Source organism: Nocardia sp. KT25-26 (assembly GCF_056627695.1).
Genome location: NZ_CM152813.1, coordinates 2756234 through 2812122 on the forward strand (window position 1 = coordinate 2756234; position 55889 = coordinate 2812122).

Genomic DNA, 55889 nt, shown 5'->3' on the forward strand with positions numbered 1-55889 from the left:
CGGCGTCGAGGGTTTCCCGCACCGGGCGGCCGTTGTCCCAGGTTTCGGCGACCGCCAGGGGTTCGAGGCTGTTCTCCAGCCGATCCGCGATTTCGCGCAGGATGTCGACGCGTTCGGCGACGGTGGTGGTACCCCAATGCGGAGCCGACAGCCGGGCCGCCTCGACGGCGAGCTCGATATCGGTGGCGGTGGACCGGGCGACGGAGCAGAAGGTTTCGCCGTCGACCGGGGACGGGTTGTCGAAGTAGCGACCCTCGACGGGGGGCAGCCAGTCACCGGCGATGAAGTTGTCGTACCGGGCGGCGAAGCTGACGATGCTGTTCACCGTCCCGGGCTTTGCGTAGATCATGCGCCTCGCTCCTCCACAGACCTTCCGTGGTGGAGCCAACTATCGTCGGGGCACGTTGGTAGGTGGTTGGAAGATCGACCTCGGCGCGGAAACGGCCGGATGTCAGCCGTGTGTGGCGGTGTAGAGCCGGGCCGTCACCACCGCGCGGCGGACATCATCGGCGGGCAGCAGCCGCAGCGCGTGCTCGTGGATCTCGATATCGTCGGTGCGGCGCTGACCGAGGGCGACCGCGTGTTCGGGGCGGTCGCTGGCCAGGACGGCACTGCGGATGCCGACATCGAGATGATCCCGCCATTCTTGGATACCGGGGGTCTGGGAACCGGGGAGCAGCGCGCCCCGGTAGAGCCACAGCGCCGAGGTGAGGTCGCCGCTTTCGATGGCGGCGAGCAGATCCACCGCATCACAGGACATCGGCCCGGTGAGGCGGTAACGGCGGCTGGTGATCTCGCCTCCGGTGGCCCGCCGCAGGTACGACACGTCCGCCTTGATCGTGTTCAGCGAACCGGCGCGGTCGCCGTAGACGGCGGCATGCAGCTGCTCCGGGGTGAACCCGTCCGGTTCCAGGGCCAGCAGCGTGAGGATCTCCAGCTGGCGGGGCGGCAACGGCACCGGTCGGCCGTCCCGCAACAGCCGGGAGGTGCCCAGGCATTCGAGCCGGACACCGGCGGGCGGGACCGGCGCTTCGGCCCGGAGCATCGTCTCCACCGCGGTGACCAGGGCCCGCACCGAGGTCATCACCATCGGATGCGAACGCTCCCAGGTGGACGACATGTCGAGGACGCCGACCTGGCGGCCGTCGGGGCCGTGGATCGGCGCCGAGTAGCAGACCCAGCCGTGCAGTGCGGCGACGAGGTGCTCGGCGGCGAACACGGTGGTGGGCCGGTCGTCGTGCAGCGACAGCGACAGCCCGTTGGTACCCATGTGGTTCTCGCCCCACAGTCCGCCCGGTGCGAAGTTCACCTGCTCGGCCTGCCGGCGCAGGGTGCGTTCGCCCGCGGTCCACAGGATCGCACCGGATTCGTCGCATACCACGGCGAGGTAGCCGGTGTCCTCGGCGATGCTGCGCAACTGTCCGGCGATCTCGGTGACCGGGCGGCGCAACGGTGACGTCGACCAGCGGTCACCGATGTCGTCCAGGCCGGGCGCGGCGTCCAGTCCGGGATCGATGGTGGTCAGGCTGCGCTGCCAGGAGTCGACGACATCGGTGCGCAGCCGGCTGCCGGATTCGGCGGCCTTGCGCCGGGGACGTGGGGTGGCGGTCAGGCGGGCCCATTCGCGTTCGAGCTGGCCTCGATAACGGGTCAGCTCGGCGGGGTCGCCGGGCCCCGGGATTCCCTGCTCGACTCCGCCCACGCTCGCTCCTGGTCGTCACCGTCCCGGCGGCGGGTCGCTGTACCCCGATGGGCCCGGCTGTCAGGACGCGGAATGGTCTGTGGCGCCTATTGTTTACCAGGTCCGCCGCGGCTACGGGAAGCATTCGGCCGGTTGTCGTCCCGGGTTGACGGTCCGTCGCGGGCCACGCCACCCGGCTACTTGTTGAGGAAGATGCCGGCGATATCGGCGTTCTTGATCGGGGTGTCGGCATTGCGCTGTCCCGAGCACAGCAGATCGACCGCGATGATGCCGGCGTCGACTGCGGTGCCGGCCGGCTCGTGATCGAGATTGTTCTGCTGTTTGATGAATTTCGTGATGGTGATCCGCTTGGTATCCGGGTCCTGGGTCACATAGTCGCTGCACGGTGTGTCTCCGCCGCGGTTGAGTACCCGCTCGACCTCTTGGCAGCCGCTCACCAGGACCAGGGCCGCGCATCCGGCCGTCACCATGCCCCAGCGTGCCGTTGCGCGCATCAGTCCTCCTCACTCGGCACCGCGGCAGCCGCCGCGGTCGTGGGCCTCACTCTAACCGGCCGGGCTCCTCGCCCGGTGCGACCAGGGTGGTGAACGCCTGCATGACGGAATCGATGAGCGCGGCCGTATCGGTGCCGCGTTGCGCGCCGAACTTGTCCAGCTTGCCGTCCAGGGTGAGCGCGGCGAGCCCGTGGGCCAGGCTCCACCAGCCGAGGGCGAGCGTGTCGGTCTGCTCGGCCGGGAGCAGCCCCGCGGCAGCGCATTCGGACACGATCTCGATGAGCTGGTCGAAGGCGGCGTCGCCGGCGGCCTGCGCCGCCGGATGCCGATCGGGTTCGTACAGCTCGGGCCGGAACAGCAGCTGGAAATGGGCGGGGTGGGTCCGGGCGAAGCGGACGTAGGCCTCGGCGGCGGCGGTGAGGGCCGCCGGGGGAGTGGCGGCGCCGGCGCGTGCCGCGGCGAGTTCGCCGGTCAGCAGCCGGAATCCCTGCTCCGAGAGCGCGGCGAACAGGGCGGACCGATCGGCGAAGTGGTGGTACGGCGCGCCGCTGCTGACCCCGGCCTCGCGGGCGACCTTGCGCAGGCTGACCGCCCCGATGCCGGCGGTGTCGATCAGCCGCAGACAGGCCTCCAGCAGCGTCTCGCGGAGGGCGCCGTGGTGGTAGCTACTGCGGGTCATGCCTCCGAGCGTAGGCGAACCGATCGGATCGGCTGTGCCCTGGACAGCGGATCTGATCGGTGTTTAGATTATCTGAGCACTGCTCAGACAGGGCGGCGCGATCGACGATGGGATCACCATGACCACCCGGGTACTTGTCACCGGTGCGACCGGCTTCGTTGCCGGGCACTGCATCCTGGACCTCCTCGATCACGGCTTCGCGGTACGCGGCACCGTCCGCGACGCGACGGCCGGGGAGAGATACGAACACCTGACCTCCGCCGCCCGATCCAGGGGCGGGCAACTCGAAATAGTCTCCGCTGACCTCGGAATCGACGCCGGATGGGACGTTGCGGTGCAGGACTGCGATTACGTCCTGCACGTCGCCTCACCGTTCCCAGCGACACCGCCCGCCCACGAGGACGACCTGATCGGCCCCGCCGTCGACGGCACCCTGCGGGTGCTGCGCGCTGCACACCACGGCGGGGTCCGCCGGGTGGTGCTGACCTCCTCGGTGGCGGCCGTGGCCTACGGCCACCGGACCGACCGGGTCCGGGACGAATCGGACTGGTCGGTCCCCGAACACAGTGCGGCATATCAGAAGAGCAAAACCCTCGCCGAACGGGCGGCCTGGGACTTCATTGCGAGTCTGCCGGCCGGCGCGGGACCGGAACTGGTGGCCGTGAACCCGGGAATGGTGCTCGGCCCGATTCTCACTCCGGCCACCAGCACCTCGCACGAAACCGTGCGACTACTGCTGTCGCGCAGCGTCCCCGGGTCGGTACGGACCGGCTGGGCGCCGGTCGACGTGCGGGACCTCGCGGTGGCGCATCGGCTCGCCATGGCAGCTCCGGATGCGGCGGGCAACCGCTACATCTGTGCGGGAGAAGAACTGTGGATGCCGGACCTGGCGGCCATGCTCGCCGAGGACTACCGGCCCCGGGGCTATCGGGTGCCCACCCGGGTACTGCCGGGATGGCTGGTCCGGGCGATCGCCGTCTTCGACCCGACGGTGCGGCTCACTGTTCCGGTGCTCGGCCGCGCCGAACAGGTCACCGCCGCCAAGGCGCGCACCGAACTCGGCTGGCAGATGCGCCCGCTCCGGGAGACGGTGCGTGACACCGCGGACAGCCTGATCGATCACGGGGTCGTCGCCGCATCCGGACGGTGACCTGCACCGACGTCAGAGTCAGCCGGCCTCGTCGTCGGTGGCGGCGCCGGCTTTCGGGGCAGGGGCGTTCGGCGCCGCGCGCGCCACTGGCTGCACCGTCACCAGCTGGGGGTCCCGGCGTAGCGCCCGGACCAGCGACCACATCATGAAGAACGCGAGGATGTGGAACGGCAGCCCGGCGATCGTGATCACTTCCCGGAGCGCTTCCAGCCCACTGGATCCGGTGGTCGCGGCCAGCAGGGTGCCACCGACGACGCCTTCGAGGATCCCCCAGAACACGCGCTGCCGGACCGGGGTCCCGGTCTCCTGTTCACCGGAGCACAGCATATCGATGACCAGGGACGCCGAGTCGGAGGACGTGGTGAAGAAGATGACCACCACGAGCACGGCGAACGCGATGGTGAAGGTCGACAGCGGATAGTTCTCCAGGAACGCGAACATGGCGAACGGCGCCCCGCCGCCGGTCTCCATCTCCTCGACGAGCCCGCCGGCACCGTTGATCTCGATATCGATGGCCGACAACCCGAAGATGGCGAACCAAACCACCGTGAACGCGGTGGGAGCGGCCAGGACCCCGAGGACGAACTCGCGAATGGTCCGGCCCTTGGAGATACGGGCGACGAAGATGCCGACGAACGGCGCCCAGGTGATAGTCCAGGCCCAATAGAACACCGTCCAATCGCCCTGCCAGCCCCAGCTGCGGTTCTCCAGCAGATCGGCATAGCTGTCGTTCCACAGCGAGAGGTTGATCAGCTCACCGGCGTAGTTGCCGAACGTCTCGAAGATGCCGCGGGCGAGGAACAGCGTCGACCCGGCCACGAAGATGAACAGCATCAGCCCGATCGCCATGACGATGTTCGCGTTCGAGAGGCGTTTGACGCCCTTGTCCAGACCGGCCACGATCGAGGCGATCGCAATCGTGGTGACCACGGCGATGATCGCCAGCTGCTGGGGTTTGCCGACTCCGATCGAATCGCTGAGATAGTGCAGCCCGCTGTTGATCTGCAGGGTGCCCAGGCCGATGGAGGTGGCCACGCCGAACAGCGTGCCGAGGACGGCGAGCACATCGATCGTCTTGCCGATCGGGCCGTAGATCCGGTCGCCGAGCAGCGGTTCGAAGGCCGAACTCATCCGCATCGGCAGGCCGCGCCGGTAGATGAAGTACGCGAAGGCGAGGGCGGGCAGGCAGAAGATCGCCCAGGTGTGCAGGCCGAGGTGATACAGCGAGAACGCCATGGCGTCGTCGGCGGCTGCGACGGACTCGGGTTCCACCCCGGGCCGGGGCGGGTTGCCGAAGTGCGAGATCGGTTCGGCCACGCCCCAGAACATCAGGACGGTGCCGATCCCGGCTGCGAACAGCATCCCGAACCAGGACAGGTTGCTGTATTCCGGTGTCGAGTCCGGCGGCCCCAGCCGGATGTGACCGTACTTGCTGATCGCCACCCACAGCAGGAACAGCAGCATGGCGGTGACGCTGGCGATGAAGAACCAGCTCAGGTTGCTGACGATCCAGTCCTTGACGGCCTTGGACCCGTCGTTGAGCGGTTCGGTGAAGACGATCGCCGTGAAGACGAACAGTGCCGTGACCCCGGCCGAACCGAAGAAGATGTACGGATCGGTGCGTAACCCGAACCCGGTGTAGACACGTTGCTTTCGTGGATCTCGACCCGTTGTGGCCACAGTGTGCTCCTCGGTCCGGATTCGCCGACGTGCCGATCATGGTGACACGGCTCTCAGGTATACCGCAGGGTCCGGCCGATTTTCGTAACTGCGCCGAAACGGCAGGTCGAGTTTCCGGCGTCGGGGCCAGCCGGTCAGCTCCATTCCTGTCGCTGCAGGTCGAGGATGATCGGGTGCATCAGAGTGGAGACCTCGGGGTCGTCGCGCCGGCGGTCCACCGGAAACACTTGCGCGGCGGCCAGGGTCGCCTCGTCCAGGAAGCGCAGCGGCGCGGGCGCCCGCAGCCGCGGCGCGGGGGCGGAGTCGTGGGCGGCGAGGACGAATCCCCAATCGCCGAAGCTCGGCACATCGACGTGATAGGGGGTGGTCGCCAGCCCCGCCGCGCGGACGGTGGCATCGATGGTCCAGAACGAGCGCGGCGCGAAGAACGGTGACCCGGATTGCACGACCATCAGGCCGTCCGGCGCGAGCACCTGGGCGGTCATCGCGTAGAACTCCTCGGAATAGAGCTTGGCCACGGAAGTCTGATCGGGATCGGGCAGATCCACGACAATCGCATCGAAGAGCCCGGGTGCGGTGCGCAGCCAGCCGAACGCATCGGCGGTCACCACCCGGACCCGGGGGTCCTCGAAGGCTCCCCGGTTGAGCTCGGTGAGCCGGTCGTCGGTGCGGGCCAGCCGGATCATCTCCGGATCGAGTTCGACCAGCGTCACCTCGGCGACATCGGGGTAGCGCAGGATCTCCCGAAGCGCCAGCCCGTCACCACCGCCGAGCACCAGCACCCGCCGATGCGGCCCGGACAGGGCAGGGTGCACCAGGGACTCGTGGTAGCGGTACTCGTCGACCGAGGAGAACTGCAGGCCGCCGTTGAGGAACAGCCGGGTGTCGGGTGTTCCGAACGGCGACACCGATTCCGTGAGCACGATCTGCTGATAGGGCGTCTGCTCGCGCAGCACGATCGGATAGGCGAACAGTTCCTGCTGGGCGGTGGCCTCGAATCGGTCGGCGTAGACGTAGCTGCCGGTCAGCACCACCGCGACCGCGACGGTGATGCCGGTGAGGCTCCACCGGGCGGGGCGGGCGAGATCGGCGCGGAACACCACGAAGGCGAGGGTGAGTCCGGCGACGGCATTCACCACGCCGACGATCAGGCTGCCGCGGATCTGCCCGAACATCGGCAGCAGCAGGAACGGAAAGGCCAGGCCACCGAGCAGTGCGCCGACATAGTCGGCGGCGAACAGGTCGGCGACGGCAGTACTGGCCTCCTGCCGCCGGATCCGCTGCAGCAGCTCCATCAGCAGCGGGATCTCGGCGCCGACCAGGACGCCGATCACGGTGGCGGTGCAGACCAGAGCCACCGTGTAGAGGTCCAGCCAGGCGTAGGCGGCGTAGAGGCCGAGGACGGACAGTCCGCCGATAGTCGCGAGCGCCAGCTCCACGGCAACGAAAGCAGCGGCCGCATGGGCGCGCAGCGGTTTGGCGGCCAGTGCGCCGAGTCCCATGGCACACACCATCACGCTTAGCGTGATCGAGGCCTGCGCCGCCGTATCGCCGATCAGATAGCTGCCCAGGGTGACCAGGGACAGCTCGTAGACCAGTCCGCAGGCGGCGCAGACGAAGACCGTGGCCAGCAGCCCGGCCCGGGCGAGCCGGTGCTGCGGCATCAGGTCAGGGCGGCAGCGATCACCAGCGCGATGCCGAGGTGCACGGCCGCGCTCACCCAGACCGCCGGGTGCAGTTCGTGCTGCGCGACGACCTCGCCGAAGTCGCCGGGGGTCAGCTTGTCCAGGATCCAGAACGCCACCGCCATCGCGAGCAGCCCGACGAGACCGTAGAGCAGGCTGGACAGCAGGGCCTCGCCGATCGCGCCCTGCGACGACCAGACGGCGGTGGCGACGATGATGCCGACCCCCAGCAGGTTCGAGGACACCAGCAGGGCGGCGTTGCGGTTACGTTCCACCCACACCTGGGTGCGCAGATCGCCGGGGGTGAGCAGATCGACCAGTCCGAATCCGAGCACCATCAGCGCGATGCCCAGGACCGAGTAGGCGAGCGATGCGCCCACGCTGGGTGCGATGTCGGCGAGCATGTGTTGATTTCCTCCTGTGCTGTGCGGGCCGTCGGCCCTCCAGGGCTGTGCCGGCGCTGCCGCCGGGCCGGGTTGTCTATTTGCCGCCGCCGTCGCTGCCGCCACCGCGGAAGCCGCCGGACGGGGATCCGCTCGACCAGCCGAACGTGCTGACATGGCTGCGGTGGCGGCGGATGCCGGTGCGATAGTCGTCGATCAGGATGAGCGAACCACCGTTGTGCGGGCTGATCGCGACGATGTCGTTGCGGTAGCGCAGGAAGTACCGGCCGTCGGAACTGCGGCGGTTCTTCGGGCGAACCGCTCTTGCGATGTTCGCCGAGATGCGGGCAGGCGGCGCTGTTGCGGTGTACGCGAGCCCGCCACCGGTCTGATCGAGTACCGCCGCCCTGGTGTAGTGGTCGGCGATGTAGGTGCGCGGCGAGGTGCTGAACAGCCGCGCCACCACCATCATCGCCAGTACCACGGCGACGATCGTCGCGACGATCCCGACTGCGACCCAAACTGCCCGACTCATCCTCATCCTGTGTTGCTCGAGCCGCCGGTCAGGCGGGCGCCTGCGGGTAGATCATGACGGAGTGCCGGTCGACGGGCCGGCCGAGCGCGACCTCCATGCGGCCGGATCCGAAGTCCTCGTAGGACAGTGCGGTGCCGTTCGGACCGGTGTAGTCGGTGTAGCCGAGCACGCCGCTGGGGGCCAGCCCGGTGGTCGCCTCACTGACGAACCGGGCGTTGCCCTGCTCCTCGAGCCGGTAGGTGACACCGGCGTAGTGGAGTTCGGGGGCGCCGGGCGGGGGAGCGTCGGTGACGGGGGAGAAGAGCTGCATCTCGAGATCGGGGTCGAATTCCACCGACAGCCACTGCTGGATGCCGGTGCCGGTGTCGAGCAGGTGCTCCGCCCACCGGTAGCCGCCTTCGTCCAGCCGCAGGGTGCCGCGCACGGTGTAGCTCTGCCCGAAGATGTCGACGATGTCGCCGGCCTTCAACGCGCCGGGGTCACCGCGCAGCACATTGGTGTCGTGCCCGGCGAACGGGTCCACCGGCTGCGCCGGACCGGCCGGGGCGCCCTGCTGTTTGTCCTTGCGGGACAGCCGGATCACCATGACGAGTGCCACCACGGCGACTGCGATCGCCACCAGCAGCAGAATGATCAACAGTGCGGTCAACTTGGTCCATCCCCTCCCGACGAGTGCTCGCGGGACTCTAACACCGAGCCCGATGCGACGCCCTTCGAGGAGGCGGTGTCACCGGTCCGGATGCGGGATCGGTGGCTGCCGTTCCCGCTCGGTCCTGCGCTGGAAGGCGACCGCGTAGATCGTGCAGAGCAGGGCGGTGAGATGGCCCGCGAACCCGGCGACGACCGTGAATCCGGTCGCGGTCGTCACGCCGGCTGCCAGCAGGTCGCCGAGGAAGTAGCCGAACCAGGCGGCGATCAGCCCGAGGACCAGGCTGCGGCCGACCGGGGCGGGCCGGATCATCAGGACCGCGGGCACGCCCAGCAGCCCGATCGCCGTGACCGAGACCAGAGGCGTGAGCATGCTCCTGATGGTGCCGGACGCCGGCGCCGTCCACATCGGGGAAATACCCCGGGACGACCCTGATCCGCGGCGCCGACGCCGTTACGAGTCGAGGCGGGCCGACAGGGTCTTCGGGGCGATGCATCGATAGGCCTCGGTGACGATCTCGGCGATCTCGGTCCAGTCCGGCGACACATCCAGATACACCCCGAGCCAGCCCCGGTGGCCCACGTACGGCGGCCGGAAGAATCGCTCGGGTTCGGCCGCGACCATCGCCTCCTGGGCGCCGGGCGGTGCAGCGCACCAGAATGCGAGCCGGTCGTCGTGGTGGCGGTCGGCGAACATCACGAAGGTCCTGCGGTCGCGGACGAACCAGGTCGGTTCACCGTGACTCAGTCGCTCGGTGGTCTCCGGCAACGCCGTGCACAGCGCCCGCAACCGGGCCAGGGCATCCTCGGGCATATCGGCCAGCCTAGGGCCGGATCACCGGTGGCCGGACCGGATCAGCGGGCGCCGCCGTTGACGTACAGGGTCTGTCCACTGATGTAGGACGCATCGTCGCTGGCGAGGAAGGCGATGGCGGCGGCGACCTCTTCCGGTTGCCCGACGCGGCGCAACGGCGTCGCCTCGGCGACCTCGGCCTGATGCCGGGCCGCGGTGGTGCCGATCCGCTCGGCGGTCGCGGCGGTCATGGCGGTGGCGATATAGCCGGGCGCGACCGCATTCACGGTGATGTTGTACGGCCCCAGTTCGATGGCGAGCGTGGCGGTGAGGCCCTGGACACCGGCCTTGGCGGCGGCGTAGTTCGCCTGGCCGCGGCTGCCCAGCGCGGATCGGCTGGACAGCGAGACGATCCGGCCGTATCGCTGGGCGACCATATGCTTCTGTGCTATCTGGGTGCAGTGGTACACGCCGGTGAGGTTGACCGTGAGCACCGCGTTCCAGTCGTCCTCGTCGAGTCGGAAGAACAGGTCGTCGCGGGTGATACCGGCATTGTTCACCAGGATCTGTGGCGCACCGAGGTCGGTGGCCAGTGCATCGAAGGCCTCCTGCACCGAGGAGCGGTACCCGACATCGCAGGTGTAGCCGCGGGCCGTGCCACCGGCCGCGGCGATCCGAGCGACGGTATCGGCCGGTTCGTGCCGGTCGAGGACGGCGACTGCGGCGCCTTCGTTCGCCAGCCGCAGCGCAGTCGCCGCACCGATGCCCTGTGCGGCGCCGGTGACGACGGCGACCTTGCCGGTGAATCGACTCATCGGGCCTTCTCCTCCGCGAGGGTCGGGGCGCCGGCCATGATCGCGCGGAACCGGCGCGGGAAGTCGAGCAGATCGGGCAGCACCGTATCGGCGCCGGCTTCGAGTAGTCCCTTCGCATCGTAGGGGCCGGTGGTCACGCCGAGCGCAGGTACGCCCGCGGCGCGCGCGCCGCGCATATCGCCGGCATGGTCGCCGACGAACAGGTGCGCGCCTTCGGTACGCAGTACCTCGGACTTCCCGGTCGCCCACAGATCGCCGGCCAGGTGGTCGACCTGCCAGCCCAGATGGTCGAGATGCAGCCGCGCGTGCGGTTCGTACTTGCCGGTCACCACCAGGACCCGTCCACCGGCCGCGCGGACGGCGGCCAGTGCGGCCGCGGCGCCCGGTAGCGCGCCGATCCGCGGGACGACCCCGGGGTAGATCTGCCGGTACCGGGTGACCAGGTCCGGGACCAGCCGTTCGGTTGCCCCGGCCCGGACGAGCAGGGTGGCCAGCGGCGGGCCCAGATGCGCGGCGAACGTGGCACCGTCGAGGGGCAGGTCGAACTCGCTGCCCAGGCGATCGATTGCCGCGGCGACACCCGGACGCGAGTCGATGAGGGTCATGTCGAGATCGAATCCCACGGTCCAGGTCATGCCGCCGAGCCTATCCGCCGGCGGCGCGCGATCCGATCGTCGATCGGGCTCGCCTCCGACCGTCGGCGTGACGGAATCGCAATTCGACCGTGATTCACGTGGAACCCCGGATGCAGTCTGTGCCGGTTGTCCGATCCGGCAGGTCGAGTCGTTGCGCAGCGCGTGCCGAGCAGATGCACGCGGCGTCGGCGCATCATGGTTCGGTGGCGGTGGAACGCCTGCTCACCGCCTTGATTCGGTTGTTCATCGGACAGCTTGCCGGCAGGGTCCGCTCGGGTGGCATTCGATGCATATCGGCATCGAGTGCCATCTTCGCGGTGCCGGTAGCGCGATCGGCGGTCCACGGACGAGCTGCGTGGATGTGTTCCGTCGATATCGGAAGGATCGGCCATCGGGTTCGGGGTGGCACCCGGTCGGGGCGTCGCGGCGGTTGTCGGGACAAGAGACGGCAACTAGACGTAACTAGCCGAAACACGTAACCTCGATGCAGGCCCGGGCGACGGTGCGCGGGCGGCGACCAGACGAAACGAGTTTCCTCAATGACGCGGCATGTCGACGTACTGATCATCGGCGCGGGCCTGTCCGGAATCGGCACGGCCTGCCACCTCACGCGCGAGCAGACCGGGCGCAGCTATGCCATCCTGGAGCGGCGCGAGAACATCGGCGGTACCTGGGATCTGTTCAAATATCCGGGGATCCGCTCCGACTCCGACATGCTGACCTTCGGGTTCGGCTTCCGGCCGTGGGTCGGTACCAAGGTGCTGGCGGACGGTCCGAACATCCGCCGGTACGTCGAGGAGACCGCGAAGGAATACGGCGTCACCGAGCACATCCACTTCGGCCGCAAGATGGTCAAGGCCTCCTACGACAGCGAGGCCGCCCGGTGGACCATCGAGGCCCTGGTCGAGGCGACCGGCGAGACCGAGATCTGGACCGCCGATTTCCTCGTCGGCGCTACCGGCTACTACAACTACGACCGGGGGTTCCGTCCCGAATTCGCCGGTGAGAGCGACTTCCGCGGGCAGATCGTGCACCCGCAGCACTGGCCCGAGGACCTGGACTACCGCGGCAAGAAGGTCGTCGTCATCGGCTCCGGCGCCACCGCGATCACCCTGATCCCGTCCATGGCCGACGACGTCGAGCACATCACCATGCTGCAGCGCTCGCCCACCTACATCCAGGCGCTGCCGGCCGACGACCCGGTCGCGGTCGGCTTCAAGAAGACCCGGGTGCCGGACCGGATCGCCTACAAACTCGGCCGGGCCCGCAACATCGCCCTGCAGCGGGCCAGCTTCCAGCTCTCCCGGACCAACCCGGAGCTGTCCAAGAAGCTGCTGCTGGCCCAGGTGCGCCTGCAGGTCGGCAGCGGTGTCGACATGAAGCACTTCACGCCGCGCTACAACCCGTGGGATCAGCGCCTGTGCGTGGTCCCCAACGGTGACCTCTTCAAGGCGATCAAGAGCGGGAAGGCCTCGATCGTCACCGACCGGATCGAGCGATTCACCCCCGGTGGTATCCGCCTGGAGTCGGGGGAGGAGCTGGAGGCCGACATCATCGTCACCGCCACCGGCCTGAACGTGCAGATATTCGGCGGCGCCGAGCTGGAGATCGACGGTGAGCCGCAGCGGTTCCGGGACTCCGTCGCCTACAAGGGCGTACTGTTCTCCGGCCTGCCGAACATGATGATGATCATCGGCTACACCAACGCCTCCTGGACGCTGAAGGCCGACCTCGCGGCGCAGTACTTCTGCCGCGTGCTCAACCTGATGCGGGACCGCGGCTACACCGAGTTCAAGGTGGAAGCCCGGCCCGAGGACATCGCCGAGGAATCGCTGATGGGTGGTGCGCTCACCTCCGGCTACATCCAGCGCGGCGACGACGAGATGCCCCGGCAGGGTGTGCGGGGCGCCTGGAAGGCGATCAACAACTACTACCGGGATCGCAACCTGCTGCAGAAGGAAGAGCTCGAGGACGGCATCCTGCAGCTCCGCAAGACCGGGACCGCCGCCCGGCCCGGTACGAAGGCCGCCGCCGGCGCCTGAGTCCTCCGACTCGATCTGCCCCGTGGAAACGCCGCTTCCGCGGGGCAGATTCGTGTGCGGGCGCAATTCCCGTACTATCGCGAACACGTTAGGCACCGCCCAGGGGAGACGAAGGAGGACGGTGTGGTTCTCGCCGATCGGCGACCGATGACCGCGGCCCTGCGAGTGTGGGGGCGCCGATGAATGGCGCACCCGGAATCGAGGTCCGCAGCATCGCTCTGCCGGATGCCGCGGTGGCGGGAACTCCGCCGCCGTGCCCGGCCTGCGGTACGTCCGAAGCCGACGCCGCCGGACTGTGCGTGTCCTGCGGTGTTCCGCGGCCGGCGCCGGACCGGTTCGAAGCCGATCTCACCGGCATCTGCGTGCTGACCGACCGCGGAATCGCACACGAGTTCAACGAGGACGCGGTCGCGGCTGCGGCGCTGGACGATCTCGGCGTGCGGGTGCTGGTGGTCAGCGACGGGGTGTCCACCTCCCGAGATCCCCAGGCGGCGTCGGGTGCGGCCGTCCGGGCCGGGATCGATGCGACGGTGGCAGCGGTGTCGGCGGGGCGGCCCCCGGCCGAATCGGTGATGGCCGGGTTGGCCGCGGCGGCGGAAGCGGTGCGCGCCGCCGCCGGCGGCGCCACCGAGAACGCGCCGTCCTGCACCTATGTCGGCGCGGTGGTGCGCACCGTCCCGGAGGGGACCGAGATCACTGTCGCCGGTGTCGGCGACAGCCGGGCCTATTGGCTGGCCGGTGGTGCCTCGGCGGACCCGTCCGACCAGTTGACCGTGGACGACTCCTGGGCGCAGGCGCTCGTCGATGCGGGCGCCATGGATGCCGAGGCAGCGATGCGCGACCCGCGCGCCCATACGCTGCTGCGCTGGCTGGGTGCCGACAGCAGCGACACCCCGTGGTCGGAGTCGTGCCTGCGCAGCTACACCGTGCGCGGGCCGGGCACGGTCCTGGTGTGCAGTGACGGGCTGTGGAACTATCTGCCCGCCGCGACGGCGCTGGCCGACCGGATTCCGGGCCTGCCGGCGGACGAGGCGGCCCGGGTGCTCGCCGGGTACGCCCTGCAGCGCGGCGGCAGCGACAACATCACGGTCGCACTCGCACCCGTCGAACTATAGACATTAATGTTCGTGGGTGGTTAGGGTCTCGGCATGACGACGTTCGACGGAAAGACCTGCCTGATCACCGGGGCAGCGAGCGGACTCGGCCGGGCCACCGCCTTCGCCGCGGCGGCCGAAGGTGCCGCGCTGGTACTGACCGACATCGATGACGACGCCCTGCAGCAGACGGCGGCCGAACTCCGGACGTCGGGTGCCACCGTGCACCTGGCCGAGGCCGCCGATGTCGCCGACTACAGCTCCGTGGTCGGGCTCGCCGCTCGCACCCACGAGCAGCTGGGACATGTCGACATCGTGATGAACGTCGCCGGTATCGCCACCTGGGGGACCGTCGACAAACTCAGCCATCAGCAGTGGCGGCGCACCGTCGACATCAACCTGATGGGCCCCATCCATGTGATCGAGCAGTTCATCCCGCCGATGATCGCGGCCGGCCGAGGCGGCCACCTGGTGAACGTCTCCTCGGCGGCCGGACTGTTCGGCCTGCCCTGGCACGCCCCCTACAGCGCCACCAAATTCGGGCTGCGCGGGGTGTCCGAGGTACTGCGCTTCGATCTGCGCCGGCACGGAATCCGGGTCAGCCTGGTCTGCCCGGGTGCGATGGCGACACCCATGGTCGACCGCCTCGACATCGCCGGTGTCGACCGATCGTCCGCCGCCGTACAGCGGGCCACCGGCCTGTTCCTGCGGCATGCGGTCACACCCGAGAAAGCGGCCCGGGCGGTCGTGAAAGGGGTCCGTCGCAACCGGTACTGGGTCTACACCTCGCCCGATATCCGGTTCGGTCACTGGGGCCAGCGCTACTTCCCGTTCGGCTACAACCTCGCCATGCGCGGCATGAACTACGCAATGACGCGCTACGTCGCCAAGGCGGAGCGGGAACCAGCGGGCTGACCGGCCACCAGATCCGACGGATCGGTGTTCGCCCCGCACAGCACCACGCAGACACGCTCACCCTGCTCCGGCCGATAGGCCGGCGCACCGGCGCCGATATCGAGGACCGCGGCCGCGGCGGTCGCCGCACCGTGCTCGACCGCCAGGCGGTAGTGATCCCAGAGCCACTGCCGGGCGGCGACGATCTGTTCGTCCGACACCAGCACCGACCGGCAGGCCGGATGCCGTGCCGCGGCCACCGCCATCTCCGACACCCGCGTCGCACCGAGCGAGTCCGCGGCCACCGAGTCGATCGGCACCGGAACCGGTTTCCCGGCGGCCAGCGCGGCATCGAGAGCCCGGCAACCGGCCGGTTCGACAGCGACGGTCCGCAGCCCGGCGGCGGCCGCGTCGGTCGCCACCCCGGTGAACAGCCCACCGCCACCCACCGACACCACCACCGTGTCGAGTTCGGGGACCGCGTGCCGGAGTTCCTCGCACAATGTCCCGGCACCCGCGGCGATCAGCGGATGGTCGTAGGCGTGCGAGACCAGCGCGCCGCTCTCGGCGGCGAACTCGTGACAGGCACGTGCCGCATCCTGGTACTCCCGGCCGGTCAGTACGACATCGGCGCCGTATTCGCGCAGTCGGTGCACCTTGACGGCCGGTGCAGTCTCGGGCAGGAACACCGTGGCAGCGGCCCCGGCTCCGGTGGCCGCCCAGGCACAGGCCAGCCCGGCATTGCCACCGGAGGCGATGGTCACCCCGGCGGTGGGCAGCGACCCGGCCTCGCCGTGGGCGCGCACGAAATTCTGTGCACCGCGTGCCTTGAAGCTGCCGGTGTACTGCAGGAATTCCGATCCGAACCACAGGTCCGGCAGCGGCGGACCGGCCGGTATCGCCGTGACGGGGCGGATATGGCCCGAGATGCGGGCCGCAGCCGCACGGATCTCGTCCAACGGCAGACTCATCACACATCTCCTTCCGATCATCCGACTCTGCCAGATGTGATCGAGCAGGCGTGATCGAGCAGCCAGGTGCGATCGAGCGCGCAGATGTACGCACATCCGGTTTCGTCGGCGCCGAAACGGGTATGCGTCGTTGAGTCGGAGAATTCGACGCCGCTGGTGGCAGGGAGGCCGGAATGACGGATCGACGACGGTGGCCGGCCGGTGCCTCCGTGGCCGCCGCCACCCGGGTGACCACCGATCATCGCACCATCCGCCGCTGGGCTGAGCGGCGCGGTGCCCGTCCGGCGACCCTCGCCGGCAGTGAGGACACCGGATACGTGGGCGTGCTGCGGCTGCATCTGCCCGGCTACGGGGGAGCGGTGCTGCGGTCGATCGGCTGGGAGGAATGGTTCGCGGCATTCGATGCCCGTGGTCTGTCCTTCCGGTACCAGGAACGGCGTCCGGACGGAACGCGCAGTAACTACAACCGCCTGGAGGAACGGGCCCTGAATCCCCGGTGACCTGGCCGCCGCACGTTTGACCGGCTGTCGAGTGGGTAACCCGAACCGGGAAGAGTTGCTCGAATGCGGACCGTCGCGTCGGAATGGGGATGCGATTCTCCGCGATGGCTTCGTCGCAGTGCAGCTTCGTCGAAGTGCAAGGGATGAAGGAATGAGCGCGAGCCTGCTGATCGTTGACCAGGACGACCGGGCGCGAGGTGATCTCCGCCTCGCCATGGAGGACGCCGGCTACGACGTAGCGGTGGCCGGAGAGACCGCAGACGCACTCACCCGGCTGCGGAACGCGACCGTTCCCGATCTGATGATCGTCGATCTCATGCGCGGGCCCACCGACGGCTTCGACTGCATCCGGGAGATCCGCCGCGACTACGACATGCCGATCATGGTGATCAGCACCCGCGACGACACCCACGATGTGGTGGCGGCGCTCGAGGCCGGTGCCGACGACTTCGTCACGAAACCGTTCGCCGTGCAGGAAGTGGCCGCCCGGATGCGGGCCCTGCAACGGCGTACCCGGACCGCGGACCGGGAACCCCCGATGGAAGTGGTGCTGGACACCGACCCGGCCGGACCGCTGATCCTGGCCGCGGACTCCGGTGCGGTCCGTCGCGGCGACGATGAGATCCACCTCACTCGTACCGAATTCCTGCTGTTGTGTGAACTCGCCGAACATCCCGGCCGAGTGCTCGCCCGCGGCTTGTTGCTGGACCGGATCTGGGATCCGGGATTCTACGGCGACGAGCGCATCGTCGACGTCCATATCCGCAGGTTGCGGACGAAAATCGAGCGCGACCCGAGCGACCCGAAGGTGGTCGTGACTGTGCGCGGATTGGGTTACCGGCTCGACGTCCAACGCTGATCAACAACCGCAACATGGGGCAAGCGACTGTCACACAACCGCAAAGTAGTCGACAGCATCAGCTCAAACTCGCTCCGACAGCCTGGTTTAGTAACTACTGTCCACGCTTGGAGATGTATGGCTCAGCCAACAACGTCTACCGACCCGACCGACCCGGCGTCACCGACGACGATCCACCTGCGCCCGCCCACCCTGGACGACGCTGCGCACATCTGGCGGATCGCTGCCGACTCGAAGGTGCTCGACACCAACCCGAGCTACGCCTACCTGCTGTGGTGCCGGGACTTCGCCGCGACCACCCTGGTCGCCGAAGCCGACGGACAGGTCGTCGGCTACACCATCGGCTACCTGCGCCCGCAGGCACCGAACACGCTGTTCATCTGGCAGATCGCCGTCGATGACACCTACCGCGGCCACGGCATCGCCGCCAAGCTGCTGCACGCGCTGCTCGACGAGCTCGCGGCCCGCGGGGTGAACACCCTCGAGACGACGATCACTGCCGACAATCTCGCCTCCCAGGCGTTGTTCGCCTCCGTGGCGCGCCGGCGCGCAGCCGAGCTCACCCGCTCCGCGCTGTTCGAAGCCGCGCACTTCCCGGACGGGCACGACGCCGAGGAGCTCTACGTCATCACCCCTACCGATCAGGAGGATCGACGATGATCACCGCCAACACCACCGTCTTCGAGGAACTCGAGTCGAACGTCCGCGGCTACTGCCGTGGCTGGCCGACCGTGTTCGACACCGCGGAAGGCGCCTGGCTGCGCGATGAGGACGGACGTGACTACCTGGATTTCTTCGCCGGCGCGGGCTCGCTGAACTACGGGCACAACAACCCGCTGCTGAAGAAGCCGCTGATCGACTACATCTCCCGCAACGGCATCACGCACGGCCTGGACATGTCCACCGTCGCCAAGCGTGAGCTGCTGGAGACCGTCCGCGACACCCTGCTCGCCCCGCGCGGGCTGGACTACAAGGTGCAGTTCCCCGGGCCGACCGGCGCGAACGCCGTCGAGGCCGCCCTGAAGCTGGCCCGTAAGGTCACCGGCCGCAAGGGCATCGTCAGCTTTACCAACGGCTTCCACGGCATGACCCTGGGCGCCCTCTCGGTCACCGGTAACGCCGCCAAGCGCGCGGGTGCCGGTGTGCCGCTGGCCCATGCCACCCCGATGCCCTACGACGGCTACTTCGGCAACACCACCGACGACTTCGTGTGGATGGAGCGCGTCCTCGACGACACCTCCTCCGGTATCGACCGTCCGGCGGCCGTGATCGTCGAGACCGTGCAGGGCGAGGGCGGTGTCAACCTGGCCCGTCCCGAATGGCTGCGGCACCTGGCCGCCCTGTGTGAGGCGCGCGGCATCCTGCTGATCGTCGACGACATCCAAATGGGCTGCGGCCGCACCGGCCCGTTCTTCTCCTTCGAGGCGGCCGGGATCACCCCCGACATCGTCACCGTGTCCAAGTCGATCAGCGGCTACGGCCTGCCGCTCGCACTGGTGATGTTCAAGCCGGAACACGACCAGTGGAACCCGGGTGAGCACAACGGCACCTTCCGCGGGAACAACCCGGCCTTTGTCACCGCCACCGCCGCTCTGCGAGAATATTGGTCGGACGACACCCTCGCCACGCAGACCGTGGCGAAGGGTGAGCGGGTCGCCCAGGCGCTCGGCGATCTGGCCGGTCGGTACCAGGGCTTGTCCACGCGTGGCCGGGGCCTGGTGCACGGGCTGGTGTTCGATGAGGCGTCCCTGGCGGGCAAGGTGTGTCGGATCGCTTTCGATCACGGCCTGCTTGTGGAAACGTCGGGATCGATGGACGAAGTGGTGAAGCTGTTGCCTCCGCTGACGATCAGCGATGATGAACTGGAGCGAGGCCTCGGCGTGCTGTCGTGTGCGGTCGAGGCCGCATGCGAGAAGGGAGATATTGCATGATCGTGCGAACTACGGCCGAGATCACCGATACCGACCGGGATGTATCCGGTCCCGGTTGGCGGAGCAAGCGGATCGTCCTGGGCGGTGACCGCGTCGGCTTTTCGTTCCACGAGACCACCATCGAGGCGGGTACCGAGCACGAGTTCCACTACGCGAACCACATCGAAGCGGTGTGGCTCGTCGAGGGCACCGGCAAACTGACCGACCTCACCGATGGTACGGTCTACGAGCTCGGCCCGGGCTCGATGTACCTGCTGGACGGCCATGAGAAGCACCGCCTCGTCGCCGAGACCCGGATGCGCATGATGTGCGTGTTCAACCCTCCTGTCACCGGACGGGAGGTTCACGACGAGAACGGCATCTACCCGCTGATCGAGGTGGCGTGAATGCCTGAGACCACACTCACCCCGACCCGAACCGAACGTCGTTTCGACAAGTACCCCACCCGGCTGAGCTCGCCGTCGAAGCATTTCGACCGCGTCGACCCGGCCGTGTGGGGGACCGTCGAGGCCGAGGAACTGGCCGATTTCGACCGCAACGGATTCGCCACCTTCGATGCGCTGCTGACCGCGGCCGAGGTGGCCGACTTCCGGGCCGAAGTCTCCCGGCTGGCCTCGGACCCGCGGCTGATCGATGACGACCGGGTGATCGTGGAACGCTCGTCCAACGAAGTGCGGTCGGTGTTCGAGGTACACCGGCTCAGCACCGCCATCGCGGACCTGGTCGCGGAGTCCCGGATCTCCGGACTGGCCCGCCAGGTGCTGGGCTCGCAGGTGTACCTGCACCAGACCCGGGTGAACTACATGCCCGGGTTCAAGGGCACCGGCTTCTACTGGCACTCCGATTTCGAGACCTGGCACGCCGAGGACGGTATGCCGGCACCCCGAGCGGTGAGCCTGTCGATCGCCCTGACCGACAACTATCCCTACAACGGCAGCCTGATGGTGATGCCCGGCTCGCACCGCACCTTCGTGCCGTGCCTGGGGGAGACCCCGGCCGATCACTACCGGGAGTCGTTGAAGGAGCAGCAGATCGGCGTACCCAGCACCGCGGACATCACGGAGCTGGCCGGCCGATACGGAATCACGCAGTTCACCGGCCGGGCCGGATCGGCGCTGCTGTTCGACTCGAACATCATGCACGGGTCGTCCAGCAACATCACTCCGTTCCCGCGGTCGAACATCTTCCTCGTGTTCAACAGCGTGGAGAACACCCTGGAAGAGCCGTTCTCGGCACCGCAGCGGCGGCCGGAGTACATCGCCGCACGCGACTACACGCCCGTGTAGGCCGGTCGGATTCCGACGCTGACGCACTGTGGGCCCGCCGCACACCGCGGCGGGCCCGCAGTGCTTCGGTGACCGTGCGGCCGGTAGCCCGGCATCTCCCGCCCGACCGGCGATACCGCCGCGGTCGGTATAGTCGCCGCGGATGAGAAGTGTACGCATGCGCGATCGACAGGAGTCGGTCCAACAGCCGCTGCCCCGGGCGCTGTGGCTGGTCCCCGTCGTCCTCGCCCTGCTGTCGGCCTGGTGCATCCGCGCCGCGGTGCCGCCCCTCGAGCCGTACAGCCGCAAGTTCATCGATCTGCAGGTGTACCGCCTCGGCATCGAAGCGATGCAGCAGGGCGGCGACCTGTACGGGCAGCTGCCCGAGACCACCGTCGGCATCGCCCTGCCGTTCATCTATCCGCCGTTCGCCGCCATCGCACTGCAGCCGTTCGCACTGCTGCCCTGGGACGCCGCCACCACCGCCTACGTCGCCTGCTCCGTCCTGGCCCTGGCCGCCACCCTGTACGTGGTGGCCCGCCGCTGCTGGCCCGGCCGCCGGGACCGCGCGCTCTGGGCCACCGCGTGCGCGCTGCCCGGCGCCCTGCTGCTGGAACCGGTCCGCGCCACCATCGACTTCGGTCAGGTCAACCTGCTGCTCATGGGCCTGGTCGCCGTCGGCTGCCTGACCGACCGGCCCCGTTGGTGGGGTGGCGTGCTCGTCGGCCTGGCGGCCGCGATCAAACTGACTCCCGCCGCCTTCGTCCTGTACTTCATCGTCCGCAAGGACTACCGCTCGGCAGTGATCGCCGCCGTCACCGGCGCCGTCGCCACCCTGCTGGCCTTCGCCGTGCTGCCCCGCCAATCCATCGACTACTGGTTCGGCGGACTCGGCAACGTCGACGGCCTCAGCGGCTCCGCCTTCCACACCAACCAGTCGATCCAGGGCGTCCTCGCCCGGCTGCGGTTCGAAGGACTCGGCTTCGACGCCCTGTGGCTGCTCCTCGGCGCCGCACTGCTGATCCTCGTCGTCCTGGCGATGCGCAAGGCCGCCGAGGCCCCCGCACTGGCGCTGTCCCTCAACGCCGTCTTCACCCTCCTGGTCTCTCCGATCTCCTGGTCGCACCACTGGGTGTGGATTGCCCCCGCCCTGCTTGCCGTGATCGGCTACGCCACCACTCTGCCGCTGCGCAGCGCCGCCGGCTGGTACCTCGCCACCGCCGCCACCGCCTGGGTCTTCACCGTCGGCCCACACGACTGGGTGCCCAGCGGCAACGGTAAGGAGACCTCCTGGACCCTCACCGAACACCTCATCGGCAACGCCTACGTCTGGGCGGCCGTCACCCTGGTGATCCTGTACCTCGCCACCGGCCGCACCGAGCCCAGAAAACCCCAGGTCACCTAGGCGATTTGGTGACCGGCACTTGCGTCGGCTAATCTTTCATCACATCACCGGTCCGGGTGGCGGAATGGCAGACGCGCTAGCTTGAGGTGCTAGTGCCCGTATTAGGGCGTGGGGGTTCAAGTCCCCCTCCGGACACAAACACTACGCCCACGGGCGGCGTGGCTTCGGCTACTACCGTTCGTGTGGCGTGGTGGTAGGTCAATCGCAGCCCTAGCTGCCGGTAGACGTCGTTTTTCTGTCTCGGATCCGCTCGTCGTAGCGTTGTCAGCATTCCGCCGAGTTCGTCGATCAGTTGTTTGATCTCATCGCGGTTCAATCGGCGTGCCCCTTCGCCACCCTTCTTCATGGTTGTGATCTTCGCCGCCGCAAGCTCGCGCTTCTGAACTACCTCCTTTGTCCAGCTTGCGATGAGTGCCGGGTCGGCGCCGGCTTCGAGCGCGGCCCGGTATCGGGCTAGTGTCTGGTCGTACTCGGTGAGGGATCGCTGTGCGGTGTCGAATGCTGGATGGATGCCTGGTTGGGCGGACTCCATGGCGTCGATCGAGTGTGCGATCCGTTCGGGGTGGAACGCGTCACTGAGCCAGTGATCGAGCGGCGTGATGATCTGGTCTTCCCGTAGATACACCGAGGGCGGGTGGTCGATGTGGTTGGTTATCGCATACTCCGACGGGTATCGGCATCGATAGTGTGCCGCGGAGTGGTTCCAGGTTCCCTGCATGCGCCGCCCGCACGAAGCATGGAAGATCAGTCCTTTGAGCGCGTAGGGGTGGCGTCCCCTGACCGCGCGTCCGGTGGATTTCGGTCCACGTTCGGCCAGTCGTAGCCGGACGAGTTCGAAGTCCTCACGGGTGATCAACGCTGCATAGGCGGGGCGATCTGAATACACCCAGTTGTCCTTGGTATTCCAGGTGAGCTTGGTTTGATGCCCGAGCGCAACATCTTCGACGTCGATCAGGGATTCCTGTTTGCGTTGTTTGTTCCAGACCGCATACCCCGTGTAACGCGGGTTCGTCAGGATCGTCCGGACCGCGCTTTTAGACCATGCCTCGCCGGATCTGTGTGGGTTGCGCCGCCGGTCATACGCCGATGGGCTCGGGATGTCGTCGGTAGTGAGTCGTTGGGCGATCGCGAAGATCCCGAATCCGGAAAGGTATTCGCGATAGATCCGCTGAACGACCGGGGCAGTTGCTGGGTCCGGTTCGAGGGTGTGGAGTCGTTTGCCATCGGCCGCCTTGCTGGGGTTGGGGTGCGGTCCGGCATCGGCAATGCGGTATCCGTAGGGCGGCCGCCCGCCGAGGAAGCGGCCTTCAACCTTCGCTTGCGACGCCATTGCGGCACGGACTCGAACCTTGATGCGGTTGCGTTCCCCCTTGGACATACCGCCGAACACCGACATGATGAGGTCATGGGCCTCGGAGTCGGGATCGATCGGGCCCCCGACCTCCGGCACCCATAGTTGGACGCCGTAGTGGACGAAAACCGGGAAGGTGAAGCCGAACTGGTTGCCGTAGAAAGCGCGTTGCGGCTCACCGATCACCACGGCGTCGAATCCGCGGTCAGGTTGCTGCAGGAGGTCGAGCAGACGGGCGGCTTCGGGTCGCCGTTTCCATGGGATGGATCGCGACTGGCCGACGTCGAAGAACTCGGCCACGATGTCGCCGTGGCCTTCGATCAGGGCGCCCGCGCGGGTTATCTGCCAGTTGCGGGATGCCTCTGGATCTTGTTGGTCTTCGGTCGAAACCCTTCCGGCGAAGGCGAATCTTATGGTGTTCACTCCACCTCCATAGACGCTGATTGACTTGCCGCGGTCTCTGTCTGGTCAGGCTGGGAAATCTCTACTCCTGCGGCGGTTCCGGCTCGGTCTTGCCGCGATGGTGCTGGTCGTTGTGGACGGAAATCAGGAGCCGAACCAGTGCGCTTGCCGCCGCTGAGTTGAGAATCGGTGGGGCGTCGGGGCAGATGACCTCAACGTTGTCGGCGTCGAACTCATGGACGTGATCGGGCGGTACTGGCCTCGGTTCTGGTGAGTTTGGATGGTCATCTGGGTGAGTTCCTGCGGAATCCGGCGCAGGCGAGCTGAGCTCATCGGGGTTTGTGGCCATGGGTTCTCCACGGCCCGCTGATCTCCCTCGCTCCATGAAACCGGAAAATGTAGATCTGTGCTACCACCGATGTCGTCGGCAGGCGGAACGGGCTGGTGGCAGTAAGGGAACTGGCCTCATCCAACCGGGTTCGGTGATCATCAGATCACTGTGATCGGACGTGGGTTCGACACGCCGGTCGAGTGGTGACCTGTGACGTGTCAAGACATCCTTACCCTTTCGTGCTCGGGACATCGGTTCCCTTGTCCTGGCGTTTCGTCCAGGCCTTGAAGCGGGTCAATGGTGCGGTCGTCGTACGGGGTGAACGGCGATCTCGATGTCGCCGTCGAGGATGCGGAAGTGGGTGTCTTCGGCGTAGATGGTGACAAGTTTTCCTGCGTGGGTTCGGCCGACGCGGAGCCGCTGGCGGGCGACCATGATCACGCCGTCGAGGGGCACCCGGCGTTCGGCGCGTGGTGCATGCGACGGAGGCGACGGGAGGGGTGTCGTGGCCTGCCGGGCGCCTTTGAGCGCGAGGCGCTGGCCGAGTGTGATCGGGTAGGGCCAGGACTTGACCAGGGCGTCACCGACGACGGCGTGCATCGTGTGCCCGTCCAGTCGGAGGGTGACCTGCTGGCCGGCGAGGTGCGCATCGACATTCCAGGATTCGGTTCGGAACCGGAACACGCCGTCGCGTCCGACGATCCGCTCCACCTCGACGGCGGTGTTCTCCGGCAAGCGTAGCCGTCCACCCGGGCTGGTCGGAAGTGCTGGTGCGGCAGGCTCCGGACCGGCCGGCCGCGCTCCTCGCAGTCGAAGATGGTGCAGGTGCTCGGCCTGTAGACGCGATGCCACGGTCTTGAGGTGGTGGCCGTCGAGGGACAGATGAATGCTGCGGTCGTCGACCCAGAGGGTGACGATGCGGCCCGCCAGCATCGGGCCCGCCCAGACCGACTGGGCCTGGGCGATCGTGATGACCCCGGCCGGTGGGACGGTGTGCTCGAACTCGACGGCCGCCACGGCGCGGTCGACAGCGGGTTCAGGGTCGATCACGACGGGTGTGGGTTCGGGCTCCGACGAGGGCTTGTGCCATTCGGTCATCGCGACGGTGAGCGGTTGCGGGGCGTTGGGGCGGAACAAGCTGGCCGGGACCTTCATGTCCAGTGCCTGGTGCGGCCGGGTGTGGTTGTAGGCGTGCACCCAGCCGTCGATCGCTGCCTGGGCGGTATCGAGGTTGTCGAACACTGTGACTTCGTCGAGGAACTCGGCCCGCAAGGTCTTGTGGAATCGTTCGATCTTGCCGGTGGTGGTCGGAGATCGGCGTTTCGTCAGTCGTTGCCCGATGCCGTTCTCGCGACAGACACGTTCGAACAGCACCTCGGCGGGGAACGGCCGGGTGAACCTGCCTGTGAACTGCTTGCCGTTGTCGGTCAGCACTTCCGATGGCACGCCGTAGCGGCGCATCGCGGCGGTGAACGCCTCGACGACCGCACGGCCGGTGGGCTTGACGACCAGGTGCGCGATGACGATGTATCGCGAATGGTCGTCGATGCCGGTGACCAGCTTGCACTCGCGGCCGTCCGCCAGGAACACCCCGCCGACGAGATCCATCTGCCACAACTGCATCGGTGCCTCCCGTTGCCAGCGCTTGTATTTCCGGCGCCGATGCTGGTCCTGTCCACGCACCAATCCGTTGCGCACCAGCACGCGATGAACCGTCGCCGGGGAGGGTGACGGGTCGATGCCGCGGCGTGCCAGTTCATGCCCGATCCGGCGGGCACCCCACCGGCGGTGCAGCCGACGCATTTCGCAGATCGCGGCTTCTACCTCGGCGGCGAGCCGGCGTGGGCTGTGATGCGGACGCCGGGACAGCTCCTGGAGTCCGTCGATGCCGAATTGCTCGTAGCGTCGTCTCCACGCCGTGACCGTTTGCCGGGTCACGCCGTATCGGACTGCCACCTCACCGACCGGGTGCCCGTCTCGCACTTCGAGAACGGCTCGATACCGCTGCTCGCTCAATACCCTTGCGCGTTCGGCACGTTCGTCGATCACACCATCTACAGGAAGCACAGAACATGATCAGCACACGCGCACCGGCGTGAAGGATGTATCGAGAACAAAACGGTGGGTATGTCTTGAGACGCTACACATCAACCCTCGCACCTGGCGGTACTTCGCTGGTGTCGGAGAACAGGTGGCCGATGATCAGCAGGTTTAAGGTGCCGGTGGCGGGTGACGAAGTCGTCGATCTCATAGGGCATGGGTTTCCTCGGTGTCGGTGGGTGTTGGGGTGGTCTGGTGGAGGTCGCAGGCGTCGGGGAGGTGGCGCAGGAGTTCACCGAGGGACAGTGAGATCGGTTCGGGTGTGTCGCATACGCGATGTCCGGCGACCGAGACCGTGCCGTCGAGTTCGATCGTGTCGGCGGCGAGCCAGTCGATGTCATCGGTGGCGGTGCGTGGCACCGTGACCGGCAGCCAGGCCTCGACCAGGTCGGTGATCGACTGCCAGGCCCGCTGGGTCAGGATCCGGGTGATGGCGACATGGGCGAAATGTCCGACGAGCCACGGGCAGTACTCGTGGAAGGCCGCGGTGTCCGGGCCGTCGATCCAGCGAATCGAGATCGAACGCTCGCCGCGGGGCATGACGGTGAACGCGGCGGCGGGCCAGCGGCGGCGGAGTGCTGCCGCGAGCAGCTGGGCATTGGCGTCGGTGTCGTCCGGTCGGACCGGGATGATCTCGTAGATGGTGAAGTACGTCCTCGCGCGGATCTGGACTCCGTTCCAGGACCGGGACACGTCCGCGTCGGGGTCGGTGCTGGTGTGCTCGGTGAGGATCTCCTCCAGCTGTGTGAATACCTCGTCGAGGGGCACGTCGTCGGCGACGATGGTGCGCCGGAATTGGTCCAGGATGCGGTATCGATCATCGAAGTGCAGCCGGGGCATGGTGTGTCGTTCCGGGAGATTCGCTGTGGTCGGGCGCCGGGACGACGGTGTGCCGAACGCGGACCGGGCCCCGGCACGCGGACTCAGCCGCTGCCGTATGTCCCTCGACAGTTCGGGAGCCGCAGGGGCCGCAGCGGTGGTCAGGGGTACCGGTGGGTCGGCTGAATCCGTTCGACCGTGGGTGGAGTCAGGGGGTGGGGGTGTGCAGGTCGACGCCGAACTCGGCGAGGGCGGCCTCGGCGCATCGGTCGATGAGTCTGGCGAGGCGGGTGGGGTCGATCGCGATGGCGACGGCGTGCTCGATCAGGCGTAGCAGTGCGGGTGGTTCGGCGTGGACGGTGTCGGTGGCGGTGAAGGCTTCGTCGATGGCGACGTTGGCCATGGCGCCCTCACCGGCGCTGTACCACAGCACCGCCGCGGCCGACAGCAGGTGCGCGCGGGCCAGTGCGCGGGCGTGGGCGGCGATCCGGGTCACGACGTGGGCGGCGGCGGCCCGGTCGATGACGCCGAGCCCGATCAACGCGTCACGGACCGCGACCCGGTGCGCCAGGGAGGCGAGCACCTGGGCGGCGAGGTCGGTCTGTGGGGTGGCGCCGTCGCGGACCAGCCGGGTCAGCGTCCGGAACATCTCGGGGTCGTCGACCGGGTCGTGCGGGGTGCTGTCGTGGCCGATCGCCGGTGCGGGTTCGAGGGCGAATCGTGTGTAGAGGTCGGCGCGGCTGGCGGCGACCTCACCGCCGAGATAGGTCCGGGCCGCGGTGACCGCGCTGGTCGCGGGGTCGGCGACGGTACCGGTGACCCCGGTGCGCAGGTCGGTCCAGACCGCACCGGCCCGCAGGTCCGGCACCGACAGCACACTGCGCACCACCGCACCGGAGACGAGACCGGAGCCGGGGCCGGTGGCGAAGCTACGGGCCGCGGCCGTGAAGGGGTCGCCGACCGCGACGATGATCAGGGAGTCGGGGCGGACCGAGTCCGCGATCTCGATCAGGTGGTCGCGCACCGTGTCGGGGGCGTGGTCGGCGGCCCCGGGCCGCGGGTTCTCGGCGAGAGTGGCCACGGCATGCACCGCCCGCTCACGCAGCATCAGAGTGGTCAGGGATCGATGTGGCGTGTAACCGATCAAGGCCGGGATCGCGGCCAACAGATCGGATTCGGTGGCCAGGGGGATAGCCATATGGACGGGTCCCTTCCAGCGCCCCGGCGCCCCGGGGGCAGTCGTGCGGCCGGGGCGCGGGGGTGCGTGTGGTCGTGGTGGGTGATGCCGGTGTCGGGTGTGTCGGCGTGATCGGCGCGCGTGGCGCGGGTGGGGTCGGTAGCGTGACGGGAGCGGCCCGGTGCGTCCCCTTCGCACCGGGCCGCCCTCGGGCAGTGGGGCGCCGGAAGGGTTCAGGCGGCCTGCGGCTCACTACTGTCGGTGTCGGTGTCGGTGGTGGTGGTGGTGGTGGGTGGGTCGAGGTCGATGGTGTCGGGGTCGAGGTCGCCGGTGGCGGCGAGTTCGACGTCGACGAGGGTGAAGTCGCGGGTCGCGCCGGTCTCGGCGAGCCAGCTCAGGTAGCGGGTGGTGCCGGCGTGGCGGTGGCGCCAGCAGTCCTTGTCGATGCCGGACTCGTGCGCGGCCAGGACCAGTCCGAGGACCATCGTCCAGGCCCGGCCCGATGATGTGGTGGCGGCTTTGTCGGCGATCTCGCGCAGGTTCGACACCCCGAACACCTCGTGGGCGGTGGCCGGGACGCTGTAGCCGGACAGCAGGTGCCGGTCGTGGGTGAGCGATTCGGTGACGAACGCCGCCGCCCCGGCCGGCGCGGCCCGCGCCGACAGCAGCCGGGTGACGAACTCGATCCGCCGTTGCTTCGCCGCGACGCCACGTTTGTTCAACTCGATCACCCGCCTCCGCGCCCGCCGCGCCCGTTCCCGCTCCGCGGCGTCGTCACCGCCCGGCACCGCGGCGTCACCACCGCTGTCGTCGGTGGTGCCGGTGATGGGGGTGCGTTGGTGTAGGCCGGAGGCGGCGAGCCGGTCGGCGGGCAGGTAGTAGGTGGGGATCCAGCGTTGCCGCGGGGTGACGGTGTGGGCGGGGCGCAGTCCCTCGGCGGGCGGGGTGTCGCTGGTGGTGGCGTCCCAGTCGACGGTGTCGGGGTGGACGATCTCACCGGTGGTGTTGTCGACGAGGTCGGTGTCGTCGTCGCGGTCGAGGTACACCACCCACATGGTGGGGTCGGCCCAGATGTCGGTGACGGGCCGGTCGTCGCCGGTGGCCAGGTCGGTGGCCGGCAGGTAGGTGCCGGGGTCGGGTTCGGCGGCCGCAATCGCGAACCCGGCGGCGGCGTAGGGCAGGGCGGCGGTGAGCCGGTCGCGGGCGAGTTCGCGGTCGGCGGTGAGCCGGTCGCGGGCGAGTTCGCGGTCGGCGGTGATGAGGCGGGCCTGATAGTCGAAGTGGTACCGGGGACAGCGGGTGAGGCGTTCGACGGCGTCGGTGTCGCCGAGGGCTTCGTAGCCGGCGATCGTCTCGAGCTGATCGAGACTGTACTGGCGGTCGTCGATCAGAGCCCGCGCGGTGTCCGAGCGCCCGATCGCGCCGGTCGCCCGGATCTTGGGGCGGTCGGTGTGCAGTTCGTCGGCGATGCGGGTGACCGAGGCGCCGAGGTCGAGCATCAACGCGATCCCGGCGGCGCGGTCGGCGTCGGTGAGCGCGATCCGGCGGTCGTTGACGTCGATCTGGGTCAACGCGCGCCGGATCCGTCGTTCCTCGTCGGACAGGTCCGGGTCGGTGTCGGTGATCCACACCGGAATCCGTTTCAGACCCAGTTCCCGGGCGATCAGGGTGCGGACCTGACCGTCGATCACATGCACCGTGCCGTCGGGGTCACGTTCGGCCAGCACCGGCGTGCGGGCACCGTGGCTGCGCAGCGAAGCGACCTGTTTCGGGTGATCGGCCGGATCGAAACCGCGCCGCACATTCTCGGCCACCACCAACTCGACCGGGTCGAGGAACGCGGCCTCGGCATCGGTGGGCACCACCGGCTCGCTCACGTCACCGGGTCCGGCCGTCGGGTCGCTGCCGAGCGACGCGTCCTCGGGCGTGTCCTCGGGGACGGTGTGCGTGGTGGGGTCGTCGTGGTCGGGGACTGCGGTGAGCGTGTCGGGCATGCGGGTACTCCTGGGTGACGTAGTGGGTTCGGGTGTGCCGGGCGCATCCGGCCGGACGGCGGCCGGTCACTGGCGGCGGCGTGGGGTGCGGGTGATGTTGACCGGCGGCAGGCGCAGCAGGCCGGCATCGTCGGTGGTGTAGGTCCAGTAGCGGCCCTGCCAGCGGGGGAACCGGGACCGCCACCGGTCGATGACCGGATCGTCGCCGAGCGCGGACACCGGACCGGCCAGGCCGGCGTGGCGGCGACGGTCCCGTTCGGTGCGCGTCAACGACACCACCGTGATCGCGGCGGGTTTTGTCGAGTCAGGCGCAGTGGAAACGGGCATGGAACAACCTCCTGGAGTGCGAGAAAGCGGATCGACGGGGTTCGGGCCCATCGCTGGACACGACGATCTCGGAACCGAATCGGCCGCTGGAGATCGTGAGGCGGCAGCTGTGGAGGTGGCCGGCCGGGACGGCCGTCGTCGGCGATCGGACACGGTGCGGAGTTTTGCGGGTTGCGGCGATGAGTTCGGGGCGTGTCCGGCGTCGGGATCAGCGAACCGTCGGACGAACCGGAGGAAGGTCTTGTGATGCCGAGATTCGTGACTATCGGGTACGGGGACCGGGAAGGCTATGACCGCACCGGCGCGGCGGTGCGTGACGCGGCGCATGCCCACGACGCGCGGTTGCGGGCTGTGGGAGCCATCGTGGGGATCGCCGACTCGCCGGTGCAGGTGCGAAACCACGACGCCGCGGGCACCACCGTACTCAGCGGACCGTACATGTCGTCGGGTCTGCCGGTCGCTGGGTTCGAAATCATCGAAGCGGCGACACTGGAAGACGCCATCGACCTCGTGTCACAGACTCCATGCGCAGTCGCGCACGGAGTCGTCGAGGTCTGGCCACTGCGAGAACGGTCGTAGACATCGACCGAAACCCCGAACGGGCGAGGGGAGCCGGCCTGCCGCGCCGCCTGTACCCCCGCCGCCGACGCCGATGTCGGGCCGCGGTGCGGTCAGCGGGTCCCGGACCGCGGTGGGGTGGAGTCGAAGGAGAGGGTCCAGGTGGTGGAGGTGACGGTCATGATCATGGTGGTGGAGCGGGTGGCGTGGTGACGGAGAACGTCGATGAGCGCGACACCGTGGCCGTGGTCGTGGGTCAACGGGATGAATTCGGCGAAATCATCGCCACCGACCGGGGTCTGGCCGAACCGGACCCTGCTGTGATTGTCGTAGCCAGCGGCGTAGGTGACCACGACCCGCCTGCTGGTGGGGGCGGTGAGCTGGCGAGGTCGCCCGTTCGACAGCAGATAGGTTCCCTCGTCCTTGGCCCAGACCAGACACGCCGGTACAGGGTCCGGCGCCGGGTCCAACCAGTCCGGCCAGGAATGTTCGGGGGCAGCCATCGCGTGTTCGGCGATCGGGACGACCTCGGCGAGTGCGAAACGCAGGTCCATCGATGACACGGTCGAACTCCCTTTCCACGGGGGTGGGTGTGCTTCCGGTGGTGAGCCGGGCCGCGATCCGCGCGGCGATAAGCGCCGCTTCTGCGTGATCCGGTCGTCGGGATGATGTGCGTGGTGATTCCGGCGCGTGGTGCGAGGTCGGCGGTCTGGCTCGCGCCGGGGGACCCGTCGCGAATGAACGCCACACGAAGGTCGGCTCCGAGCGCTACCATCCTCGCGTTCCGTACCGGGCCGGCTCTGCGGCCCAGACGATTCCAGTCGGCCCGGTGGCGTTGGACCCGGCCACCCCATCGAGTCCAGCACGCTTCACACAGTGCGTCAGCACCCGACGGGCACGCACCCGACACGAGCACGGTGTCGGGATGCCACGCCGCGGCCAGAGCGTCGCGGATGGCTCGCCGGTCGTCCCAGTTCCTCGATCCGGTGATCAAGACCCGTGCATACATCTGCGGTCGGTTCCCTTCGTGAAACGGCGAACTCCACCACATCTGTTGCCACTGCTGTTACGCCCGGGTGGGCCGATGAGGCGGACGAAGATTTGCGCTCGCCGGTCGTCCCAGTTCCTCGATCCGGTGATCAAGACCCGTGCATACATCTGCGGTCGGTTCCCTTCGTGAAACGGCGAACTCCACCACATCTGTTGCCACTGCTGTTACGCCCGGGTGGGCCGATGAGGCGGACGAAGATTTGCGCTGGACAGCAACCGGGCCGGAGGTTCCGAGAAGCAGAGAGGCCGCGGATACGGCGCCGACATGGCTGTCCGGTCAACGCAGGGGCTGCTTCCGGAGGACGCTGTGGGCCGGACCCACTCGACGCGTTCCTGCGTCGCCTCGACGTCGACCATGGCGCCGCAGTCATCGGCCTGCCACTGCCCGCAGCAACGACCCGATCGAGGACGCGAACAGATAGGCCGAAGCTGATCGAGCGCCACATGAATGGCCGGGCAGGCCCGAATCGCACCGACACCGGAATGGCCGCCGCGGCAACAGGAGTCAGCCAGAGCCGCTGGTTCGTCGGTCGCACCGATGCAGCTGGTGAGGCCGGGTACGGCCTGTGCCGTGGTCGAGTTCCGGTCCTGCTAGGCAACTGCTTTGGCAATAACAGTGCCGGTGTGTTCCTTGGTCAGGTAGTTGAGTGCATTGTGGGGCTCTGCGCCGTTGTCGACGACGGTGGGGGTGGGCTGGACGCCCGAGCTGGAGGGTTGGAACAGCGGTGCCAGATCGAGGGTGGTCGCGATGATGTCGTCGCGGTCGGCGAGGTTGTCCCAGCGGGTGAGCGCGTGGGGGACGGTGGGCGGGGCGGGTGCCAGGCGTGGGTAGATGATCGATTGCAGGCCGAGGGGGGATCCGGCGGTGAGCAGGGCTACGGGATGGTCGACGCGGTGCAGGGCCTCGTAGGCGACGACGGAACCGAGAGAGTGCGCGATGACCAGGCGGGTTTCGGGTCCGAGGTGATCGAGGATCCGTTGCTGTGCGAACTCGCGAATCCCGGGGTCTGTGAAGTATCTGGTGACCTGGCCGAGTGCGCGCACGACGAACCGGGCGGCGAGGTTGAAGCCGGTGGGAGCGAACCAGTTCAGACGGGTCAGGGCGTTGACCGCGGGGCGCAGTACGGTGCCGATGCCTTGTTCCTGGGCGGTGGTGTCGGCGAGGATGTCGAGTTGCCGGTGGGCTTCGACGCGATCGTCCTGGTCGGGCGCGCGTTCGGCGGCGGCGCGCAGCCACGCGCGGGCCAGCGCGTCGGCGAAGTCGAGTTCGGCTGGGCCCAGAGGCAACGGCTCGGTACTGCCTTGTGCCCCTGTGTCGAGAAAGGCGTTGCCGTAGAAGGCCATCCGGGATTCGATGGATCCGGGACGGTGCTTTCGCCATAGTTCGTCGGCGAGGCCGGGGTGGCCAGCCAGGCGGACGGCGCCCGCCATCGCGGGCAGCCAGCGTCCCTCCAGCAGGTCGGCGGAGTACTGCTCCTGGGCGATGCCATGGACGAGAACGATGTCGGCCACGTCTGTTCCCCTGACTGTGTGGCGGCGCGGGCACCGACGATTGTGCCCGCACGCCTGGTGCCGCGCCACACGCTGCTGTATGGGAGTAATCGGCTCCTGGACCGGTTTCGGCGGAGCGAAGGCGAGGTAGCGCTGTCCGCGTTAGGTTCGAGGAATGAGCCGACGGTTGGCGCTGGTGGTGGCTTCGCAGTGTGACGAGTTGCCGGGTATCGCGGATATCGACACGCTGGCGAGCGAACTGCTCGACGAACTCAACAGTAGTGGCGGTTGGGCGCCGGTGACCGCCGACGGCGGACCACTCATCGACCCTGGCCACACCGATTTGCGCACCGCGATTTCCGATGCCTTCGCTACCGCCAAGCGTCAGGAGGCGACGCTGCTGGTGAGTTTCCTCGGGCACGGCCACTACGACGACACCGTGAACGGGTTCTATCTGCTGGCCAAGGACTCACTTGACCGGGACCGGCCCGACGTTTTCGACGCGGATCGATCCATCGACCTCGGTCACCGCATCCAGACCGAACTCAACCGCAAGGATCGGGGCAGGCTCGACGGCCTGGTCGTGATGGTCGACGCGTGTTCATCGGGCCGGGCGATCGATGTCGCCGGGCACGAGTGGTTCAGAGTGATCCCCCGCAACGCCGGCCGGCTCGAGCTGCTCACGGCCTCGGCCGACGAGAGCCCGGCCTACGATGCCTGCTTCACCCGCACGATCATCACGTCACTGCGCACCGGCGACCCTGCCGGCGCCAGCCGCCTCTCCGTCGACTCGCTGCGCGCGCCGATCGCGAAAGGCTGCGCGAAGCAGAATCCCGGGCACTTGAGTCTCACGAGTTCGGGGGCGGCGCGCGCGCTGCGCGGCGGTGATCCCAGTTTATGGCTGGTGCCGAACAAGGCCCTGGCCGATTGCCTGACCGGCCGGCCGTCGGCCGAACTCGTCGACCAGCTGACCAGGGACCTGCGCCCGACACCCGGCATCTCACGCTGCCTCGCTGAGCTGGTCTCGCACTTCCCACCGCGCCTACGGTTGGCGGTCGGTCCCGCAGGGGCAGGGAAGTCCGCGATCATGGGGATGCTCGTGCGGGCCGGCCACCGCAGATACATTCCGCCCGAATACATCAGCGCGGCGGTGTTCCTCGATGCGGCGAGCAGCCCGCTGTCGGTGGCCGAGGAACTGGCCATCCAGCTGAGCGAGAAGGTGTCGGGTTTCGCGGCAGCGGCCGAACACGCCGCGACCACGCTCACCGAGGAACAGGCCCGCACGCTCGGCGCGCTCGAGCGCCTGGTCCTGGTGCCGTTCGCGCGGGTCGAGACCACCGAACCCGTCCATATCATCATCGACGGGCTCGACCAGCCGGACCGAGGCAACCGCCAGGCACTGGTCACCGCACTGGGTGCGATGACCACCGATCCCAGTCTCGACCATCTGTGCGTGATCGCCGGGGTTCGCCGCGGAACCGGCGTCGAGGACGATCCCCAGTTGTCGCACGGCGTGCAGGTCGCCGTCGAATTGCCGACGGCCCGTGACATCGTCGACGCGACGATCGAGTTCCGGTCCGGGTTGACCGACGCCGATGTCGACAACTCCACCGTCCCGGACGTCGAGATCCCCGGCGGATGGTTGATCTCGCGCCTGCTCGTCGAGGTCTCTCGGCTGCCCGCCGACTGGACCAGTGGCACCGAGCCGATGCTGGCGGAGGCAGTCGCCCAACGCATCAACGACGCCTCCTCCTCTCCTCCTGGCGAGCGGGACACGAGTATCTCCTCGACCCAGGTCGACCACCTGCTGGCCATCCTGGCCGCCGCCGGTGTCGGCCCTGTCCTACCGCTCGAAATAGCCCGCCGCGCCCTCACCACCCTCGGCTCCGAAGTGTCTCGCGTTGAACTGCGCAACCTCATCGCCTCCCTCGGGGTGCTCATCGCTCGCTCCGCCCCGAGCACCCCCGACGAACGGATCGGCCTCGCCCACCTGGCATTCGCCGACCCGATCCACACCACCGTGAGGACCGACATCCGCACAGCCCACCTCGCGATCGCCGACAACCTCGACCCCGACGACGCAGCACAGATCCTGGACTACCGAACCAAATCCGGTGCCCGCCACCTCGCCCTCGGCGGCCGCACGGACGAAGCATTGAGTCTCGTCGACGCACTCGGCAGCGACCGCCCCGCCGACAACCTCGCCCGCTGGACCGCCCTACTCCCGGACATAGAACCAACTGACCAGCACGCAATCCTGCGTATCCGCCACAAGATCGCCTCTTGGCTCGGCCGCTCCGGTGAGCCTGCTGCGGCGCTGGCGGCGTTTCGTGAGTTGCTGCCCGACCGCGTACGTGTGCTCGGGCCCGACCATCCCGACACCCTCACCACGCGTAACAACATCGCCTTTTGGCTCGGCGAATCCGGGGAGCTTGTTGCGGCGCTGGCGGCGTTTCGTGAGTTGCTGCCCGACCGCGTACGTGTGCTCGGGCCCGACCATCCCGACACCCTCACCACGCGCAGCAACATCGCTTCCTGGCTCGGCCGCTCCGGGGAGCTTGTTGCGGCGCTGGCGGCGTTTCGTGAGTTGCTGCCCGACGACGTACGTGTGCTCGGGCCCGACCATCCCGACACCCTCACCACGCGTAACAACATCGCCGCCTGTCTCGGCGAATCCGGGGAGCCTGTTGCGGCGCTGGCGGCGTTTCGTGAGTTGCTGCCCGACCACGTACGTGTGCTCGGGCCCGACCATCCCGACACCCTCACCACGCGTAACAACATCGCCGCCTGTCTCGGCGAATCCGGGGAGCCTGTTGCGGCGCTGGCGGCGTTTCGTGAGTTGCTGCCCGACCGCGTACGTGTGCTCGGGCCGGACCACCCCGACACCCTTGGCACGCGTAACAACATCGCCTTTTGGCTCGGCGAATCCGGGGAGCTTGTTGCGGCGCTGGCGGCGTTTCGTGAGTTGCTGCCCGACGACGTACGTGTGCTCGGGCCCGACCATCCCGACACCCTCACCGCGCGTAACAACATCGCCTTTTGGCTCGTCCGCTCCGGGGAGCTTGTTGCGGCGCTGGCGGCGTTTCGTGAGTTGCTGCCCGACCGCGTACGTGTGCTCGGGCCCGACCACCCCGACACCCTTCGGATCCAGCAGTGGATCGTGCGTCTCAACGAAGATCTCGGGTAGACGCAGTCGAGTCGCCTGCGGTGGTGCGGTGACTGCGCACCTGTTGGCCGTCGATGAGCGCCCGCGTTCTGTCATCGGCTGATCGGACAGGGTCGAACAAGGGGGCACCCGGCGCCTGGATCAGTGGCGTACATGTGGGGCTGTCGTGAGGGTCCGAAGCGGCCGGTGCGTGTATCGCGCGGTCAGTAGCACGGGGACGCCGGCCGGTCGGGTGTGGGATGCCGGGGCAGCGCAGACGACACCAGTGGCTTCCGGGCCGTTGACATCGGCTGGGGTGCTGAGGACGTGGTTATCGCCAGCCGGTCCATGCCTTGCACCAGGGGCCGGTACGTTGTGTTAGCGGTCGAACTGCCGCAGCCGGAGAGATCGATCGTGCCCCAGAGGGGCGGATGCGGTCATGGTGGGCGAGGGTGATGTAGGGCACATGGCCGGGGCGGCCATCGCGTGCTCGGCGATCTCGCTGACCGCGCGCAGCGGAAACAACAACTCGAACGACTCGTTCACCGTGCTCCCTTCCAACAGGGGTGGGTGTGTTCAGGTGGTGAGCTGGGCGAGGATGTGGGCGGGGGTGTCGGCGAGCCGGGCACGGCCGGTCTGGACGAGGTCGTCGCAGCCGGCTGAGTGTGGACCGTCCGGTGGGGTGGGCAGGGTGAAGACCGGTCGGTGCAGGCGGGTGGCCCAGCCGACGGTGTTGCGGGTGCCCGACCGCAGGCCGGCTTCGGGGACGACGATCGCGTCGACGAGGGCGGCGAGGATCCGGTTCCGGTGCAGGAACTGGTGTTTGGTGATCCCGTGTCCGGGCGGGTATTCACTGAGCACGAGTCCGTGGTCGGTGACGGTGTCGAACAGTGCCCGGTTGCGGGTGGGGTAGGCGCGGTCGATCCCGGTGGCGGCGACCACGATCGCGCGGCCACCGGCGTCGAGCGTGGCTCGCAGGGCGGCGGTGTCGATGCCGAGCGCCCCGCCGGTCACGACCGTCCATTCACGGTCGGCGAAGAAGGTGGCGACCTCGGCGGCGGTGTCGTGGCCGTGGCGGGTGCAGGCCCGCGCCCCGATCACGCCGATCCGCCGCTCACGCGCGGGGTCGGGATGGTCGGTGCCTCGCACCCACACCGCCAATGGCACCTGCTCGGCGGCACGTGGGTCCGCGGTGGCCGGCAGGCGGATCGGCCAGCCCGGGGTATCGGGGGTGACCAGTCGGGCGCCGACTCGGTCCGCGGTGGCGAGGTCGGCGACCGCGTTGTCGGCGAGTCCCGGGTCGCCGGTCACGGCGGGCAGCTGCCGCGCCGCCGCGACCGGGCCGTGCGCGGCGAGCAACGCCGCGGCCGGCCGAGGATGGGTGTGGGCCGCGCTGGCGATCACCGCCCACGCCGACCGCTCATCGTCCGCACGGGCAGGAAGACAGGCAGAAGACATACCGGACTCCTATCAACAGGGAGCGGGAGTAGTTGGGGCCGACTGGGCTGAGGCGTCGTGGCAACACCGGTGTGGTGGGTGCGGCTGCTCGCGGCCACTCGCGGCAGTGGTGGGCGGGGCGTGTGGTGGGAGGTTCATGGGTGGAGTGCGGCGAGGAGGGCGAGGAGGTCGATCGATTCGGTGTTGTCCGGTGCGGCGTCGCGGACGGGGCGGACCCGGAGGATGGTGGTGCCGTGGAGCGCGACGCCGGTGGATTCCGGGCTGCGGGGGTCGGCTGGGACTGTGTGGATGCGGTAGTCGGCGAGCCGGATCCATGCTTCGTACCAGGCGTCGGCGGGGGCTGCGGCCCGGTGTGCTTGATCGGGTGTTTCGGGGGTGGGTGCCCAGGAGCGGCAGTGGCAGTCGGGTTCGGGGCAGCGGGTGAGTGGGGCGTTTCCGGTGGGGTTGTAGCGGTTGAGGTGTCCGGCGAGCATCACGCACGCTTGTTTCGCGTAGTGGGCGCATTCGGGGTGCAGGCCGGGTTCGACACCGATCCCGCGCTGGTAGTCGGCGGGCCGCAGCAACAGCACGACCGGATCGGTGAGCGGGTCCCCGCACACTTGACATAGTCGCCTCGTGAACACTTCGTGCAGGCGGACGGGGTCGATCGCGCCCCAGACCGGGCGGGTGCGGTCACGGTGGGCCAGGGTGATGTAGGGCACGACGAGGCCGGCCGAGACCGGGCGTGCGCGAGGCGGGCGGGAATCGGCACCCGCTCGACCGGTCGGCGCGGTCGCGGTGGGGGATGATCGGTCACGGTGCCTCCCAAAGGGGGGTAGTGGGGTCAGGGGATCCAGTGGGTGCCGGTGTTCGTGTCGTGGCCGTAGACGCGGACCAGTGCCGGTGGGGTGAAGGTGGCGTCGATGACGGCGGCGGGCAGCACGGCGTGTTGTCCGCTGTACGCCCACCAGCCGGGCGCGACGACCCACCGGTTTCGGTCGTGGACGGCGGGGACGAGCCGCCAGCTGAATCCCTCGGAGCGGAGGTCGAACGGGTCGCGGCCCCATTGCAGGGTCAGTGTGCCGTCGGGGTCGGCGCTGTAGTGGGGTGCGGCGTGTTCGATGCGGACCAGTCCCATCACCGGTAGGCGGGAGTCGGTGGCCGTGGTGGTGCCGGGGAAGGTGGCGAGGCGGGTGCCGGCGGCGGGTGTGTCGGGGAACGCGGCGTGCCAGCCGACGATGAGGATGTCGGTGGGGTCGGTCAGGTGGTGGACGCGGGCCTGCCAACGGGAGGGTCGGGTCGGTCGTCGTCGTGGGTGGCGGTGATCGTCACGAGACAGTCTCCGGTTCCGGGTTCTGGTGGTGGTGGATGGATTCGATGAATCGCAGCGGCACGATGAGGTGGTCGCCGCCGGTGGTGAGGGTGGTGTGGTGGCGGTGCAGGGCGGTCACGGTGGCGGTGGGCAGGGTGTGTCCGCCGTGGGTGCGGATCGTGACCGGGGTGGCGTGGTGGCGGGCGTGGTCGAGTTCGGCGGCCATCACCGGCGGTTCCGACACCGATTGTGGTGGCTGGGAGGGGGCGCGCAGCTGGTGCAGCGCGGCCCGCACCCGGGTCCGCAACGGAACAGCGGTCAACGGCTGAGTCATCTGGGTCTCCAGTACGGGAAGGGGCGAGGACACGACAACGCCACCCCGGGCGCCGGGGGTGCCGTTGTCCTGGTCTGGGTCAGGCGCATTCGAGGTCAGCGAGGTCGGCGTAGCGGTCGAGGCCGGGCAGGTTGGGGCAGCGGCAGTAGGGGTAGTGGTGTTCGCAGACCCGGCAGAACCCGCATCCGGGGCAGTGCGGGCCGGTGTCCTCGTCGAACCACGGGTGCCCGCAGCCGGGGCAGTACTGGTCGTCGACCGTGGCGGTGTACAGGGTGGTGCGGTGGTCGTCGAGTCGGTAGGTGTGGTTGGAACACCAGATCCCGCCGCGCCAGTGCCCGTAGTGTTCGTTGAACAGGTAGGCGGGCTGCTGGTAGGCGGGATCGACGGTGAGCAGGACGGCTTTGTCGGTGCCGAGCCACCGCTGGAACCGGACCCGCCCATCCGGGGAATCCAGGGAACCGAAGGGGTGGCGGGGCAGGAATTCCTCGGCGGTGATGCGGGTGTCGGAGCGGGTGTCGCCGGGTAGTGGGTGGACGTGGCGGGGCAGGGTGCCGTTGTGCGCGATGACGGTGCGCGGGTCGCCGCCGACTGGGAAGGGGTGGCAGTTGTCGGTGGTGTGTTCGCCGTGGGTGGCGTAGCGGGAGTGGAACAGTGCCGGCCCGTCGGGGAACTCGGCACGTGTGGTGGTGAATTCGGTGATGGCGTGGTCGGGGTCGAGACCACGCCCGGTCACGATCGTGTCGCGGGTGTGGATGGCCCAGCCGTGTCCGTGCGGGTTGGCCAGGGCGCCGCCGATGAGGATGTCGGGATCCGGGGCGGTGCCGGGGGTGTAGAAGGTCAGCAGGCACACGCCAGGCTCCCTTCGTGGAGTGGTGCGAGTTCGGCGAGTTCGGCGGTGAGCGGGGCGTATTCGCTGCGGTCGGCCACCCATGCCGTGAAGGTCGTCCAGTCCCAGCCCTGGTGGCGGGTGATGTCGACCGCGCGCAGGCCCCGGGTGTATTCCACGCTCGCGTGGGCGAAGCACAGGGCGGCCTGTACTTCGCGGCGGTGCAGGCTGGAGGCGAACACGCGCAGCTCGAACGTGTCGGGTGGGAGGACGTTGATCGCTTCGCTGCGGCTGCGGCCGCAGCGGTCGCCGAAGGCGTAGCGGTGGGCTCGGGCCCGGTGCTCGGGCCGGAACATCGCCCAGTGCGAGTCGCGGCGCGCCAACGCGGTCACTGATTCTTGGTTGCGGTAGACGAACTTCATCCAACGGTAGATGTGGGTGGGGGAGGTGAAGCCGGTGCGGGACAGGTGGATGTGCAGGCCGACCTCGTCGTCGGTCGACGCGCCGAGCAGCCGCAACCGGGGCAGGACCGACCAGGGGAACTCGGTCATGGCGTAGTCGAAACTCATCGGATGGGTGACCAGCTCGAACCCGCAGTCGACCGAGGACTCGTCCTTGAGATACGCGAGGTCACCGACAGTGTCGTGGACGGTGTCGACCGCGTCACGGAACGCGCGGGGCGGGGTGTAGACCTCGAGTTCGAAACCCAGGAACAGTGGCCCGTCGCCGTGGAACAGCAGTGGCGGTTGATAGTCACAGGGATGCACCCCGTCGGCAGGGCCCGCGGTAGAACAGTCCGCGCAGTGGCTGTGGCCTTCGGGGATGAGGGTCACGCAGTCCCAGCATTCGTGATAGTTGCCGCGACAGGACGTGCAGACTTCCCGATCGCCGTCGACGTCGCGGGCGTCGGCGGTGCGGACCTCGCAGTCACTGCACAGCGGGTAGTCGGTGGCGCAGTCGTCGCATACGTCACCGCCGTGGTCGGCGATCGCGGTCAGGTAGCGGGTCAGGCGGCGGCAATCGCCACACGCACTCCACCCGGCCCGGCATCGGTCACACACGGCACCGCCGTCGGTGGTCTCGCACGTATCGCGCGCCGGCGCATCGCAGGCGGTGCACTGCGGTAGGCGGTCGGCGCAACCCCGACAGACCGGGGCACTGTCGGTGACGGCCATGAGGTCGGCGCCCGGATGCGGGACGCCGCAATCAGCGCACACCGAACCCTCCAGGACAGCAGTGGGCACAGCGGACTCCTTTCGGACAAGCCACAACTCGCCGTCACGAACACGCCGCGGGGCGAGAGGGGAGTGGATGGGGGGTCAGGCAGCGGCCGCGGCGCCGGGCGCGAAGCGGCAGGTCACCCGGATGCCGTGGTGGTGTCCGTCGCAGCGGACCGGGTACAGGTGCCGGTCGGGCACGGCGAGGTGGCGGCGCGTATCGGCTTCGAGGTTGTCGATTCGGTGACCGGCGACGGCTTCGTAGTGCTCGTCGCCTCCGGTGATCTCGTGCCCGGGATCGGGCAGACCGGCGTGGCGCCACATCCGCCGGTACAGGCCGAACGCCGCCGTCGACAGGGGTGCGTGCAGGCTGGCGGTCATCACCGACACCAGCACCTCGATCGCGGTGCCCGGCTGCGTCGGCCGACCGGCCACGACTCGGTCGAGCAGTTCACGACAATGCGCCCGATACACGACCTCGGTACGCATCCGCGTGACGGTGGGTGACAGCAGGGTGAACGCGTGGAACAGCACATCCGCTTCGTCGGGGTGCTGGTCACCGGCGGCGGTGATCTCGTCCTCGGCCCATTCCATCTGGGCGAACACCGCATCGAGGGCGCCGGCGAAGTCCCGGCTGGTCAGGGATGCGAGCAGGTCGATGCGGTGGCTGTCGTGGCTCATACTCGTCCTGGGGTCGAAGGAGGACCACCCGGTCGCTGGCTCCCGGACCGGTTCCGGTGGCCGGTACGGGTTGTGCCGGGTGGGGCGAGCTGCGTGGGTAGGCCGATTCCCGGGTGCGGGTGGGGGTCAGGTGGTCGGGTAGGGTAGGCCGGAGCGGCATCCGTAGGGGGAACAGCCGTCGGGGTGGCCGTGTTCGGCGAACTCGTCGAAGATGTCGAGTTGCCGGTCGGCCCATTCCGTGCGGGTGACGCGGTCGATCGGAGCTCGGTCGAGGGGCATCCGCGAGGCATGCAGGTAGGCGTGTCCGCGTAGCGGTGGTGCGCCGGCGCAGCCGTGCCGGATCCGGCGGTCGAAATCGACGGCGTCGGCCCATTCCTCGGGTGCGTGGTCACGAAGGTGGCGCCACTGGGCGTTGCCGTGGAACGGGCAAGTTAATGCGAATATCCGGTAACGATCGCTGTTGTCCGCGGTCAGTTGGAATTCCCCATGGGCGGCCAGTTAGCGGGGGAGTATCTGGCCGCGATGGCAAACTAGTAGCAATGTGCCTGGAGTGCTCGCCAACGACGGTGTGCGGAAGTGGGGAAATCTTCGCAGTACCCTGTTCTGGTACTTCAGATTCGGGGCTGAACGTTGCCGACCGCAGCAGCGGTCATCTTCAGCGGTGGTCGACCCGCTGCCTCGGTCATAAGGGCGCGTCGTTGCTGCGGGTGTTGTAGGTGCGCATGCCGATCGCTGCCGCGACGAGGATGGCGATGCTGCTGGCCAGCAAGGCTCGACCGAATCCGGAGGCCAGCGCCTCGGGCGGGGCCGTACCGGCGGCCAGGAGGTCGGTGGTACGTGAGGTCGCGACGGTGGTCAGCACCGCCAGACCGAGTGCACCACCGAGCTGCTGCGAGCTGTTCAACAACGACGCCGCAAGCCCCGCCTTGTCCGCCGGCACTCCTGCATTGGCTGCGTTGGTGACCGAGACCAAGACCGCGCCCAGGCCGAACCCCATCACGATCATGCCGGGCAGGATGTCGGTCTTGTAATCACCGTCGACCGGCAGACCGGACAGCACGAACACCCCTGCGGATGCGAGTACACATCCACCCACGATCAACGGCCGGGTACCGACCAGCGGAATCAGCTTGGTCGCCGCACCGGCACCGATCCCGACCGCGAAGGTGACCGGCAGATACACCAGACCGGTCTTCAGTGCCGAGTATTCGAGCACGTTCTGCATGTAGAGGGTGAGGAAGAAGAACATCGACATGAATCCGGCGATCGCGATCAACTGGGTGCCGTCGGCGGCCGCGAGCCCCCGGACCCGGAAGATCGACAACGGCATCAACGGATTCGGGTGACGGTACTCGTTCACCACGAACGCGACCAGCAGCAGCGCCGCCCCCACCAGGCGGACGATCGTGCTCAGCGAACCCCAGCCCGCGTTCGGTGCCTCGACCACGCCGTACACCAGCAGCAGCAAGCCCCCGGTACCGAGGACCGCGCCGGGCACATCGAAGCTCGAGCCCGGCACCCGGCGGTCGTCGGGCAGCAGCCGATAGATCGCGGCGAACAGCACCACGCAGATGATCGGGTTGATCAGCAACACCGAACGCCACCCGAAGGATTCGGTCAACACGCCCCCGAGCAGGACACCGGCCGTCGAGGCCATCCCGATCATGGCGCCCCAGACCCCGAGCGCCCGGTTCCGATCCGTACCCTCCTCATAGGTGGTCGTTACCAGTGACAACGCCGCGGGCATCATCAACGCCGCGCCGGCGCCCTGGACAATGCGGGCACCGACCAGCAGCGGCGCGTCGGAGGCGAGGCCGCCGACCAGGGAGGCGAGGGCGAACACGATGACGCCGATGACGAGCACCCTGCGGCGCCCGATCAGGTCGGCCGCACGCCCACCGAGCAGCATGAAACCGCCGTAGGTCAGCAGGTAGCCGGTGGCCACCCACTGCAGCCCCTGCTCGGAGAACCCCAACTGATGCTGGATCGAGGGCAGTGCCACATTGACGATCACGGCGTCCATGAAGTCGAGGAAACCGACCGCGCACAGCAGTGCGAGGATCAGCTTGCCACGTCCGGTCGACAGGGCGGATGAGTTCACTACAGCGCGAGTCATGACGAACCGCCTCCCTCTGTGGAGTTCGTTTCCATGCGAATCCCCTCCGATCAGCACCCCGGGTAGTAGTGTGGTTGATATAATCAACTGCGATGGATGAAGTCAACTACGCTGCAAAGGGTTCGCGGTCCTACGGGCAGTTCTGTGGTCTCGCACGTGCCCTGGACCTCGTGGGCGAACGCTGGACGCTGCTGATCGTGCGCGAGTTGCTCCCCGGCCCGATGCGTTACACCGAGCTGAAGACCTCGCTTGCGGGGATCGCGACCAACCTCCTGGCAGAGAGGCTGCGGACTCTGGAGTCGAACGGCATCGTGCGGCGACAACTCGGAGGTGCGGGAGTCCTCTACGCACTGACGCCGTGGGGTGCGGGACTGCGAGAACCCATGGAGGCGCTCGGCAGGTGGGGCGCGCCGCTGCTGACGCCGGGCCGCAACGGCGATTCATTCCAGCCGCGCTGGCTGACGCTTGCCCTCCCGGCACTGCTACGGGGAGTCACTGCGAGTTCCCCGGCGGAACTCGGCATCGACATGGACGGCTTCCGCATGCTCGTGCGTATCGACGAGGACGGCCCCAGCGCAGTCGCCTGGACCGATCAGCAGCCGGACACGGTCTTCACCGCCGAACCGGAGGTCGTCATCGGGCTGGCAGCAGGCGGCCTCACGATCGACCAGGCCCTCTCGCTGGGAGACCTCCACGGCCGTAGGCGGATCCTCAGCACGGTGTTCCCACCGGGGCGGACGATCGCCGCGACCGGCGTGGCGCCATCGGCGACGAACGACTGACAGCAATCGAAGCCGGAATGGCTCCGGTGTCTCCGTAGACCGTCGACCGGCTACCACGTACGCACAACACATAATCGGCATGGGCGCTGTTCGGGCGGGATGCTGGCAGTGTGCCGGATAGCCGTATGTGGCCGCCAATGGGGTATCGCAACTGGCCGTACACGGGGAACTTCGGGTGGCCACTGGCAGTTGTGAGGGTGGTCGGCCGAATCGCCTTGATTCCAGCACTTCGGGTCAGGTTCGTGCATCCTTCTGGGTTGTGACTGACGATGGCGGTCGATGGTTACGGGCCACCGTTCTGAAGATGCCCTGGCGACACGCGATATGAGCTTGAGTTTCATGTCCGGTCTCCCGTGAGGCTGGTCTGGACGGCGGTGAGTTCGATGAAGGCGCGGGTAGTGCCGAGTTCCTCGGGAGTGGGGCCGGCGGGTGTGGGGACGGTGGCCAACCGATTCGCGAGTTCGAGCAGGACGTCGCGGTCACCTTCCAGGGCCGCGCGTTCGTCATCGGTGAGTTCGAGGCGTTCGAGCATCTGATCGACACCGTTTTTCACCGAGAGCAGTTGCCCCGCGCTGGATTGCTTGGGCAGGTAGAACGGGCAGCGGGCGCAGGCGAGGCGGTGTGGGCACTTGGCGAAGAAGTCGTAGGTGCAGTAGCCGTCTCCGAGGTCGTAGTACTTCCACGGTTGTTCGCCGTCGGTCGCGGCGCCGGACAGGATCACGTCGCGGTCGATGAGGACCTGGATGGTGCGGACGTTGCGCGCGAAGTAGTCGGCCTTGTGATATGCCGCTGTCAGGCGCCGCTGGAGGATCGCGGCGTAGCGCCGGGTGCTGGAATAGTGCTTGTGCCCCAGCCATTCCCGCAGATCCGGCAGGGACAGCGGATCTGGTGCGTTGAGTAGCTGGGTGGCGATGGTGGACCGGGCGCGGTGGCTGGTGAGCGCGCCGCGCGAATCGCTTTCCGGGATGCCGGCCTTGCGACAGAGCGCGGGCAGGATGTGGTTGTTGAGGTAGGAGCGGCCGATGAGCTCTCCGCGCACGCAGAACAGGAACTGGCGTCGGAGGCCGGTTTTGCGGTCTTCGAGGTCGGGCTGGGGCGGCCGCACCAGCTTCCAAGCATCGACGAGCTGGCCGACGGTCGGGTCCACGGGTTTGCTGAACGCTGGTGAGGTCTTGTTCTCCGGAACCCGGAGTAGGCAGATCGGGAACGGTTCGCCGGTTTTCTCGTCGCGGCTCTCGTCGCGGTCGACACAGTCGAGTTCCAAACGGCGGATCTCGTCGATGCGGAGCCCGGCGAACAGCCATACTCCGACCAGGGCGCGGACCATCTCGATCGGGTAGTAGGTGCGGTGGCTGCCGGTGCGGGCCTTGGCCCGAGGGCTGCCGTACTCGTTGAGGTCTTCGCTGTTGAGGGTGAGTCCGGCGGCCATGAGCTTGGCCCATGCGACTTCATCGATGATGCGCGGGTTGGGGCTGATCTTGGCGCGTAGCGACAGCGGCCCGGACAGCACCTTGCGCGGGTCGAAGGCGAGAGTGACCCATTCCCATTCGACCAAGTCCAGGAAGAACGCGCGGAGGCTGTCGATGCGCTGCACTTTCGCGGACGGAGACAGTGGTTGACCGGCCTTGACTTGGTTGCGGTTGTGCCCGGCCCACTGCCCGTGCACCGCGTGCAGGGTGTCGGCGACGTACTCGGCTGCCATGTCGCGCGTCCAGAACTGAGGTTCGACGGCGTGGGGGTGCTTCTCGGCTGCCCACCGTCCGGCGATCAGGATCACCGAGAACATCCCGCGGACACTGCCGGGTTCGAGGGTGGTGAATTTGCGCCAGCGCTGCGCCCATTCCAGCCACGGCGGTGGCACCGACGCCAAGGTCTCCGGACGTGAACCGCGTTGGCGCTGGTTCCGGGGAATCGGAGTGGTGATGATGCCCTTGTGTGCCAGCACACGCGACACTTTGATCAGCCCGCGCCGTCGCGCGCCGACGGGATGCCGGTCGGCCACGGCACGCACGTCGGAGTCGGTGAGTTCGGTGAGTTCTGCCTTGCCGGTGCAGAGCATGAGATCGCTGACCGCGGCCGGTATCTGGCTGCCGACGGTGTGCTCGGAGGAGTCCCACGACCGCAGGACGTCGATCACTTCGGTGGCGGCGGTGAGGACGGTGTCGGGGCCGAAGACGAGGTCGGCGATGTGCCGGGGTGCGACTGACACGGCATGATGCAGGGTCCGGTCGGCAGCGAGCAGGTTGGCTAGCGCCACGACCCAGCCGCGGCAGCCTTTCTCGACCGCCTGGGTCAGATCGATCCATGTATCCCGGGTCCATTCGTGATAGGGGATCTGGGTGTTGTGGACCTGGTGCAGCATCATGGTGCGCAGTCGGCTGGTCCGTTCGGGACGATCCCAACTGGCGGTTGCTTCTTCGATCGGCCGTACCAGATGTTCGAGCGTGGTGCTATTGCGGGTGGTCAGGCGCGGCGTCGCGGTGTCGAACATCCGGGCCAGTGCTGTGCGTTCGTCGGTGGTCAGCATGCTCACCATGCCTCCGCCAGGGCGGCCAGACGACGTTCTCGGTCGGCGTTGAGCGACGTCGTTGTGTTGTGCAGTTTGGCCGCCAACTCGCGGCCGGAGAGGTGGATGTACTTCAGCGTGGTCGACAGGTCTCGGTGGCCGGCGTACTGGGCGATATCCTCGATCTCCCACCCGGCCCGAGCCAGATCGGTCAACCGCAGATGCCGGAGGGTATGCGGGTGCAGTTGCGGGACACCTGCCCGCGCCGCGATGCCGTCGACAACCTTCGACCACGCCGACGGGCCGATCGGCGTGCCGCGGTTGCGGCGCGACATGCTCAGAAACAGCCTGCCCTCGACCCGCCCGAACATGCTGGCCCGCTGCCGCATGTAGGCCACGAGCAGTTGCCTGGAAGTCGAGCCGTAGGCAACCTCGCGGGCGCGTTTGGACTTCGTGTTCTCCGCTTGAAGGTGGATCAACGACCAGGCGGGTTCGAGGTCATCGATGTCCAGCGTCACCAGTTCTTCACGGCGCAGCGCGCCGTCGTAGGTCAGTGTCACCATCAGCCGGTTGCGCAGCGGCTCGGACTCACACGCGTTCAGAATCCGATCCCATGCCCATTCGTTCGGGATCCAGGGCGCCTTCTCGATGCGCCGGACCAAGCCTTGCCGCGGTCGCTTCCGGGCTCCGCTGCGTCCGGACTGACCGCGGCGCACTGGATTTCGTTCTCGAATCTGCTCTTCGACGAGGTAGTCGTAGAAGCCGCGGACCGCAACAACCCGTTGCTGGATCGTGGCATTGGACAAACCGGTTCCACCGGTTCGCTTATTCGTCCGGTCGTGCATGTCGCCGATCCATGCGGCGACGATGTCGGGCCGAGTGTTGGCGGGATCTGTGCCGAGCCTGATGCAGAAGGCCAGGTGGTCCTCGACTGCCCGGCCATAGGCATCCACTGTGTTCGGCGCTCTACCGATGTTCGCGGTGAACTGCAACCACCGCCGAGCTTCGTCATGCTGCGCAACCAGCGGGAAGTGCTCCCAGCACACTGTGATCATGAGTCGGAAATCTAGCCAGCCCATATTCCAAATAAGGCATCCGATACACGACGATTTCGCCGTATCACCCCAGCCGCGTTGGTCGAGCCAGCGCAGGCAGTCGCGGCGGGACATGCCGAGTTCGAGTAGTGGATAGCGTGGGCGGGTGTAGCGGTTGACGCGGCGGGTGCTGACGCGGTGGATCTCATCGGCGCTGAATCCGATCCATTGCTCGGCGACCCGTCCGGCCGGGACGCGACGGAATCGGGGTGGTCGTGCTCCGAGGAGTTCACGGACCTTGCGCTGGATCGGCACCAGCTTGTACTCGTGGGTGCATTGTCGGCGCGCCATCCCGCGTGCGCCCTCGGGTGAGCGGGTGAAGTACGGCACCGACACGAATCGGTGAGCGGGGTCGAGGCTGTCGCGTCGCAGGTGTCCGTTGTCGACCCGGAACAGTGGAATACCGGCCCGGGCGAACTCGACAGCCAGCCGATCGAGCTGGGCATAGACTCGGGCGGGTTCCCACCCGGTGTCGGCGAACACAGCGGCGTCCAACCGGGGAAGGTCACCGGCGCATGCCATCAACGCCAGGACCGTGGACTGTACTCCGGCCCCGCACGACAACACTCGCAGCGTCGGTTCCGAATCGGTCATCGTCGCAGGTTTCCTCCGTCTGCGTAGGGGCGCACCCTGTCGGCCGGTGTGTTCTGGCTGGGGTCGGGTCGCCGGTCACGGCGGGTCGGGGGTGGCGGTGAGGTCGACGACGAGGCGACAGACCGGCCGGTTCGGGCTGGTGATCTGCACCTGCAGGGTCGCGGTCGACGCCGGCGGGACCCCGTCGGGTGCGGGGTGGGTGTGCCAGACCTCGCCCCTGGTGGGGTTCAGAGGTGGCAGGTGGTCGCGGATCCAGTCGACGACCTCGCCGACATGCCCGATCACCGGCTGCGGGGTCACCGGCGCCGCCGAACCCGCCGCGGCGGCCGGACTGCGGTGAGGGCGCGGTGCGGGCCGGTGCTGAGGGCGCGTGAGGTGGTGGGGGCGTGGGTGAGGATGTCGGTCGCGTCGGGGGTGTGGTCGACTCGTTGGGTGGGCACGGCCGGGCCGGGGCGGGCACCCGTGCGGGGCCGGACGACGGTGTCGTCGGTGGACACGATGATCCGGTTGCCGTGGACGTCGTCGACTGTGGCCAGCCGGTGGTCGAGGTCGTGGCCGGTCCTCGGCCACCGGAACCGCGTGAGTAGACGCCGGACAGCGTGTGGCGTCCCGCGGCCGGCGAGGGCTCGGGTGAGGCGGTGCGCCTCGTGGTCGGCAAGGGTGAACCGCCGCGGTGTGGCCCGGGTTCGGGGGTGCGGCAGGTCAGGACGTGTAGACACAGCAGTCCTCCGGACAGGTCGAAGTGGGTGGGCGATTCCCGCGGCGCGGCACGTGGGTCCGGGTGTCCAGCAGTGGTTCGCTCAGGTGGGTTCGTGGTCGAGGAGTTCGTGATTGCGGGCAGAGGAGCGGGGGCAGACGCAGCGCGGGACGGGGTGGTCGCAGGTCAGGCAGTGACCGCAGTAGGGGCAGTGGCGTGCGTTGCGGGTGAGGAACGATTCACACATCTCGCAGAACTGCCAGAAGGTGGCGGTGTCGAGGTAGGAGTAGTTGGAATACCAGGTCCCGTCGCGCCAGTGCCCGTAGTGTTCGTTGAGCAGGTAGGCGCGGTGTTTGTAGGAGGGATCGACGGTGAGGATGACGGCTTTGTCGCTGCGCAGCCACTGCTCGAAACCGTTGCGTCCGGTCCAGGAGTCCAGAGATCCGAACGGTTGGTGGGGCAGGAAGTCCTCGGCCGCGACCCGGGTGTCACTGCGCGGATCACCGGTCCGGGGGTGGACCTGGGGTGGCAGGATTCCGTTGTGCGCCAGCACGGTCCGCTCGTCGCCACCGATCGGGAAGGGGTGGCAGTTGTCGATGGTGAGGTGTCCGTGGGTGGCCAGCCGGGAGTGGAACAGGGCCGGCCCGTCGGGGAACTCGGCACGGAGGGCAGCGAATTCGGTGATCGCCCGGTCGGGGTCCAGGCTTTTGCCGACGGTGATGCGGTGGCCGGTGATCAGGGCATAGCCGTGGCCGTGAGGGTTGGCGGCGGCGCCGGCGGCAAGGAGGTCGAGGTCGGGGCTGACGCCGGGTTTACAGAAAGTCAGGATGCACACTTGAGGCTCTCCAAGTCCTGGTGCAGCGGCAGATAGTCGGGGTGGGCGGCGATCCAGTCGCGGAAGGTGTCCCAGGCCCACCCTTGGCGGCGGGTGATGTCGGCGGCCCGCAGCCCGCGGGTGTATTCCACGGAGCCGGCGGCGAACGCGAGCGCGGCGGCGACCTGTCGCCGTTGCAGGGAGCTGGCGAAGATCCGCAGTTCGTAGGTGTGGGTGGGGCAGGTGTTGATCGCTTGATGCCGGTCACTGATGTGTCGGCCGGCGATGGCGGCGGCGACGTGCGCGCGGGACCGGGGATCGAAGGCCGCGTAGTGGGTACGCCGCCGCGCCAGCTGGGTGACCGCGTCTTCGTTGCGGTAGATGAACTTCATCCACCGGTAGGCGTGGGCGGGAGAAGAGAATCCGGTGCGGGACAGGTGGATGTGGAGGCCGACGCCGGTGTCGGTGCGGCACCCGAGCAGCCGCAGCCGCGACAGCAGCGGCCACGGGAACTCGTCGAGGGCCCACCGGTAGGACATGGGGTGGGTGACCATCTCGAATCCCGAGGGCCGGATGGAGGAGTCGGCTTTGAGGTAGCCGAGCTCACCGAGGGCGTCGACCGCGGTCTCGACCGCCTGACTGTGCTGGTCGGCGGTGGTGACGATTTCGAGTTCCATCCCCAGATACAGCGGACCCCGGCCGTGGAAGACCGGGACGGGTTTGTAGTCGTAGGGGTGGATCACGGTGTGCGGCATCGGCGTGCCGCAGCTGCCGCAGGGGCCGGTGCCGTCGGCGACGGCGCTGTAGCAGTTCGGGCATTCGCTGTAGCCTTCGGTGTAACAGCCGTGGCAGATGTCGCTGCCGGTGTCGGTGCTGTAGCCCTCGCCGTCGATCGCGGTGTCGCAGCGGGCGCAGTGCCCGCATTCGGCCGCGCATTCCGCACAGACCTGCGTGGTGGCGGTGGTGGGTTCGGTGTCGGTGGCGTAGCGGCGGCAACGGTCGCAGCGGGTGTAGTCGTCGACGCAGTCGTCGCAGACGAGGGTGTCGGTGACGGTGTGATGGCCGGTGTCGGTGACGCGGTCGCAGTCCTGGCAGCGCGACATGGTGTCGGCGCAGTCGTCACACACGTGGCCGCCGTCGACAGTCTCGGCCGCCGGGTCACCGACCGGGTGGCTACAGTTCTCACACCCGATGTCGGTGTCCGGAGCGGCGGTTGTGGTGGGCATCGCGGGTCGGTCCTTTCGGCCGGACGAACGAACAGAGCCCGGAACAGCCGCACCAATCGCGCGGACGGTTCCGGGCCCGAGGACACAGAACAAAAAAGGGAGATTTCCTGGGACGGGCGCCGGATCAGGGAGCAGCGCGGCGGCGAGGGCTCCACACCGTGACGCCGCCGGCGGCTGGTCTCGGTCGGCATCGGCACCGGTCGATGGGGTGGTGGCAGCGGTAGCACCAGTCGCACAGCCGGCACGACCGTGCTCTGGGGTCGGTTTCGCTGGCCCAGCAGCCTCCGCAGATGGACCGCAGCCCGGTCGGGGACAGGTAGGAGGTGTTGGAGTACCAGGCCCCGTCACGCCAGTGCCCGAGATGTGCGTTGATCAGGTACACCCGCCGCCGGTAGGCGGGGTCGACGGTGAAGACGACGAGTTTGCTGGTGCCGAGCCACGTCGACAGCCGCCGGATACCACGCCGGGTGTCGAGGGATCCGAACGGCCGCGTCGGGAGGTAGTCCTCGGCCGCGATCCGGGTATCCGACCGTGGATCCCCGGGACAGGGGTGGACGTGCCGTGGCAGGGTTCCGTTGTGCGCCAGTACTGTGCGTGGGTCGCCGCCGAGATGGAAGGGGTGGCAGTTGCCCAGGGTGTGGTCGCCGTGGGTGGCGTAGCGGGAGTGGAACAGTGCCGGCGAATCCGGGTGCCGGGCGCGCAGTGCTGCGAACTCGGTGAGCACGGGGTCGGGGTCCATCCCGTGTCCGACGGTGATCCGGTCACCGTCGGTGATGATCGCGTAGCCGTGACCGTGGGGGTTGGTGTCCGCGCCGGCGGTGAGAATGTCGAGGTCGGGGGTGATGCCGGTGGGCAGGTAGGTCAGCAGGCACATGCGAGGCCCTCCCACTGCGCGGCGAGCGGCGCGTACTCGTCGCGGTCGGTGACCCACCGGGTGAAGCGGTGCCACTGCCAGGCGCCGGCGTGGATGTCGGTGATCGACAAGTCGCAGGTGTAGGCGATGGAGGCGGCGGTGAACGCGAGCGCGGCCCGCACGGTGGCCGGTGCCAGGGAGCTGGCGAACACGCGGAGTTCGAGGGTGTCGGTGGGGTGGGTGTTGATGGCCTGGCGGCGGTCGAGGCCGGGGACGCGGCGGCCTTTCGCGGAGTCCTTGACCCGTTGCCGCGCGGTCGAATCGAACCGCGCGTACCGTGTTCGCCGCCGCGCCAACGCGACGAGGTCGGATTCGTTGCGGTAGAGCAGTTTCATCCACCGGAACACATGCGCCGGCGAGGTGAACCCGGCGCGGGAGGCGTGGACGTGCAAGCCGACGCTGTCGTCGGTCCGGCAGCCGAGGTCGGCGAGGTCGTCGAGCAACGTCCAGGGGAACCGGTCGATGGCGTATCGGTAGGACATGGGGTGGGTGACCAGTTCGAATCCGAGTGGCCGGATCGACGCGTCGCGCTTGAGATACCCCAGCCCGCCGAGCCGACCGGTCGCCAGCGACACAGCGTCGGCGTGGATGGGTGAGGGGGTGATGAGTTCGAGTTCCATTCCGAGGTAGAGGGGGCCGTCGCCGTGGAAGCGGGGGTCGGGGCGGTAGGTGTAGTTCCACACCCGGTCCGGCGCCGCGCACGGTTCACACGCGCCGTCGCCGGTGAGGGTGCCGCAGTCCGGGCAGGCGTCGAGACGGGCCCCGCAGGGGTGGCAGACGCGGGTGCCGCCGGAGACATACCGGCTCGCCCGCGTGTACCGGCCGCATTCGTGGCAACGGTCATAGGTGACCGCGCAATTCGGGCACAGGACCCGGTCGTCGATGGTCCGGCTGGTCGGCGGGGCCCACAACCGGCACGACATACACGCCCGCCAGCCCGGAGTGCACGGCCGGCAGCGGGGAAGGTTGTCGAATGTCGGCCTCGGCGCGGACGGCCGTGTCCTGCACATACAACACGAAGGCAGCGAGTCCGCGCACCGCGGGCAGAGCCGGTCCTCGGCGGGATCGGGGACCGACGCCGAATCACGGTGGCAGGACACGCACACCGGATCCGGTGCCGTGTCGGGAATCGGACACATCGAAGACCTCCAACAGGACGAACGGAACGCACCACCCGGTCGGGGCGGGAGACGGTCACCCGGGGGTGCCGTAGTGGTGAGAGAGGCGGTGCGTTGTGGGGCTACTGGTCGTGGACGGCGTCGGCTCGCCAGTACGGATGCAGGCGTGGTGGCCGACCTGGAGTGACCTCTCGCGGGATTGGCGACCCGCGATCAGGGCCGACCGTGAGGGGGCGTGGCGGTTATGCTGGGTGGTGGGAGAATCGGTGGGCCTGCTCAGGAGTGAGAAGGTCATGTCCACGCGCACACCACGATCGAGCCGCCATGCGGGGCGGCGTCCGGATGTCGGGGAACGGCTGCGACGGTCCCGGGAACTGCTGGGGCAGCGCCGAACCCGGGTCAAGGACCGCGAACGCCGCATCACCAGCGACGTCAACGCCTACCTACGGGCATGGGAAACCATCCTCGGTATAGAGGCCGACCGCGACGACGCGATCGCGGACCTCCGCGCCCGCATCGACTCCACCACGAAAGAAGCGGCCGACGAAATCGCCACCCAACGCGCCCGGCAAGCCGACGTCGCCGCACGCCTGGTCCAGGACTGTGACAGCACCGACGACGTCGCCCGACTCCTGGAACTCACCCCGCGCCAGGCCAGGCAGTTGATCAGCCAAGGCACCGCCACCGCCACCGATCCGGCGCGGACTACCGAACCAGCCACATCGCCATCGGTCGCGGGCGAGGCGGGGAACACGTCGTCGCGTCGGGAACATTCGACCGAAGTGCCCAGCCACGGTGGGCAACGGGTCCCACTCGAACCGGAACCGGAACCGGAACCGGAACCGGAACCGGAACCGGAGTCGAAGGCGAGGCAGACGACTCCGGTGCCCGGTCCCGGTCAGTCTTCGGCCGGATAACCACGGGGGTTGCTGGTCAGTGGTAGTTCCCGGCGCGCCAGACCAGGTGCCGGAACTGCGCGGTCGACAGCGGGACACGGGCGGGGACCCCGGGTGCCGGGGGCAGGGGCCAGTGGACGAGGCCGCAACGGTGGCAGTAGAAGGCGGTGTGCCACAACTGGTCCGCCTGGGGCCGGCCTCGCCGGATCCGGGCGTTGTACGACCACCGGTAGGCCGCGACCGCGGTCAGCGCGATGCCGGGGAATCCGAGCAGGACGAACATCAGGAACCCGGCGAACGTGGACATCGGGACCGAGGGGTCGACGTCGTGGGCGTGGGAGCCGACCCCGGCACCGATCGCGGCCATGAGCGAGAACGTCACCCACACCGTGCCCACAATCCCGGACAGAAGGGCCGGTTT

The 55889-nt window shown here is 68.4% G+C and carries 52 protein-coding genes, 1 tRNA gene and 5 pseudogenes (2 of these 58 running past the window's edge); 16 read left to right on the top strand and 42 right to left on the bottom strand.

From position 1 onward, the window contains the following. The 4 genes from AC1HFH_RS12480 to AC1HFH_RS12495 all read right to left on the bottom strand — a co-directional run. Positions 1–349 carry the start of an aldehyde dehydrogenase family protein gene (locus AC1HFH_RS12480; RefSeq protein ID WP_480247608.1) on the bottom strand. It extends 1148 nt beyond the left edge of the window, so the window shows 349 of its 1497 coding nt (coding positions 1–349); the start codon lies at positions 347–349; the stop codon falls past the left edge of the window. Positions 350–451: 102 nt separating this feature from the next. After that, positions 452–1702 (bottom strand): AfsR/SARP family transcriptional regulator, encoded by a 1251-nt coding sequence (locus AC1HFH_RS12485; RefSeq protein WP_480247609.1) that lies wholly within the window; start codon positions 1700–1702, stop codon positions 452–454. A gap of 176 nt (positions 1703–1878) precedes the next feature. Beyond that, positions 1879–2196 carry a hypothetical protein gene (locus tag AC1HFH_RS12490; protein ID WP_480247610.1) on the bottom strand — a complete coding sequence of 106 codons (318 nt, stop codon included), beginning with the start codon at positions 2194–2196 and terminating at the stop codon, positions 1879–1881. A 46-nt stretch (positions 2197–2242) separates the two neighbouring features. Next, positions 2243–2875: a TetR/AcrR family transcriptional regulator gene (locus AC1HFH_RS12495; RefSeq protein WP_480247611.1), complete on the bottom strand. Its 633-nt coding sequence runs from the start codon at positions 2873–2875 to the stop codon at positions 2243–2245. Positions 2876–2993: 118 nt separating this feature from the next. Between AC1HFH_RS12495 and AC1HFH_RS12500 the strand changes: the two genes are divergently transcribed. Continuing rightward, complete coding sequence (locus tag AC1HFH_RS12500) at positions 2994–4025, top strand: SDR family oxidoreductase (RefSeq protein ID WP_480247612.1); 1032 nt, start codon at positions 2994–2996, stop codon at positions 4023–4025. Between the two features lie 18 nt (positions 4026–4043). On the opposite strand, the gene AC1HFH_RS12505 is transcribed toward AC1HFH_RS12500, so the two are convergent. The 9 genes from AC1HFH_RS12505 to AC1HFH_RS12545 form a co-directional block, all read right to left on the bottom strand. Continuing rightward, positions 4044–5705, bottom strand: a complete 1662-nt coding sequence (locus AC1HFH_RS12505; protein WP_480247613.1) for a BCCT family transporter — start codon at positions 5703–5705, stop codon at positions 4044–4046. 134 nt (positions 5706–5839) lie between these two features. Further along, positions 5840–7369, bottom strand: coding sequence for a polyamine aminopropyltransferase (locus AC1HFH_RS12510; RefSeq protein WP_480247614.1), 1530 nt, complete (start codon positions 7367–7369; stop codon positions 5840–5842). Next, positions 7369–7794: a DUF350 domain-containing protein gene (locus AC1HFH_RS12515; protein ID WP_480247615.1), complete on the bottom strand. Its 426-nt coding sequence runs from the start codon at positions 7792–7794 to the stop codon at positions 7369–7371. The genes AC1HFH_RS12510 and AC1HFH_RS12515 overlap by 1 nt, the downstream gene beginning before the upstream one ends. 76 nt (positions 7795–7870) lie before the next feature. Next, the gene (locus AC1HFH_RS12520) at positions 7871–8308 is read right to left on the bottom strand and encodes a DUF4247 domain-containing protein (protein WP_480247616.1); all 438 of its coding nucleotides are present in this window, start codon (positions 8306–8308) and stop codon (positions 7871–7873) included. A 28-nt stretch (positions 8309–8336) separates the two neighbouring features. Next, the gene (locus AC1HFH_RS12525; protein WP_480247617.1) at positions 8337–8957 is read right to left on the bottom strand and encodes a DUF4178 domain-containing protein; all 621 of its coding nucleotides are present in this window, start codon (positions 8955–8957) and stop codon (positions 8337–8339) included. Between the two features lie 78 nt (positions 8958–9035). Beyond that, on the bottom strand, positions 9036–9329 hold the full coding sequence (locus AC1HFH_RS12530; RefSeq protein WP_480247618.1) for a hypothetical protein: 294 nt from the start codon (positions 9327–9329) through the stop codon (positions 9036–9038). An 81-nt stretch (positions 9330–9410) separates the two neighbouring features. Next, positions 9411–9770 carry an MmcQ/YjbR family DNA-binding protein gene (locus tag AC1HFH_RS12535; RefSeq protein ID WP_480247619.1) on the bottom strand — a complete coding sequence of 120 codons (360 nt, stop codon included), beginning with the start codon at positions 9768–9770 and terminating at the stop codon, positions 9411–9413. 41 nt (positions 9771–9811) lie between these two features. Further along, positions 9812–10564, bottom strand: a complete 753-nt coding sequence (fabG, locus tag AC1HFH_RS12540) for a 3-oxoacyl-ACP reductase FabG (RefSeq protein WP_480247620.1) — start codon at positions 10562–10564, stop codon at positions 9812–9814. Then, the gene (locus AC1HFH_RS12545; RefSeq protein ID WP_480247621.1) at positions 10561–11199 is read right to left on the bottom strand and encodes an HAD family hydrolase; all 639 of its coding nucleotides are present in this window, start codon (positions 11197–11199) and stop codon (positions 10561–10563) included. Before AC1HFH_RS12545 ends, fabG begins: the two co-directional genes overlap by 4 nt. A gap of 539 nt (positions 11200–11738) precedes the next feature. Here AC1HFH_RS12545 and AC1HFH_RS12550 point away from each other — a divergent pair. From AC1HFH_RS12550 to AC1HFH_RS12560, 3 genes are all read left to right on the top strand, one after another. Next, positions 11739–13241, top strand: a complete 1503-nt coding sequence (locus AC1HFH_RS12550; protein ID WP_480247622.1) for a flavin-containing monooxygenase — start codon at positions 11739–11741, stop codon at positions 13239–13241. Between the two features lie 179 nt (positions 13242–13420). After that, positions 13421–14356 carry a PP2C family protein-serine/threonine phosphatase gene (locus tag AC1HFH_RS12555; RefSeq protein WP_480247623.1) on the top strand — a complete coding sequence of 312 codons (936 nt, stop codon included), beginning with the start codon at positions 13421–13423 and terminating at the stop codon, positions 14354–14356. A 33-nt stretch (positions 14357–14389) separates the two neighbouring features. Further along, entirely contained in the window at positions 14390–15250 is an 861-nt protein-coding gene (locus tag AC1HFH_RS12560; protein ID WP_480247624.1) for an SDR family oxidoreductase, read from the top strand. Here AC1HFH_RS12560 and AC1HFH_RS12565 read toward each other — a convergent pair. Further along, positions 15214–16200: a serine/threonine dehydratase gene (locus tag AC1HFH_RS12565; protein ID WP_480247625.1), complete on the bottom strand. Its 987-nt coding sequence runs from the start codon at positions 16198–16200 to the stop codon at positions 15214–15216. The genes AC1HFH_RS12560 and AC1HFH_RS12565 overlap by 37 nt on opposite strands. A gap of 173 nt (positions 16201–16373) precedes the next feature. Here AC1HFH_RS12565 and AC1HFH_RS12570 point away from each other — a divergent pair, with 173 nt between their 5' ends. The 8 genes from AC1HFH_RS12570 to AC1HFH_RS12605 all read left to right on the top strand — a co-directional run bounded on the left by AC1HFH_RS12570 (position 16374) and on the right by AC1HFH_RS12605 (position 22295). After that, complete coding sequence (locus AC1HFH_RS12570; RefSeq protein ID WP_480247626.1) at positions 16374–16700, top strand: hypothetical protein; 327 nt, start codon at positions 16374–16376, stop codon at positions 16698–16700. Between the two features lie 151 nt (positions 16701–16851). Then, positions 16852–17559: a winged helix-turn-helix domain-containing protein gene (locus tag AC1HFH_RS12575; protein WP_480247627.1), complete on the top strand. Its 708-nt coding sequence runs from the start codon at positions 16852–16854 to the stop codon at positions 17557–17559. A gap of 117 nt (positions 17560–17676) precedes the next feature. Further along, positions 17677–18219, top strand: coding sequence for a diaminobutyrate acetyltransferase (gene ectA, locus AC1HFH_RS12580; RefSeq protein WP_480247628.1), 543 nt, complete (start codon positions 17677–17679; stop codon positions 18217–18219). Next, complete coding sequence (gene ectB, locus AC1HFH_RS12585; protein WP_480247629.1) at positions 18216–19490, top strand: diaminobutyrate--2-oxoglutarate transaminase; 1275 nt, start codon at positions 18216–18218, stop codon at positions 19488–19490. The genes ectA and ectB overlap by 4 nt, the downstream gene beginning before the upstream one ends. After that, positions 19487–19876, top strand: a complete 390-nt coding sequence (locus tag AC1HFH_RS12590) for an ectoine synthase (RefSeq protein ID WP_480247630.1) — start codon at positions 19487–19489, stop codon at positions 19874–19876. Before ectB ends, AC1HFH_RS12590 begins: the two co-directional genes overlap by 4 nt. Next, positions 19877–20776 carry an ectoine hydroxylase gene (gene thpD / locus AC1HFH_RS12595; RefSeq protein WP_480247631.1) on the top strand — a complete coding sequence of 300 codons (900 nt, stop codon included), beginning with the start codon at positions 19877–19879 and terminating at the stop codon, positions 20774–20776. 157 nt (positions 20777–20933) lie between these two features. Beyond that, positions 20934–22160 carry a glycosyltransferase 87 family protein gene (locus tag AC1HFH_RS12600; protein ID WP_480247632.1) on the top strand — a complete coding sequence of 409 codons (1227 nt, stop codon included), beginning with the start codon at positions 20934–20936 and terminating at the stop codon, positions 22158–22160. A gap of 50 nt (positions 22161–22210) precedes the next feature. After that, positions 22211–22295, top strand: a tRNA-Leu gene (locus tag AC1HFH_RS12605). A gap of 730 nt (positions 22296–23025) precedes the next feature. Here the strand turns inward: AC1HFH_RS12605 and AC1HFH_RS12610 are convergent. The 6 genes and pseudogenes from AC1HFH_RS12610 to AC1HFH_RS12635 all read right to left on the bottom strand — a co-directional run. Further along, positions 23026–23934 (bottom strand): annotated as a pseudogene (locus tag AC1HFH_RS12610) (recombinase family protein); the annotation flags it as partial. 539 nt (positions 23935–24473) lie between these two features. Next, positions 24474–26293, bottom strand: a pseudogene (locus tag AC1HFH_RS12615) (IS481 family transposase). Positions 26294–26491: 198 nt separating this feature from the next. Then, on the bottom strand, positions 26492–27184 hold the full coding sequence (locus AC1HFH_RS12620) for a hypothetical protein (RefSeq protein ID WP_480247633.1): 693 nt from the start codon (positions 27182–27184) through the stop codon (positions 26492–26494). A gap of 187 nt (positions 27185–27371) precedes the next feature. Continuing rightward, positions 27372–28361: a DUF4192 family protein gene (locus AC1HFH_RS12625; RefSeq protein ID WP_480247634.1), complete on the bottom strand. Its 990-nt coding sequence runs from the start codon at positions 28359–28361 to the stop codon at positions 27372–27374. Positions 28362–28573: 212 nt separating this feature from the next. Beyond that, positions 28574–30334, bottom strand: a complete 1761-nt coding sequence (locus tag AC1HFH_RS12630) for a ParB/RepB/Spo0J family partition protein (RefSeq protein ID WP_480247635.1) — start codon at positions 30332–30334, stop codon at positions 28574–28576. 66 nt (positions 30335–30400) lie between these two features. After that, the gene (locus tag AC1HFH_RS12635) at positions 30401–30661 is read right to left on the bottom strand and encodes a hypothetical protein (protein WP_480247636.1); all 261 of its coding nucleotides are present in this window, start codon (positions 30659–30661) and stop codon (positions 30401–30403) included. 192 nt (positions 30662–30853) lie between these two features. Between AC1HFH_RS12635 and AC1HFH_RS12640 the strand changes: the two genes are divergently transcribed. Beyond that, entirely contained in the window at positions 30854–31240 is a 387-nt protein-coding gene (locus AC1HFH_RS12640) for a YciI family protein (RefSeq protein WP_480247637.1), read from the top strand. A gap of 92 nt (positions 31241–31332) precedes the next feature. On the opposite strand, the gene AC1HFH_RS12645 is transcribed toward AC1HFH_RS12640, so the two are convergent. The 3 genes and pseudogenes from AC1HFH_RS12645 to AC1HFH_RS12655 form a co-directional block, all read right to left on the bottom strand. Then, a complete protein-coding gene (locus tag AC1HFH_RS12645) occupies positions 31333–31773 on the bottom strand; it encodes a DUF3085 domain-containing protein (RefSeq protein ID WP_480247638.1) in 441 nt (146 codons plus the stop codon). Between the two features lie 317 nt (positions 31774–32090). Next, a pseudogene (locus AC1HFH_RS12650) lies at positions 32091–32270 on the bottom strand (SLOG family protein); the annotation flags it as partial. 590 nt (positions 32271–32860) lie between these two features. After that, positions 32861–33781 carry a hypothetical protein gene (locus AC1HFH_RS12655; RefSeq protein ID WP_480247639.1) on the bottom strand — a complete coding sequence of 307 codons (921 nt, stop codon included), beginning with the start codon at positions 33779–33781 and terminating at the stop codon, positions 32861–32863. A gap of 154 nt (positions 33782–33935) precedes the next feature. Here AC1HFH_RS12655 and AC1HFH_RS12660 point away from each other — a divergent pair, with 154 nt between their 5' ends. Beyond that, entirely contained in the window at positions 33936–36947 is a 3012-nt protein-coding gene (locus AC1HFH_RS12660; protein WP_480247640.1) for a tetratricopeptide repeat protein, read from the top strand. Between the two features lie 534 nt (positions 36948–37481). Here the strand turns inward: AC1HFH_RS12660 and AC1HFH_RS12665 are convergent. The 9 genes and pseudogenes from AC1HFH_RS12665 to AC1HFH_RS12705 all read right to left on the bottom strand — a co-directional run bounded on the left by AC1HFH_RS12665 (position 37482) and on the right by AC1HFH_RS12705 (position 44828). Further along, on the bottom strand, positions 37482–38363 hold the full coding sequence (locus tag AC1HFH_RS12665) for a DNA-processing protein DprA (protein ID WP_480247641.1): 882 nt from the start codon (positions 38361–38363) through the stop codon (positions 37482–37484). Between the two features lie 134 nt (positions 38364–38497). Continuing rightward, positions 38498–38962: a hypothetical protein gene (locus AC1HFH_RS12670; protein ID WP_480247642.1), complete on the bottom strand. Its 465-nt coding sequence runs from the start codon at positions 38960–38962 to the stop codon at positions 38498–38500. Between the two features lie 224 nt (positions 38963–39186). Continuing rightward, positions 39187–39480 carry a hypothetical protein gene (locus tag AC1HFH_RS12675; protein WP_480247643.1) on the bottom strand — a complete coding sequence of 98 codons (294 nt, stop codon included), beginning with the start codon at positions 39478–39480 and terminating at the stop codon, positions 39187–39189. A gap of 190 nt (positions 39481–39670) precedes the next feature. Next, positions 39671–39988, bottom strand: coding sequence for a hypothetical protein (locus tag AC1HFH_RS12680; protein WP_480247644.1), 318 nt, complete (start codon positions 39986–39988; stop codon positions 39671–39673). 79 nt (positions 39989–40067) lie between these two features. After that, a complete protein-coding gene (locus AC1HFH_RS12685; protein WP_480247645.1) occupies positions 40068–40838 on the bottom strand; it encodes a class II glutamine amidotransferase domain-containing protein in 771 nt (256 codons plus the stop codon). Next, a complete protein-coding gene (locus AC1HFH_RS12690) occupies positions 40826–42058 on the bottom strand; it encodes a hypothetical protein (RefSeq protein WP_480247646.1) in 1233 nt (410 codons plus the stop codon). Before AC1HFH_RS12690 ends, AC1HFH_RS12685 begins: the two co-directional genes overlap by 13 nt. Positions 42059–42133: 75 nt before the next feature. Then, a complete protein-coding gene (locus tag AC1HFH_RS12695; RefSeq protein ID WP_480247647.1) occupies positions 42134–42712 on the bottom strand; it encodes a hypothetical protein in 579 nt (192 codons plus the stop codon). A 126-nt stretch (positions 42713–42838) separates the two neighbouring features. Beyond that, positions 42839–43141, bottom strand: a pseudogene (locus tag AC1HFH_RS12700) (hypothetical protein); the annotation flags it as partial. 253 nt (positions 43142–43394) lie between these two features. Continuing rightward, positions 43395–44828 (bottom strand): MFS transporter, encoded by a 1434-nt coding sequence (locus AC1HFH_RS12705; protein WP_480247648.1) that lies wholly within the window; start codon positions 44826–44828, stop codon positions 43395–43397. Between the two features lie 92 nt (positions 44829–44920). On the opposite strand from AC1HFH_RS12705, the gene AC1HFH_RS12710 reads away from it, so the two are divergent. Further along, positions 44921–45610, top strand: a complete 690-nt coding sequence (locus AC1HFH_RS12710) for a winged helix-turn-helix transcriptional regulator (RefSeq protein ID WP_480247649.1) — start codon at positions 44921–44923, stop codon at positions 45608–45610. Between the two features lie 337 nt (positions 45611–45947). On the opposite strand, the gene AC1HFH_RS12715 is transcribed toward AC1HFH_RS12710, so the two are convergent. From AC1HFH_RS12715 to AC1HFH_RS12755, 9 genes and pseudogenes are all read right to left on the bottom strand, one after another. Beyond that, the gene (locus tag AC1HFH_RS12715) at positions 45948–48137 is read right to left on the bottom strand and encodes a tyrosine-type recombinase/integrase (RefSeq protein WP_480247838.1); all 2190 of its coding nucleotides are present in this window, start codon (positions 48135–48137) and stop codon (positions 45948–45950) included. Positions 48138–48139: 2 nt separating this feature from the next. After that, positions 48140–49195, bottom strand: a complete 1056-nt coding sequence (locus tag AC1HFH_RS12720; protein WP_480247839.1) for a tyrosine-type recombinase/integrase — start codon at positions 49193–49195, stop codon at positions 48140–48142. A 12-nt stretch (positions 49196–49207) separates the two neighbouring features. Continuing rightward, a pseudogene (locus tag AC1HFH_RS12725) lies at positions 49208–49804 on the bottom strand (hypothetical protein); the annotation flags it as partial. 75 nt (positions 49805–49879) lie between these two features. Beyond that, positions 49880–50104, bottom strand: a complete 225-nt coding sequence (locus AC1HFH_RS12730) for a hypothetical protein (protein WP_480247650.1) — start codon at positions 50102–50104, stop codon at positions 49880–49882. Beyond that, positions 50101–50523 carry a hypothetical protein gene (locus AC1HFH_RS12735; RefSeq protein WP_480247651.1) on the bottom strand — a complete coding sequence of 141 codons (423 nt, stop codon included), beginning with the start codon at positions 50521–50523 and terminating at the stop codon, positions 50101–50103. Before AC1HFH_RS12735 ends, AC1HFH_RS12730 begins: the two co-directional genes overlap by 4 nt. A gap of 81 nt (positions 50524–50604) precedes the next feature. Continuing rightward, positions 50605–51336 carry a hypothetical protein gene (locus tag AC1HFH_RS12740; protein WP_480247652.1) on the bottom strand — a complete coding sequence of 244 codons (732 nt, stop codon included), beginning with the start codon at positions 51334–51336 and terminating at the stop codon, positions 50605–50607. Continuing rightward, positions 51324–52541, bottom strand: coding sequence for a hypothetical protein (locus AC1HFH_RS12745; protein ID WP_480247653.1), 1218 nt, complete (start codon positions 52539–52541; stop codon positions 51324–51326). The genes AC1HFH_RS12740 and AC1HFH_RS12745 overlap by 13 nt, the downstream gene beginning before the upstream one ends. Positions 52542–52665: 124 nt before the next feature. Continuing rightward, entirely contained in the window at positions 52666–53415 is a 750-nt protein-coding gene (locus AC1HFH_RS12750) for a class II glutamine amidotransferase (protein ID WP_480247654.1), read from the bottom strand. Continuing rightward, positions 53403–54377 (bottom strand): hypothetical protein, encoded by a 975-nt coding sequence (locus AC1HFH_RS12755; RefSeq protein ID WP_480247655.1) that lies wholly within the window; start codon positions 54375–54377, stop codon positions 53403–53405. Before AC1HFH_RS12755 ends, AC1HFH_RS12750 begins: the two co-directional genes overlap by 13 nt. A 488-nt stretch (positions 54378–54865) precedes the next feature. On the opposite strand from AC1HFH_RS12755, the gene AC1HFH_RS12760 reads away from it, so the two are divergent. Continuing rightward, on the top strand, positions 54866–55489 hold the full coding sequence (locus AC1HFH_RS12760) for a hypothetical protein (protein ID WP_480247656.1): 624 nt from the start codon (positions 54866–54868) through the stop codon (positions 55487–55489). Between the two features lie 16 nt (positions 55490–55505). Here the strand turns inward: AC1HFH_RS12760 and AC1HFH_RS12765 are convergent, their stop codons facing one another. Then, positions 55506–55889, bottom strand: partial view of a hypothetical protein gene (locus AC1HFH_RS12765; RefSeq protein ID WP_480247657.1) — the 3' portion only. Its footprint extends 252 nt past the window's final position; 384 of the gene's 636 nt are visible here — the last part of the coding sequence; its start codon lies off the right edge, out of view; it ends in the stop codon at positions 55506–55508.

What these genes read in the sequence shown, in the direction of transcription:
- AC1HFH_RS12490 (WP_480247610.1), bottom strand. Translation starts at nt 2,196, where the DNA reads ATGCGCGCAACGGCACGCTGGGGCATGGTGACGGCCGGATGCGCGGCC.
- AC1HFH_RS12495 (WP_480247611.1), bottom strand. Translation starts at nt 2,875, where the DNA reads ATGACCCGCAGTAGCTACCACCACGGCGCCCTCCGCGAGACGCTGCTG.
- AC1HFH_RS12500 (WP_480247612.1), top strand. Translation starts at nt 2,994, where the DNA reads ATGACCACCCGGGTACTTGTCACCGGTGCGACCGGCTTCGTTGCCGGG.
- AC1HFH_RS12510 (WP_480247614.1), bottom strand. Translation starts at nt 7,369, where the DNA reads ATGCCGCAGCACCGGCTCGCCCGGGCCGGGCTGCTGGCCACGGTCTTC.
- AC1HFH_RS12515 (WP_480247615.1), bottom strand. Translation starts at nt 7,794, where the DNA reads ATGCTCGCCGACATCGCACCCAGCGTGGGCGCATCGCTCGCCTACTCG.
- AC1HFH_RS12520 (WP_480247616.1), bottom strand. Translation starts at nt 8,308, where the DNA reads ATGAGTCGGGCAGTTTGGGTCGCAGTCGGGATCGTCGCGACGATCGTC.
- AC1HFH_RS12530 (WP_480247618.1), bottom strand. Translation starts at nt 9,329, where the DNA reads ATGCTCACGCCTCTGGTCTCGGTCACGGCGATCGGGCTGCTGGGCGTG.
- AC1HFH_RS12535 (WP_480247619.1), bottom strand. Translation starts at nt 9,770, where the DNA reads ATGCCCGAGGATGCCCTGGCCCGGTTGCGGGCGCTGTGCACGGCGTTG.
- fabG (WP_480247620.1), bottom strand. Translation starts at nt 10,564, where the DNA reads ATGAGTCGATTCACCGGCAAGGTCGCCGTCGTCACCGGCGCCGCACAG.
- AC1HFH_RS12545 (WP_480247621.1), bottom strand. Translation starts at nt 11,199, where the DNA reads ATGACCTGGACCGTGGGATTCGATCTCGACATGACCCTCATCGACTCG.
- AC1HFH_RS12550 (WP_480247622.1), top strand. Translation starts at nt 11,739, where the DNA reads ATGACGCGGCATGTCGACGTACTGATCATCGGCGCGGGCCTGTCCGGA.
- AC1HFH_RS12555 (WP_480247623.1), top strand. Translation starts at nt 13,421, where the DNA reads ATGAATGGCGCACCCGGAATCGAGGTCCGCAGCATCGCTCTGCCGGAT.
- AC1HFH_RS12560 (WP_480247624.1), top strand. Translation starts at nt 14,390, where the DNA reads ATGACGACGTTCGACGGAAAGACCTGCCTGATCACCGGGGCAGCGAGC.
- AC1HFH_RS12565 (WP_480247625.1), bottom strand. Translation starts at nt 16,200, where the DNA reads ATGAGTCTGCCGTTGGACGAGATCCGTGCGGCTGCGGCCCGCATCTCG.
- AC1HFH_RS12570 (WP_480247626.1), top strand. Translation starts at nt 16,374, where the DNA reads ATGACGGATCGACGACGGTGGCCGGCCGGTGCCTCCGTGGCCGCCGCC.
- AC1HFH_RS12575 (WP_480247627.1), top strand. Translation starts at nt 16,852, where the DNA reads ATGAGCGCGAGCCTGCTGATCGTTGACCAGGACGACCGGGCGCGAGGT.
- ectA (WP_480247628.1), top strand. Translation starts at nt 17,677, where the DNA reads ATGGCTCAGCCAACAACGTCTACCGACCCGACCGACCCGGCGTCACCG.
- ectB (WP_480247629.1), top strand. Translation starts at nt 18,216, where the DNA reads ATGATCACCGCCAACACCACCGTCTTCGAGGAACTCGAGTCGAACGTC.
- AC1HFH_RS12590 (WP_480247630.1), top strand. Translation starts at nt 19,487, where the DNA reads ATGATCGTGCGAACTACGGCCGAGATCACCGATACCGACCGGGATGTA.
- thpD (WP_480247631.1), top strand. Translation starts at nt 19,877, where the DNA reads ATGCCTGAGACCACACTCACCCCGACCCGAACCGAACGTCGTTTCGAC.
- AC1HFH_RS12600 (WP_480247632.1), top strand. Translation starts at nt 20,934, where the DNA reads ATGCGCGATCGACAGGAGTCGGTCCAACAGCCGCTGCCCCGGGCGCTG.
- AC1HFH_RS12620 (WP_480247633.1), bottom strand. Translation starts at nt 27,184, where the DNA reads ATGCCCCGGCTGCACTTCGATGATCGATACCGCATCCTGGACCAATTC.
- AC1HFH_RS12625 (WP_480247634.1), bottom strand. Translation starts at nt 28,361, where the DNA reads ATGGCTATCCCCCTGGCCACCGAATCCGATCTGTTGGCCGCGATCCCG.
- AC1HFH_RS12630 (WP_480247635.1), bottom strand. Translation starts at nt 30,334, where the DNA reads ATGCCCGACACGCTCACCGCAGTCCCCGACCACGACGACCCCACCACG.
- AC1HFH_RS12635 (WP_480247636.1), bottom strand. Translation starts at nt 30,661, where the DNA reads ATGCCCGTTTCCACTGCGCCTGACTCGACAAAACCCGCCGCGATCACG.
- AC1HFH_RS12645 (WP_480247638.1), bottom strand. Translation starts at nt 31,773, where the DNA reads ATGGACCTGCGTTTCGCACTCGCCGAGGTCGTCCCGATCGCCGAACAC.
- AC1HFH_RS12660 (WP_480247640.1), top strand. Translation starts at nt 33,936, where the DNA reads ATGAGCCGACGGTTGGCGCTGGTGGTGGCTTCGCAGTGTGACGAGTTG.
- AC1HFH_RS12665 (WP_480247641.1), bottom strand. Translation starts at nt 38,363, where the DNA reads ATGTCTTCTGCCTGTCTTCCTGCCCGTGCGGACGATGAGCGGTCGGCG.
- AC1HFH_RS12675 (WP_480247643.1), bottom strand. Translation starts at nt 39,480, where the DNA reads ATGGGACTGGTCCGCATCGAACACGCCGCACCCCACTACAGCGCCGAC.
- AC1HFH_RS12680 (WP_480247644.1), bottom strand. Translation starts at nt 39,988, where the DNA reads ATGACTCAGCCGTTGACCGCTGTTCCGTTGCGGACCCGGGTGCGGGCC.
- AC1HFH_RS12695 (WP_480247647.1), bottom strand. Translation starts at nt 42,712, where the DNA reads ATGAGCCACGACAGCCACCGCATCGACCTGCTCGCATCCCTGACCAGC.
- AC1HFH_RS12705 (WP_480247648.1), bottom strand. Translation starts at nt 44,828, where the DNA reads ATGACTCGCGCTGTAGTGAACTCATCCGCCCTGTCGACCGGACGTGGC.
- AC1HFH_RS12710 (WP_480247649.1), top strand. Translation starts at nt 44,921, where the DNA reads ATGGATGAAGTCAACTACGCTGCAAAGGGTTCGCGGTCCTACGGGCAG.
- AC1HFH_RS12715 (WP_480247838.1), bottom strand. Translation starts at nt 48,137, where the DNA reads ATGCTGACCACCGACGAACGCACAGCACTGGCCCGGATGTTCGACACC.
- AC1HFH_RS12720 (WP_480247839.1), bottom strand. Translation starts at nt 49,195, where the DNA reads ATGGGCTGGCTAGATTTCCGACTCATGATCACAGTGTGCTGGGAGCAC.
- AC1HFH_RS12745 (WP_480247653.1), bottom strand. Translation starts at nt 52,541, where the DNA reads ATGCCCACCACAACCGCCGCTCCGGACACCGACATCGGGTGTGAGAAC.
- AC1HFH_RS12750 (WP_480247654.1), bottom strand. Translation starts at nt 53,415, where the DNA reads ATGTGCCTGCTGACCTACCTGCCCACCGGCATCACCCCCGACCTCGAC.
- AC1HFH_RS12755 (WP_480247655.1), bottom strand. Translation starts at nt 54,377, where the DNA reads ATGTCGTGCCGGTTGTGGGCCCCGCCGACCAGCCGGACCATCGACGAC.
- AC1HFH_RS12760 (WP_480247656.1), top strand. Translation starts at nt 54,866, where the DNA reads ATGTCCACGCGCACACCACGATCGAGCCGCCATGCGGGGCGGCGTCCG.